Annotated in this window: 59 protein-coding genes and 1 pseudogene (2 of these 60 only partly in view); 32 read left to right on the forward strand and 28 right to left on the reverse strand. The window is 70.9% G+C overall.

The features are described from left to right. A protein-coding gene (locus tag BLU20_RS01635; RefSeq protein WP_197675404.1) for a M28 family peptidase crosses the window boundary here: on the forward strand, positions 1-686 show its 3' portion. 1,585 nt of this gene lie to the left of the window's left edge; the window shows 686 of its 2,271 coding nt (coding positions 1,586-2,271); the start codon falls outside the window, past its left edge; its stop codon occupies positions 684-686. On the opposite strand, the gene BLU20_RS01640 is transcribed toward BLU20_RS01635, so the two are convergent. Together BLU20_RS01640 and BLU20_RS01645 are read right to left on the reverse strand one after the other, a co-directional pair. Beyond that, positions 683-1,294: a GNAT family N-acetyltransferase gene (locus BLU20_RS01640; protein WP_083371339.1), complete on the reverse strand. Its 612-nt coding sequence runs from the start codon at positions 1,292-1,294 to the stop codon at positions 683-685. The two genes, BLU20_RS01635 and BLU20_RS01640, sit on opposite strands and share 4 nt — an antisense overlap. Then, positions 1,291-1,791, reverse strand: coding sequence for an FBP domain-containing protein (locus tag BLU20_RS01645; RefSeq protein ID WP_083371340.1), 501 nt, complete (start codon positions 1,789-1,791; stop codon positions 1,291-1,293). The genes BLU20_RS01640 and BLU20_RS01645 overlap by 4 nt, the downstream gene beginning before the upstream one ends. A gap of 553 nt (positions 1,792-2,344) precedes the next feature. Here BLU20_RS01645 and BLU20_RS01650 point away from each other — a divergent pair. The 3 genes from BLU20_RS01650 to BLU20_RS01660 all read left to right on the forward strand — a co-directional run bounded on the left by BLU20_RS01650 (position 2,345) and on the right by BLU20_RS01660 (position 5,342). Next, positions 2,345-3,385, forward strand: coding sequence for a TerC family protein (locus BLU20_RS01650; protein WP_083371341.1), 1,041 nt, complete (start codon positions 2,345-2,347; stop codon positions 3,383-3,385). A 183-nt stretch (positions 3,386-3,568) separates the two neighbouring features. Then, a complete protein-coding gene (locus tag BLU20_RS01655; protein WP_083371342.1) occupies positions 3,569-3,853 on the forward strand; it encodes a winged helix-turn-helix domain-containing protein in 285 nt (94 codons plus the stop codon). A gap of 85 nt (positions 3,854-3,938) precedes the next feature. Next, complete coding sequence (locus tag BLU20_RS01660; protein ID WP_231959257.1) at positions 3,939-5,342, forward strand: serine hydrolase domain-containing protein; 1,404 nt, start codon at positions 3,939-3,941, stop codon at positions 5,340-5,342. A gap of 9 nt (positions 5,343-5,351) precedes the next feature. Here BLU20_RS01660 and BLU20_RS01665 read toward each other — a convergent pair whose 3' ends face one another. Next, complete coding sequence (locus BLU20_RS01665) at positions 5,352-5,738, reverse strand: DUF1304 domain-containing protein (RefSeq protein WP_083371344.1); 387 nt, start codon at positions 5,736-5,738, stop codon at positions 5,352-5,354. A 125-nt stretch (positions 5,739-5,863) separates the two neighbouring features. On the opposite strand from BLU20_RS01665, the gene BLU20_RS01670 reads away from it, so the two are divergent. From BLU20_RS01670 to BLU20_RS01695, 6 genes are all read left to right on the forward strand, one after another. Continuing rightward, complete coding sequence (locus BLU20_RS01670) at positions 5,864-6,916, forward strand: hypothetical protein (protein ID WP_083371345.1); 1,053 nt, start codon at positions 5,864-5,866, stop codon at positions 6,914-6,916. Between the two features lie 264 nt (positions 6,917-7,180). Then, complete coding sequence (locus BLU20_RS01675) at positions 7,181-8,110, forward strand: glycosyltransferase (protein ID WP_083371346.1); 930 nt, start codon at positions 7,181-7,183, stop codon at positions 8,108-8,110. After that, on the forward strand, positions 8,110-8,760 hold the full coding sequence (locus BLU20_RS14260; protein ID WP_083371347.1) for an acyltransferase: 651 nt from the start codon (positions 8,110-8,112) through the stop codon (positions 8,758-8,760). The genes BLU20_RS01675 and BLU20_RS14260 overlap by 1 nt, the downstream gene beginning before the upstream one ends. Next, complete coding sequence (locus BLU20_RS01685) at positions 8,757-10,244, forward strand: MATE family efflux transporter (RefSeq protein WP_157270234.1); 1,488 nt, start codon at positions 8,757-8,759, stop codon at positions 10,242-10,244. Before BLU20_RS14260 ends, BLU20_RS01685 begins: the two co-directional genes overlap by 4 nt. Positions 10,245-10,486: 242 nt before the next feature. Beyond that, complete coding sequence (locus tag BLU20_RS01690) at positions 10,487-10,996, forward strand: LURP-one-related/scramblase family protein (RefSeq protein ID WP_083371349.1); 510 nt, start codon at positions 10,487-10,489, stop codon at positions 10,994-10,996. Between the two features lie 8 nt (positions 10,997-11,004). Further along, positions 11,005-13,059 (forward strand): bifunctional lysylphosphatidylglycerol flippase/synthetase MprF, encoded by a 2,055-nt coding sequence (locus BLU20_RS01695; RefSeq protein ID WP_157270236.1) that lies wholly within the window; start codon positions 11,005-11,007, stop codon positions 13,057-13,059. 15 nt (positions 13,060-13,074) lie between these two features. Here BLU20_RS01695 and BLU20_RS01700 read toward each other — a convergent pair whose 3' ends face one another. Continuing rightward, on the reverse strand, positions 13,075-13,515 hold the full coding sequence (locus tag BLU20_RS01700) for a VOC family protein (RefSeq protein ID WP_172828976.1): 441 nt from the start codon (positions 13,513-13,515) through the stop codon (positions 13,075-13,077). A 39-nt stretch (positions 13,516-13,554) separates the two neighbouring features. Here BLU20_RS01700 and BLU20_RS01705 point away from each other — a divergent pair, with 39 nt between their 5' ends. Next, a complete protein-coding gene (locus BLU20_RS01705; RefSeq protein WP_083371351.1) occupies positions 13,555-13,926 on the forward strand; it encodes an SdpI family protein in 372 nt (123 codons plus the stop codon). Between the two features lie 10 nt (positions 13,927-13,936). Here the strand turns inward: BLU20_RS01705 and BLU20_RS01710 are convergent, their stop codons facing one another. After that, on the reverse strand, positions 13,937-14,713 hold the full coding sequence (locus BLU20_RS01710) for a glycoside hydrolase family 25 protein (protein ID WP_083371352.1): 777 nt from the start codon (positions 14,711-14,713) through the stop codon (positions 13,937-13,939). Between the two features lie 110 nt (positions 14,714-14,823). Between BLU20_RS01710 and BLU20_RS01715 the strand changes: the two genes are divergently transcribed. Beyond that, positions 14,824-15,231: a nitroreductase family deazaflavin-dependent oxidoreductase gene (locus tag BLU20_RS01715; RefSeq protein ID WP_083371353.1), complete on the forward strand. Its 408-nt coding sequence runs from the start codon at positions 14,824-14,826 to the stop codon at positions 15,229-15,231. Between the two features lie 33 nt (positions 15,232-15,264). Here the strand turns inward: BLU20_RS01715 and BLU20_RS01720 are convergent, their stop codons facing one another. Then, positions 15,265-16,074, reverse strand: coding sequence for an ornithine carbamoyltransferase (locus BLU20_RS01720; RefSeq protein ID WP_083371354.1), 810 nt, complete (start codon positions 16,072-16,074; stop codon positions 15,265-15,267). 62 nt (positions 16,075-16,136) lie between these two features. On the opposite strand from BLU20_RS01720, the gene BLU20_RS01725 reads away from it, so the two are divergent. The 3 genes from BLU20_RS01725 (at position 16,137) to BLU20_RS13615 (ending at position 17,128) form a co-directional block, all read left to right on the forward strand. Continuing rightward, complete coding sequence (locus tag BLU20_RS01725; RefSeq protein WP_197675405.1) at positions 16,137-16,433, forward strand: ArsR/SmtB family transcription factor; 297 nt, start codon at positions 16,137-16,139, stop codon at positions 16,431-16,433. A gap of 17 nt (positions 16,434-16,450) precedes the next feature. After that, positions 16,451-16,861 (forward strand): VOC family protein, encoded by a 411-nt coding sequence (locus tag BLU20_RS01730; RefSeq protein ID WP_083371355.1) that lies wholly within the window; start codon positions 16,451-16,453, stop codon positions 16,859-16,861. Positions 16,862-16,981: 120 nt separating this feature from the next. Then, complete coding sequence (locus tag BLU20_RS13615) at positions 16,982-17,128, forward strand: hypothetical protein (RefSeq protein ID WP_157270238.1); 147 nt, start codon at positions 16,982-16,984, stop codon at positions 17,126-17,128. 238 nt (positions 17,129-17,366) lie between these two features. Here the strand turns inward: BLU20_RS13615 and BLU20_RS01735 are convergent, their stop codons facing one another. From BLU20_RS01735 to BLU20_RS01750, 4 genes are all read right to left on the reverse strand, one after another. Beyond that, positions 17,367-18,113 carry an amino acid ABC transporter ATP-binding protein gene (locus tag BLU20_RS01735; protein ID WP_172828977.1) on the reverse strand — a complete coding sequence of 249 codons (747 nt, stop codon included), beginning with the start codon at positions 18,111-18,113 and terminating at the stop codon, positions 17,367-17,369. Beyond that, positions 18,110-18,991 (reverse strand): ABC transporter permease subunit, encoded by an 882-nt coding sequence (locus BLU20_RS01740; protein WP_197675406.1) that lies wholly within the window; start codon positions 18,989-18,991, stop codon positions 18,110-18,112. The genes BLU20_RS01735 and BLU20_RS01740 overlap by 4 nt, the downstream gene beginning before the upstream one ends. A 69-nt stretch (positions 18,992-19,060) precedes the next feature. Beyond that, positions 19,061-19,918 carry an ABC transporter substrate-binding protein gene (locus BLU20_RS01745; RefSeq protein WP_083371357.1) on the reverse strand — a complete coding sequence of 286 codons (858 nt, stop codon included), beginning with the start codon at positions 19,916-19,918 and terminating at the stop codon, positions 19,061-19,063. A gap of 102 nt (positions 19,919-20,020) precedes the next feature. After that, positions 20,021-20,563, reverse strand: coding sequence for an AAA family ATPase (locus tag BLU20_RS01750; RefSeq protein WP_197675407.1), 543 nt, complete (start codon positions 20,561-20,563; stop codon positions 20,021-20,023). 106 nt (positions 20,564-20,669) lie between these two features. On the opposite strand from BLU20_RS01750, the gene BLU20_RS01755 reads away from it, so the two are divergent. Next, positions 20,670-21,056: a PadR family transcriptional regulator gene (locus BLU20_RS01755; RefSeq protein ID WP_083371358.1), complete on the forward strand. Its 387-nt coding sequence runs from the start codon at positions 20,670-20,672 to the stop codon at positions 21,054-21,056. Then, the gene (locus tag BLU20_RS01760; protein ID WP_083371359.1) at positions 21,056-22,417 is read left to right on the forward strand and encodes a permease prefix domain 1-containing protein; all 1,362 of its coding nucleotides are present in this window, start codon (positions 21,056-21,058) and stop codon (positions 22,415-22,417) included. The genes BLU20_RS01755 and BLU20_RS01760 overlap by 1 nt, the downstream gene beginning before the upstream one ends. 15 nt (positions 22,418-22,432) lie before the next feature. On the opposite strand, the gene BLU20_RS01765 is transcribed toward BLU20_RS01760, so the two are convergent. Together BLU20_RS01765 and BLU20_RS01770 are read right to left on the reverse strand one after the other, a co-directional pair. Further along, entirely contained in the window at positions 22,433-22,894 is a 462-nt protein-coding gene (locus BLU20_RS01765; RefSeq protein ID WP_029251593.1) for a GyrI-like domain-containing protein, read from the reverse strand. Positions 22,895-22,959: 65 nt separating this feature from the next. After that, positions 22,960-23,541, reverse strand: a complete 582-nt coding sequence (locus BLU20_RS01770) for a helix-turn-helix domain-containing protein (RefSeq protein WP_029251592.1) — start codon at positions 23,539-23,541, stop codon at positions 22,960-22,962. Between the two features lie 48 nt (positions 23,542-23,589). Between BLU20_RS01770 and BLU20_RS01775 the strand changes: the two genes are divergently transcribed. The 7 genes and pseudogenes from BLU20_RS01775 to BLU20_RS01805 all read left to right on the forward strand — a co-directional run bounded on the left by BLU20_RS01775 (position 23,590) and on the right by BLU20_RS01805 (position 28,070). Then, on the forward strand, positions 23,590-24,411 hold the full coding sequence (locus BLU20_RS01775; protein WP_172828978.1) for a class I SAM-dependent methyltransferase: 822 nt from the start codon (positions 23,590-23,592) through the stop codon (positions 24,409-24,411). A 198-nt stretch (positions 24,412-24,609) separates the two neighbouring features. Then, positions 24,610-25,554, forward strand: a complete 945-nt coding sequence (locus BLU20_RS01780; RefSeq protein ID WP_083371361.1) for an NAD(P)/FAD-dependent oxidoreductase — start codon at positions 24,610-24,612, stop codon at positions 25,552-25,554. 66 nt (positions 25,555-25,620) lie between these two features. Further along, complete coding sequence (locus BLU20_RS01785) at positions 25,621-26,196, forward strand: sigma-70 family RNA polymerase sigma factor (protein ID WP_231959258.1); 576 nt, start codon at positions 25,621-25,623, stop codon at positions 26,194-26,196. Then, positions 26,189-27,013, forward strand: coding sequence for an anti-sigma factor (locus BLU20_RS01790; RefSeq protein ID WP_083371363.1), 825 nt, complete (start codon positions 26,189-26,191; stop codon positions 27,011-27,013). The genes BLU20_RS01785 and BLU20_RS01790 overlap by 8 nt, the downstream gene beginning before the upstream one ends. A gap of 33 nt (positions 27,014-27,046) precedes the next feature. After that, positions 27,047-27,448 (forward strand): VOC family protein, encoded by a 402-nt coding sequence (locus BLU20_RS01795; RefSeq protein WP_083371364.1) that lies wholly within the window; start codon positions 27,047-27,049, stop codon positions 27,446-27,448. Between the two features lie 199 nt (positions 27,449-27,647). Beyond that, positions 27,648-27,860, forward strand: a pseudogene (locus tag BLU20_RS01800) (helix-turn-helix domain-containing protein); the annotation flags it as partial. Between the two features lie 72 nt (positions 27,861-27,932). Then, the gene (locus BLU20_RS01805; RefSeq protein WP_456291050.1) at positions 27,933-28,070 is read left to right on the forward strand and encodes a hypothetical protein; all 138 of its coding nucleotides are present in this window, start codon (positions 27,933-27,935) and stop codon (positions 28,068-28,070) included. Between the two features lie 76 nt (positions 28,071-28,146). Here the strand turns inward: BLU20_RS01805 and BLU20_RS01810 are convergent, their stop codons facing one another. Next, positions 28,147-28,833, reverse strand: coding sequence for a fasciclin domain-containing protein (locus BLU20_RS01810; RefSeq protein ID WP_029251585.1), 687 nt, complete (start codon positions 28,831-28,833; stop codon positions 28,147-28,149). A 121-nt stretch (positions 28,834-28,954) separates the two neighbouring features. Here BLU20_RS01810 and BLU20_RS01815 point away from each other — a divergent pair, with 121 nt between their 5' ends. Both BLU20_RS01815 and BLU20_RS01820 read left to right on the forward strand, forming a co-directional pair. Next, a complete protein-coding gene (locus tag BLU20_RS01815; protein WP_083371366.1) occupies positions 28,955-29,584 on the forward strand; it encodes a hypothetical protein in 630 nt (209 codons plus the stop codon). A gap of 40 nt (positions 29,585-29,624) precedes the next feature. Then, positions 29,625-31,544 (forward strand): cytochrome c biogenesis protein DipZ, encoded by a 1,920-nt coding sequence (locus BLU20_RS01820; RefSeq protein ID WP_083371367.1) that lies wholly within the window; start codon positions 29,625-29,627, stop codon positions 31,542-31,544. Positions 31,545-31,584: 40 nt separating this feature from the next. Here BLU20_RS01820 and BLU20_RS01825 read toward each other — a convergent pair whose 3' ends face one another. Then, positions 31,585-33,300 carry a thiamine pyrophosphate-dependent enzyme gene (locus BLU20_RS01825; RefSeq protein WP_083371368.1) on the reverse strand — a complete coding sequence of 572 codons (1,716 nt, stop codon included), beginning with the start codon at positions 33,298-33,300 and terminating at the stop codon, positions 31,585-31,587. Continuing rightward, positions 33,297-34,826: an FMN-binding glutamate synthase family protein gene (locus tag BLU20_RS01830; protein WP_083371369.1), complete on the reverse strand. Its 1,530-nt coding sequence runs from the start codon at positions 34,824-34,826 to the stop codon at positions 33,297-33,299. The genes BLU20_RS01825 and BLU20_RS01830 overlap by 4 nt, the downstream gene beginning before the upstream one ends. Positions 34,827-34,995: 169 nt before the next feature. On the opposite strand from BLU20_RS01830, the gene arfB reads away from it, so the two are divergent. Continuing rightward, positions 34,996-35,481, forward strand: coding sequence for an alternative ribosome rescue aminoacyl-tRNA hydrolase ArfB (arfB, locus tag BLU20_RS01835; protein ID WP_172828979.1), 486 nt, complete (start codon positions 34,996-34,998; stop codon positions 35,479-35,481). A 167-nt stretch (positions 35,482-35,648) separates the two neighbouring features. On the opposite strand, the gene BLU20_RS01840 is transcribed toward arfB, so the two are convergent. From BLU20_RS01840 to BLU20_RS01875, 8 genes are all read right to left on the reverse strand, one after another. After that, positions 35,649-38,309, reverse strand: a complete 2,661-nt coding sequence (locus tag BLU20_RS01840) for an MMPL family transporter (RefSeq protein ID WP_083371371.1) — start codon at positions 38,307-38,309, stop codon at positions 35,649-35,651. A gap of 10 nt (positions 38,310-38,319) precedes the next feature. Beyond that, positions 38,320-38,991, reverse strand: a complete 672-nt coding sequence (locus BLU20_RS01845) for a TetR/AcrR family transcriptional regulator (protein WP_083371372.1) — start codon at positions 38,989-38,991, stop codon at positions 38,320-38,322. Positions 38,992-39,096: 105 nt separating this feature from the next. Next, positions 39,097-40,668 carry a zf-HC2 domain-containing protein gene (locus tag BLU20_RS01850; RefSeq protein ID WP_083371373.1) on the reverse strand — a complete coding sequence of 524 codons (1,572 nt, stop codon included), beginning with the start codon at positions 40,666-40,668 and terminating at the stop codon, positions 39,097-39,099. A 178-nt stretch (positions 40,669-40,846) separates the two neighbouring features. Continuing rightward, positions 40,847-41,890, reverse strand: a complete 1,044-nt coding sequence (locus BLU20_RS01855; RefSeq protein WP_083371374.1) for an SH3 domain-containing protein — start codon at positions 41,888-41,890, stop codon at positions 40,847-40,849. 180 nt (positions 41,891-42,070) lie between these two features. Further along, positions 42,071-43,024, reverse strand: coding sequence for an ABC transporter substrate-binding protein (locus BLU20_RS01860; RefSeq protein WP_083371375.1), 954 nt, complete (start codon positions 43,022-43,024; stop codon positions 42,071-42,073). A 106-nt stretch (positions 43,025-43,130) separates the two neighbouring features. Then, positions 43,131-43,892 carry an ABC transporter permease gene (locus tag BLU20_RS01865; protein WP_083371376.1) on the reverse strand — a complete coding sequence of 254 codons (762 nt, stop codon included), beginning with the start codon at positions 43,890-43,892 and terminating at the stop codon, positions 43,131-43,133. Further along, positions 43,889-44,578 (reverse strand): ABC transporter permease, encoded by a 690-nt coding sequence (locus BLU20_RS01870; protein WP_083371377.1) that lies wholly within the window; start codon positions 44,576-44,578, stop codon positions 43,889-43,891. Before BLU20_RS01870 ends, BLU20_RS01865 begins: the two co-directional genes overlap by 4 nt. Continuing rightward, on the reverse strand, positions 44,575-45,423 hold the full coding sequence (locus tag BLU20_RS01875; protein WP_083371378.1) for an ABC transporter ATP-binding protein: 849 nt from the start codon (positions 45,421-45,423) through the stop codon (positions 44,575-44,577). The genes BLU20_RS01870 and BLU20_RS01875 overlap by 4 nt, the downstream gene beginning before the upstream one ends. A gap of 176 nt (positions 45,424-45,599) precedes the next feature. Between BLU20_RS01875 and BLU20_RS01880 the strand changes: the two genes are divergently transcribed. Further along, positions 45,600-47,117 carry a CotH kinase family protein gene (locus BLU20_RS01880; protein ID WP_157270240.1) on the forward strand — a complete coding sequence of 506 codons (1,518 nt, stop codon included), beginning with the start codon at positions 45,600-45,602 and terminating at the stop codon, positions 47,115-47,117. Between the two features lie 111 nt (positions 47,118-47,228). Here the strand turns inward: BLU20_RS01880 and BLU20_RS01885 are convergent, their stop codons facing one another. After that, a complete protein-coding gene (locus BLU20_RS01885) occupies positions 47,229-47,666 on the reverse strand; it encodes a hypothetical protein (protein WP_157270241.1) in 438 nt (145 codons plus the stop codon). Positions 47,667-47,893: 227 nt separating this feature from the next. On the opposite strand from BLU20_RS01885, the gene BLU20_RS01890 reads away from it, so the two are divergent. From BLU20_RS01890 to BLU20_RS01900, 3 genes are all read left to right on the forward strand, one after another. Next, positions 47,894-48,409: a histidine kinase gene (locus BLU20_RS01890; protein ID WP_083371381.1), complete on the forward strand. Its 516-nt coding sequence runs from the start codon at positions 47,894-47,896 to the stop codon at positions 48,407-48,409. A gap of 52 nt (positions 48,410-48,461) precedes the next feature. After that, complete coding sequence (locus tag BLU20_RS01895) at positions 48,462-49,304, forward strand: DUF4097 family beta strand repeat-containing protein (protein WP_083371382.1); 843 nt, start codon at positions 48,462-48,464, stop codon at positions 49,302-49,304. A 101-nt stretch (positions 49,305-49,405) separates the two neighbouring features. After that, positions 49,406-49,762 (forward strand): GntR family transcriptional regulator, encoded by a 357-nt coding sequence (locus BLU20_RS01900; protein WP_029251566.1) that lies wholly within the window; start codon positions 49,406-49,408, stop codon positions 49,760-49,762. A gap of 15 nt (positions 49,763-49,777) precedes the next feature. Here BLU20_RS01900 and deoD read toward each other — a convergent pair whose 3' ends face one another. Next, positions 49,778-50,491 (reverse strand): purine-nucleoside phosphorylase, encoded by a 714-nt coding sequence (gene deoD / locus BLU20_RS01905; protein WP_083371383.1) that lies wholly within the window; start codon positions 50,489-50,491, stop codon positions 49,778-49,780. A gap of 132 nt (positions 50,492-50,623) precedes the next feature. On the opposite strand from deoD, the gene BLU20_RS01910 reads away from it, so the two are divergent. Further along, the gene (locus BLU20_RS01910; RefSeq protein WP_029251564.1) at positions 50,624-51,034 is read left to right on the forward strand and encodes an NUDIX hydrolase; all 411 of its coding nucleotides are present in this window, start codon (positions 50,624-50,626) and stop codon (positions 51,032-51,034) included. A 321-nt stretch (positions 51,035-51,355) separates the two neighbouring features. On the opposite strand, the gene BLU20_RS01915 is transcribed toward BLU20_RS01910, so the two are convergent. The 3 genes in view from BLU20_RS01915 to BLU20_RS01925 are tightly spaced (each overlapping or abutting the next) and all read right to left on the reverse strand, a layout consistent with a single transcriptional unit that may run on beyond the window. Further along, on the reverse strand, positions 51,356-54,232 hold the full coding sequence (locus BLU20_RS01915) for an FAD-binding and (Fe-S)-binding domain-containing protein (protein WP_231959259.1): 2,877 nt from the start codon (positions 54,230-54,232) through the stop codon (positions 51,356-51,358). Further along, a complete protein-coding gene (locus BLU20_RS01920) occupies positions 54,223-55,158 on the reverse strand; it encodes an N-acetylglucosamine kinase (protein WP_029251562.1) in 936 nt (311 codons plus the stop codon). The genes BLU20_RS01915 and BLU20_RS01920 overlap by 10 nt, the downstream gene beginning before the upstream one ends. Next, positions 55,155-55,342, reverse strand: the final stretch of a protein-coding gene (locus tag BLU20_RS01925) for an N-acetylmuramic acid 6-phosphate etherase (RefSeq protein ID WP_083371384.1). 739 nt of this gene lie beyond the right edge of the window; the window shows 188 of its 927 coding nt (coding positions 740-927); its start codon lies off the right edge, out of view; its stop codon occupies positions 55,155-55,157. Before BLU20_RS01925 ends, BLU20_RS01920 begins: the two co-directional genes overlap by 4 nt.

The following is a 55,342-nucleotide window of genomic DNA, read 5'->3' on the forward strand; positions in this document are numbered from 1 at the left end:
TGGTCCCGGTGCTCGCGGACGCACTCCCCCTCGCCCGTCGTGCCGGGGGCGTCCTCGTCGGTGCGTGCGGAACCGTGGCCGTCGTCGCGCTCGGCGCCGGGTTCGCCCTCGACGGGTTCACGGCCGAGAAGCCGGAACCGACCCAGCTCATGTACGCGATGGATGCCGACACCGGCGAGGCGATGTGGGTCTCGGGCGAGGGCTCGCCCAGCCCCTGGACGTCGCAGTTCGTCGACGAGCAGACCGAGATCTCCGAGGACTTCCCCGCAGTGCACGGCGAGGTGTGGACCGGGCCGGCCGAGGCCGCCGACCTGCCCGCGCCGACGGCCGAGATCGTCGCCGACGAGACCTCCGGCGACGAGCGCACCCTCACCCTCACGGTGTTCCCCGAGCGGACGGTGCGCTACGTCGAGGCCGTCGCGGAGAACGTCACCGCCGCGACGATCGAGGGGCGCGAGGTCGCGGTCGCCGACGGCCACCTGGACATCTCGTACGCAGCACCGGGTGACGAGGGCTTCGAGCTGGTCGTCACCGTCCCCGCTGGCGAGGCGTTCGACGTCCGCCTGCTCGGCGGCGGCGAGGGCCTGGAGTCTCTCCCCGGGTTCGAGCCGCGGCCCGAGACCGTCGGCGTCAAGGGATCGCACACCTCGGAGCTCGTGCTCGTCGCGACGTCGCAGACGTTCTAGGCGTGACGTCCGGTCAGGTCTGCGAGGTTCCCGCGCCAGAGCTGCTCACCCTCGACCATCACGCCGGTGGCGACCAGCCCCAGGCGCCGGGCGACCCCGGCGGAGGCGTGATGGTCGGGGTGGACGGCGGCACACACCTGCTCGACACCACGCCCTGCCAGCCAGTCGACCACCGCGGACGCCGCCTCCGTCGCCACCCCGCCACCCTGGGCGTCCGGAGAGACGAGCCAGGCGAGCTCGGCGGTCGTGACAGGGGCGGCGCCGTCGGTGCCGTCGGGGCCGTCGGGGCCGTCGGGGCGCGTGAGGGTGGCCTGCACGTACCCGACCGCCGACCCGCGGGCGCGTACCAACCAGTTCAGCCACCCGGCGTCGCCCGCGGGCGAGCAGCCCACCACCTGCCGGGTGTACCTCTCACGGAGCACCCCCCGGCCTGGCGGCTCGCCGCCGGTGAAGGTGTAGAGGTCCGGGGAGGCGAGAACCGCCACCATCTCGTCGGCGTGCTCGACGGTGAGGGGCTCGAGCAAATACCGCGCCGTCGCCAACCGCTCGGCCCGCGGCCAGGCCGGAAATCCGCTCGCCCGACCCGACCCGACCGCGTCCCGAGTCATCGGGTGCTCAGGATCTCCTGGACGAACCGGGTCGAGCGTTCGCGCAGCCCGGCGATCCGCGACTCGACGAGGTGCTCGCGCATCGACTCGTCGTTCCCGGCCTCGGCGTACGTCGGGTTCCGACGGACGTTGGCCGAGCAGACGAACTGGGTGCAGATCAAGGTCCCGACGGTGTTCCCTCGGCGGCCCGACGCACCGCCGCGGCGAGCCACGTAGAGGCTGACGTCGTCCGTGACGACGATGTCCTCGCACCAGGCGCACAGGGCCTTGCGGCCGGTCCGCCCGGCGTCGGCGGCACGCAGGCGGATGCCCACGGGTCGCCCGTCGATCTCGAGCACGACGTAGGAGTCGAGCGGGGCCTTGCGGTCGTGCCAGCCGAAGTAGTCGAGGTCGGCCCAGCGGACCTCGTCGAGCTCGGGGACGGTGGCACGGTTCGCCTCGCCGCGGGAGGCGTTGACGATGCTGGCGCGGATCTGCTTCTCGGTCAGGGGGTTCATGGCGTTCTCACTTCTGCTGCGTCGCGGGTGCTGTCCGGGCGTGCTGCCCGACGCCGCGCCCCTGCGCGCACGACCGCCACGGCGGTGAGGTGGTGCGGGTGATCAGGAGAGCGCGGCACGGGCCAGGGCCGGAGCGAAGCAGGCCGCTGCGGCCACCTCGCGTCCTGCGGTGCTGCCCATCCGCCTGCTCCTCGTCGTGATCGCCGTCTCCGGGCCGTCCAGCGGCCACGATTCCGAGGCTATACCCGCGGCGTCGCGCGGAGCCAACCGATTCTCGGGCCTGCCGGCACCGGTGGTCCTCGCCTGACGGGGCGGCGAGCCCGCCGGCCCGATGCCGGCCACCAGCCGGGCGTGCGCCGTCGGCAGGACCCGCACGAGCGACTGCTACCTCCCTGGTGAAAACACATGAAGTGTGCTTCACTGTTCTCGTACAGGAGGGGAGTATCCCGCACACGAACCGTCGCCAGCACGACCCGAACCGGGTCCGGCGGCTCGGGCCCGAACCGGGCTGGGAGAGACCTCCGATCGAAGCGATCGGAAGGTGCTGGTTGTCATGGATGTCCCGTTCTGGATCTGGTCCGCGGTTCTCGCCTTCATCGTCGTGATGCTGGCCTTCGACCTGTTCGCCCACCGTCGTGCCCACGTGATCGGAGTGCGGGAGGCCGCCGCGTGGTCAGGCGTGTGGGTGGCACTCGGTATCGCGTTCGGCGTACTCGTCTGGTTGGTGTGGGGAGCCGAGTTCGGCCAGCAGTACTTCGCGGGCTACCTGATCGAGAAGTCGCTGGCGGTCGACAACGTCTTCGTCTGGGCGATCATCTTCAGCTACTTCGCCGTCCCTCGAGAGTTCCAGCACCGCGTGCTCTTCCTCGGAGTTCTCGGAGCCTTGGTCTTCCGCGGAGTCTTCATCGCGGCCGGGGCGGTGCTGATCCAGAACTTCTCCTGGATCCTCTACGTCTTCGCCGCCTTCCTGCTTTACACGGGCTATCGGATGATTCGACAGCGAAACGAGCACCTCGACCCTGAGAACTCCCCGGTCCTGCGTGCGTTTCGCCGATTCGTGCCGATGACCGAGGTCTACCACGGTCAGAAGTTGATCGTCCGGCGCCGCGGAGTGCTGCTGGCCACGCCTCTGCTCGCGGTGCTGGTCCTTGTCGAGGTCACCGACGTGGTGTTCGCCGTCGACTCCATCCCGGCGATCTTCGCCGTGACGGACGAGGTGTTCCTCGTCTTCACGGCGAACGCCTTCGCGATCCTTGGTCTGCGAGCGATGTACTTCCTGCTCGCCGATCTCATTCACCGCTTCATCTACCTCAAGATCGGGTTGGCCCTGGTGCTGATCTGGGTCGGGATCAAGATGCTGCTGAAGATCGACGTCCTCTACATCCCGACGAGCATCTCTCTGGCCGTCGTCGCCACGATCATCGCCGTTTCGATCGTGGCGAGCCTCCGGGCCACGCGAGGACAGGGCCGGCAAGCCCTGCCCACCCCGTCGGCCCCGCCGTTCCGAGTTGCCACCGACGAAGAGAACGCCGCTCTCGAGCCGCTCTTCGGATCTCGCGGCCTCTCGACACCGTCCGACCCCCCGAGCCGATAGAACCTCACCCACGACGCGGAGGGTCGAGCCTCATCGGCCTCCAGTGCGCAGGCCGTCAGGTTCGGCACGCCGGTCCAGAGCGACGCGACCTCGTGCCATCACGAAAGGAAGCAGATCATTCCCACATCGCAGACCTCCGACGGGCGTTCGAGCGACGACCTCGCGAGCCCGTCGGAGGCTCCGGTGCGCCCCTCGTGGACGTTCCTCACGAATCATGGCCATGTCCTCCTTGCCGTGGCACAAGACCCCGACAAGCGGGTCAGCGACATCGCCGACGAGGTCGGGATCACGGCCCGGGCGACGCTCACGATCCTCGGCGATCTCGAGGAGGCCGGATATCTCGGAAGGACGCGCGTCGGGCGTCGCACCCACTACGTCGTACACCCGCGCCGGCACTTCCGACACAGTCTCACGTCCGGCCACGAGATCGGAGAGCTGCTCGACCTCTTTGCCGATCCCGGTCAGTGACCATCTCCACCAGGACACGCGCGACACCCGCTGCACCGGTCGGAGCGAAGACACGGTCAGACTCCCGCACCCCTACCCTGGAGCCGTGCCTGTGGACAACACGCCCCGCGTGGGCGACACGACCGCCGCCCACCTCGACCGGCTCCTCGCCCTCGCCCAGCGGGACGGCCGCCTGCCGTCGGTGACGGCCGCCGTCGTGCGCGGGGGCGAGACCATCTGGACCGGTGCGGCGGGGACGCTGGACGGCCGTGCCGACGGACCGCCGTCGGACGACGACGTGCAGTACCGGATGGGCTCGCTCACCAAGCCCTTCGTCGCCGTCGCCGTGATGCAGCTGCGGGACGCCGGCCGCCTGGACCTCGCCGACCGTTTCGAGGACCACGTGCCCGGAAGCCGACTCGGCGCGGCGACGGTCGAACAGCTCCTCACCCACGCGGCCGGCGTCCAGGCCGAGTCGAACGGGCCGTGGTGGGAGCGCACTCCCGGCGGCGACTGGACGGCGCTCGCCTCCGGGGACGACGGCGCCGCCCAGCGGTTCCGGGGCGGACGGCGGTTCCACTACTCGAACACCGGGTTCGCCGCGCTCGGCCGACTCGTCGAGGTGCTGCACGGCCGCCCGTGGGACGACGTCGTGCGGACCGAGATCCTCGAGCCGCTCGCGATGGCGCGCACGACGACGCGGCCCACCGGCCGTTCGGCGCCGGGATGGGCGGTTCATCCGTTCGCCGACGTCCTGCTCCCCGAGCCCGAGCACGACGGCGGGGCGATGGCACCGGCCGGGCAGCTCTGGTCGACGGCCCGCGACCTCGCCCGCTGGACCGCCTTCCTCGGCGGAGACACCCACGGAGTGGTCGACACGGCGACGCTCGCGGAGATGTGCGAGCCGCACCACGTCGCCGACGACGCCGGTGCGCCCTGGACGATGGCGATGGGGCTCGGCTTCCAGCAGTGGAACGTCGACGGCGCGCGCCTCGCCGGGCACGGTGGCTCGATGCCGGGATTCCTCGCCGGGATGCGCGTCCGTCTCGACGCAGGGCCCGGCCGCACCGCCGCGCCGGGCGACGGCGCCGTCGTCCTGACGAACACGACGTCGTCCCCCGCCATGCGGAACCTGCCCACGGACCTGCTGACGGCGCTCGCCGAGCACGAGCCCGCACCGGTGGCCCCGTGGTCAGCCGCCGGGGATCCCGGTCTGCTCGAGCTCCTCGGCTCCTGGCACTGGGGCCCGACGACGACCACCGCGTCCGCCCGCGACGGTCACCTCCTCCTCGGAGAACCCGGGACCGGACGAGGCTCCCGGTTCGCGCCCGACGGTGACGACCGCTGGGTGGGCCTCGACGGCTACCACCAGGGCGAACCGCTCCAGGTGATCCGGCGCGAGGACGGAACGGTGGCGCACCTCGACCTGCAGACGTTCCGCTTCACGCGCACGCCCTACGCCGCGGACGGGGACGTGCCGGGCGGGGTCGACGTCGCGGGCTGGCGGTAGCAGCGGCGACTACGCGGGAAGCGCGTAGATCGCGAGGCAGAGCAGGCTCGTCAGGGGGAACATCCCCTGGATGATCGCGGGCCGGATCTTGCTCCGGTCGCTGAGGAGGAGCACCGTCGCCGCCGCGAGCATCGACCCTGTCCCGACGACGATCAGCGTGAAGCCGACCTCGTGACTCGCCGGCGTGACCGCGACACCGACGAACGTGGCGATCGCGAGGAAGAGGTTGTAGAAGCCCTGGTTGTACGCGAGCGACCTCGTCGTGGCCGCCTCCTCGGCGGTCGTCCCGAACGTCGCGCGCGTCCGCTCGTCCTCCCACCGGAACGTCTCCAGCACGAAGATGTACACGTGCACCAGGGCGGCAAGGGCCGCCAGAATCAACGCTGCGACCAGCATGAATACCCGCTCTCTGCACCCTTGGGTGCGTGCTTGTCGTTCGATCATCACACCTTCACAGGCCCACCGCAGGGTGCGCACCGATTCCTCAGTGGATCCTGGGAAGCGTTGCCTATGGTCGGCCCGTGACCACACTCCAGGACCCCGCGGCGCGCACCCCCGTGCGCGCTCCCGAGCCTGCCCCGGAGCAGCCAGAACCGCCCCGCATCTCGTTCGTCCAGATCCTCGCAAGTGCGCTAGCCGCCGTGACGTCGACCATCGCGCTGTCGTACTTCGGGGTGGCCGGGACGATCATCGGCGCTGCCGTCGCGAGCGTGGTCACCGTCGTCGGCAACGTCGTCTACACGCGGTCGATCTTGCGCGCCCAGCGTCTGGCCCTCCGGCCCACGGCGCGGAAGGGTGGGACCACGCCGGTCGAGACCACGCCGGTCGAGCCGGACGGGACCACGTCGGTCGAGCTTGTCGAGACCAGTTCCGTGGTCTCGACAAGCTCGACCGACGGAGGCGGCTCGACCCGGGTCTCGACAAGCTCGACCGACGAACCAAGCTCGACCGACGAGACCGCCGAGCACGTCGCGGACACGCTGACGCCACGCCGCTGGAGCCGCAAGCGCCTCGTCGTCGCGAGCCTCGCCCTGTTCGCCGTCGTCCTGGCGGGCATCACGGCGATCGAGCTGTTCCTCGGCAAGCCGATCAGCGACGCTCTGAACGACGAGGACGGCTCGGGGTCGAGCATCTCCCAGGTCTTCTCCGGCTCGAGCGGGTCGACGGACGACCCGACGACCGACGACCGTGGTACCTCGGGGTCGGGCACCGGCGGCGGCACCACGACGGACGACGGCGGCACGGCCGACGACACGGGCGGCTCCGCGACGACCGAGGACGAGTCGGACGCCGGGACGGAGGAGACCGACCCGGACACGTCGGAGCCCGAGGTGGACCCGGACACGGACGGAACCACGGACGGTACGACCGACGGCGGAACGGACGGTTCCACCGACGGGACCACCGACGGAGAGACGGGCACGGACTCGGGAACCACGGACCCGACCGAGCCGGACGGCTCGACGGAGCCCGACGGCGACGCGTCGACGACCACGCCAGACTCTGAGACGGAGTCCTCGACGCCCGCGCCGGCCACGGCCGTGGACACTGTGACACACACGCAGGCCAGTTAGGACTCCTTCCAGTTTCACTCCCGCGCAATCCTGCGGATCCTGGCAGGTGTTACTTCCCCGACATGTCCAGATAACAGACTGTTTGTCGCGAGTTAGTAAAGGGTGGTTACTCTCGGTAGTGCCCCACCCAGAGACGGGCTGGTCGAGTCGACACCGCGTGTTCGACGACCGGGATCCCGACTCTGGATTCCGGTCCTCGGCGACCCTGCAGAACGAGACTCCCCCGGCCCTCACTGAGCCACTCACGGAACGACTGGAGTCCTCATGAGCAGCGTCAAGATCAGCGTCGTCATCCCGACCTACAACCGCTCGGAGCTGTTGCGCAACACGCTCGTCGCGCTGCACCACCAGACCCTCGACCCCGCCCTCTTCGAGGTCGTCGTCGTGGACGACGGGGGCAGCGACGACAGCGAGGCCGTGGTCCGCTCGTTCGCCGACTCCCTGAACGTGAAGTACTTCTGGCAGGAGGACGAGGGCTTCCGTGCCGGCAAGGCACGCAACATCGGGACCGCCATCGCGTCCGGCGACTACGTCGTCTACATCGACACCGGCGTCCTGCTGGGGTCCACCACCCTGCAGACCCACCTCGAGACGCACGAGGCGTCGGCGTACCCGACGGTGATGATCGGGTACGTCTACGGCTTCGAGGTCGACGACGCCACGATCGAGGGGCTGATGACGAGCGTCGACCACGAGGACACCGACGCGACCATCGAGTACCTGCACGCCGCCGACGCCCTGGACATCCGCGAGTCGCAGTACGCCGACCTCGGCGAGAACATCACGAGCTGGCCGGCGCCGTTCGACATCTTCTGGACCTGCCACGTCTCCGCCGAGCGCGACGAGCTCCTCAAGGCCGGCCTCTTCGACGAGTCGTTCACCAGCTGGGGCGGCGAGGACGTCGACCTCGGCGTCCGCCTGTTCCAGCGCAACAACCTGTTCCTCATGGACCGTGCGGCGCGGTCGTTCCACTGGCCGCACGTTAAGGAGGTCTCGGACCTCAAGGAGTCGTCCGCGAGCGCCGCCGACCGCATCCACAGCAAGTACAACCTGTGGACGACGAGCTTCTACGGCCGGGACCTGCAGAACGAGAAGTACTCGCTGAACAAGGTCATCAAGATCTCCAGGGAGCACGCCGCCAGGGCGAGCCGCCCGGCCCACGCGCCCGCGCCGTCGTTCGACGAGGCCGTCTGATGCCGGCGCTCTTCAGCAACGTCTACCCGTGCCGCGCGGATCAGCCGCTGACGGGGTCCGACGTCGCGGGCACCCTTGCCGAGCACGGCGTGCGGGTGGGCGAGGGAACGGTCTTCGTCGACACCCCACGGGTGGCGTACACCCAGGTCTCGGACGCCGAGCACGGCCGCATCGAGGCAGACCCCGCCGAGTTCGAGGGGTCGATCCGCATCGGCGAGGGCTGCTATGTCGAGTCCGGCCTGAACCCCGCCTTCCACGGCGGGCCGGTCCGGCTCTCCTCGATCCGCGTCAACGAGCGTCCCGCGGGGCAGATCCGGATCGGTGACCGGGTGGTCCTCCAGGGCGTGGCCGTCGTCGCGTACGAGCGCGTCGAGATCGGTGACGACGTCATGTTCGGCCCGAACGTCACGATCATGGACTCCTCCGGGCACCCGCTCCGGGGCCGTGGCCAGGCGGGCGAGGCCGAGCGCACGACGTCGTCCCCCGTCACGATCGGCGACCGCGCCTGGATCGGGGCCGGGGCGATGATCCTCAAGGGCGTCACCGTGGGGGAGGACGCCGTCGTCGGCGCCCAGTCTGTCGTCTACGAGGACGTCCCCGCCGGGTGCGTCGCCCTCGGCAACCCGGCGCGCGTCGTCAAGCAGCTGTGAGGGTGCCGCCGGGGGTCCGGCACGCCGCTCCCCCGCGGCCGTCGGCCCCCGCCCGGGCGCTCGCCCCGATCCGCGGCGAGTTCGCCCGCCAGCTGATGCGGATCGCGGTCCCCATCACGCTGCAGAACCTGGTCTTCAGCTCCAAGAGCATTGTCGACGCCGTGATGCTGGGCTCGCAGGACCCGCTCGACGTCGCGGCGGTGGGTATCGCGACCAAGGCCAGCTTCGTCGTCACCATCTTCCTGATCGGGCTCTCCACCGGGGCCGCACAGATCGGCGCTCAGGTGTGGGGCACCGCGTCGTCGTCGCGCGGCCCGCGGCTGCAGCAGACGGTCTGGCTGGCATGGGCGGCGACCGCGGTGTTCGCCACCGTCGCCTTCGTCGCGTTCTTCTTCTTCCCCGAGGCCGTGATGTCGACCGGGACCGCCGCGCCGGACGTGGTCGAGCGTGGTGCGGAGTTCCTCCGGATCACGAGCTTCACGTACCTGCTGTTCGCCTACACCTCCGCGGTCGCGGTCGGGCTTCGCGTGATGCACCAGCCGTCGATCAGCATGGTCTACGCGCTGATCGGGGTGGCGCTGAACGTCGCCGCCAACGCCGTCCTGATCTTCGGCCTCTTCGGTGCCCCTGCCCTCGGCGTCGCCGGCGCCGCGTACGGCACGCTGATCAGCGCCGTCGTCGAGACCGCCCTGCTCGCCCTGCACCTGCGCGTCGCCGGGCACCTGCTCGCCCGCTTTCCGCGCGAGGTGCTGCGCCGGATCGCCCGCACCGACGTCGTCCTGCTCCTGCGGCTGTCCCTGCCTGCCGCGCTAAACTCCACGCTCTGGGCGCTCGGGGTGTTCGTCTTCTACGCGCTCGTCAGCGGGGTCGGCGTCGACGCAGCCACCGCGATGGCGGTCCTCTCCCCTGTCGACTCGTTCGCGCTCGCCTTCGCGATCGGGCTCGCCAACGCCGTCGCGGTGCTCGTCGGCGGCACCCTCGGCGGGTCCCGGATGGAGGAGGCGTACCGGCAGGCCCGTGCGCTGATCGCCGTCGGGCTCGCCGTCGGCGTGCTGACGTGTCTCGTCGCGCTCGCCCTGCGCAGCCCCGTGATGGCGCTCTTCCCCACCCTGAGCCCGGACGCCGTCGACCTGACCACCACGCTCTACGTACTGATGAGCATCGGGTTCGTCCTCAAGTCCGTCGGCATGGTGATGGTGATGGGCGTGCTGCGCGCCGGCGGCGAGGCGCGGTTCTGCCTGCTGCTCGACGTCTTCGTGCAGTGGGTGCTGCTGATCCCGCTCGCGCTGCTCCTCCGGATCGGGTTCGGCGTCGACCCGGTCTACCTCTACGCGCTGATGCTCGTCGAGGAGGCCGTGCGGATCACCATCGCGGCCCGCCGGATCCGGTCACGGCGGTGGCTCCGGAACCTCGTCGGGGCTGAGCCTGCGACGTCGCCCGTCGAGCCTGCCGCATCGTCCGTCGAGCCTGTCGAGACGAGGTAACCAGGTCTCGACAAGCTCGACCAACACGACAAGCTCGACCGACACACGTCGCACCGTCCGTCGAGCCTGTCGAGACGAGGTGACCGGGTCTCGACAAGCTCGACCAACACGACAAGCTCGACCGACACACGTCGCACCGTCCGTCGAGCCTGCGTCGCCGCCCAGCCACCCTCCGGGATTCAGATCGCCGGGTCGACCGTGCCGCGCTAGCGTGCGATCACGCTCACCCCTCGGAGGACACCGTGGCACTGCCCCCACCGCCGCCAGGCTGGAACCGCTACATCGTCAAGAGCAAGTTCGGCATGGGCCGCGACTTCGCGGTCCTCGACCCGGTGACGGAGGAGCAGTGCTACTTCGTCGACGGGAAGATCGGCATCCGTCCCAAGGCCGAGGTGCAGGACCCCGGCGGGCAGACGATCTACACCGTCAAGGGCCGCATGCTCGCGTTCCCCAAGCACATGACGATCCACCGCCCCGACGGCTCCGAGGTCGCGTCGTTGCGCGCCAAGGCGTTCTCCGTCATCAAGGACAAGATGACGATGGAGGTCCCCACCGGCGAGCCGTGGAAGCTCGAGGGTTCCTTCATCGAGAAGAACTACTCGGTGAGCGTCGGCGGCCGCCACGTCGTCCAGATCACCCAGAAGTGGGTGACGATCCGCGACGCCTACACCCTCGACGTCGCGGACGGCATCGACGTCGGGCTGGCGCTCGCCGTCGTGTGGGCGATCGACCGCTGGGTCGAGCGGGACTGATCCCGACGATGACAGACCTCGCCCGTCGGCTGCCGTTCACCCTCGGTACCGCGGCCGTGATGGTCCTCCTCGGGCTCGCCACGGGTGCGTTCTGGCGCCCGTTCGAGGACTCCTCGTTGTTCGAGGACGTCGCGTTCGGCGTGCCCGCGTTCGCCGACGGGCGGTGGTGGACGCCGGTCACGGGGTCGTTCTTCGCGCTGGAGCCATGGCAGTACGTCCCGGTGCTGGGCGGGTTCCTCCTCCTCGTCGGGTTCGCGGAGCTGCGGCTCGGCACCCGCCGCGCGGCGCTGGTGACGATCGTGTGCCAGATCGCCGGCGTCGTCGGGACGGCGCTGCTCGTCGGGCTCCTCGCGCGGACGACGTGGGCGTGGGCCAACGAGACCGCGCAGATCCTCGACGTCGGGTTCTCGGCCGGGTTCACCGGTGCGGCCACCGTCGCGGTGCTCACCCTGCCCCGCCCGTGGCGGGGCCGGCTCAGCGCCCTGATCGCGGTCTACGTGCTCGTCGCCGTCCTCTTCATCGGCGGCATCGCCGACGTCGAGCATCTGGTCGGGTGGGTGACCGCCCTCGTGCTCGGGCGCGTCGTCGTCCGACCGCCGCTCGGTGCACGGACCCGCACGGGACGCACCCGCCACGCCCGCACCCACGCCGCAGGCTACTTCGCGATCTCGGCCCTGCTGACCGTGCTCGCGGGGTTCGCCGTGCACGTCGACGGGCCGGTCGGAGAGATCGACGGCAGCAGCTGGCCGACGGGGCTGGTCAGCATCGCCGTGGACCTCGCCCTCGCCGTCGGGCTCCTGCGCGGGCGCCGCGCGTGGTGGCGGGCGGCACTTGTCCTGACGATCCTCAGCACCCTGGTGGCGGCCGTGCTCGTGACCGCGGCACTCCTCGTCGACACCAGCGAGATCGTCCTGGTCGTCCTGATGCTTGCGCTCGACGTCGGTGCCCTCGTCCTGCTCGTCGCGCGGCGGGACGCGTTCCGCAACCGCCGCGGCACCACCCTCTCGACCACCGGGGAGATGCTGACCGCCGACGACGCCCGTACGGAGATCCAGCGACTCGGCGCCGGCCAGCGCCTCGCGTGGATGACGACGTGGGAAGGATCCGAGCGCTGGTCCCCCGCCGACCTCGACGGGTTCGTCGCCTATCAGGTCCACGCCGGGGTGGCCGTCGCGCTCACCGACCCGGTCGGCGACGGCGCCACCGGGCGCGCAGACCTCGTCGACGCCTTCGTGGACGCCGCCGGCGCGGGCGGCGTGACGACGTGCTTCTTCTCCAGCAGCGCCGAGCTCGCCGCGCTCGGCCGGGCCCGGGGGTGGACGACGGTCGAGGTCGCCGAGGAGGCGGTCGTCGACCTGCCGGGGCTCGAGTTCCGCGGCAAGAAGTGGCAGGACGTGCGCACCGCGATCAACCAGGCGCGCAAGAACGACATCGAGCACCGGCTCACCACCCTCGCGGACGAGCCGCCGGACGTCGTCGCGCAGGTCCGGGCCATCTCCGAGGCATGGCTCGGGGACAGCGACCTGCCCGAGATGGCGTTCACGCTCGGCGGGATCCGCGAGGCCCTCGACCAGGCCGTCCGGGTCGGGCTGGCCGTCGACGCCGACGGGCGCGTCCACGGCGTGACCAGCTGGCTGCCGGTGCATGCCCCGGGCGGCGACGTCGTCGGCTGGACCCTCGACGTGATGCGCCGCGCACCCGACTCGTTCCGGTACACGATGGAGCTGCTCATCGCCTCGGCCATCAACGAGTTCCGGGACGAGGGCGCCCTGGAGCTCTCGCTCTCCGGCAGCCCGCTCGCGCGGACCGGTGACGTCGAGCCCACGGGCATCGACGCCGTCCTCGACCGGCTCGCCTCGACGCTGGAACCCCTCTACGGGTTCACGTCCCTGCACCGGTTCAAGATGAAGTTCCAGCCACGGTCGGAGCCGCTCTACCTCGTCGTCCCCGACGTCGCGGCGCTCCCCCTGGTGGGCCTGGCGCTGGTGCGCTGCTACCTGCCGGACGCGACGGCGTCGGACTTCGTCTCGGCGGCGCGGTCGTCGATGGTGTCGTCCGAGTAGGAGCGCCCGCTCGGGTCAGCCGATCTCCTCCGCGAGTGCCACCACGATGCCCGCCGGCCCGCGCAGGTAGCAGAGGCGGTACGCCGACTCGAACTGCGCGACGCCGCCGAGCACCTGGCCACCGAGGGGACGCAAGCGGTCGAGCGTCGCGTCGACGTCGTCGACCGTGAACATCACCCGGTGCAGCCCGAGCGTGTTGGGCGGCAGTGCTGCGGGCTCCGTCGGGGCCGCGACCGGAGCGGCATAGCGCGTCAGCTCGAGCCGACCGTGCCCGCCCGGCGTCCGCATCATCGCGATCTCGCTGCGGACGCCGTCGAGACCGACGGTGCGGTCCACCCAGTCCCCCTCGACCTCCGCACGCCCCTCGAGCTCCAGCCCGAGCACGGTGAAGAACTCGACGGCGGCGTCGAGGTCCTCGACGACGATGCCCACGTTGTCCATGCGTTCGACGGTCATGCCTTTGAGCGTAGTAAGAGGGTTCGATAGCGTCGAGAGGTGGAGAACCCCGGGTACACCGTCACCGTCGTCCTCTCGCTGGTCATGGTCGTCGCGGCCGCCGTGACCGCGATCGTCGCCGTGCGGACCGCGGACGGACGGATCGGGCGGAACGAGTTCGCCGGCATCCGGATGACGTCGACGCGCGCCTCCGACGAGGCGTGGCTCGCTGCGCACCAGGCGGCACGCCGTCCCACCCTGCAGGGCTGCGCGATCTCCGGGGTGCTCGCCCTCGCGTTCGCCCCGCTCGGCGAGAACCCGGTCGGGTTCGTCGTGCTGCTCGCGCTCTCGGTGCTCGCCCTGAGCACGGGCGTCGGGTACGGGGCCTGGGTCGCCATCCGCGCGGCCCGGGAGGTCGCGCGCGCGTCCTGACGGTCGGGTCTCAGGAGCCGGTGAGCGTCATCTCGTCGAGCTCGTCGAGCGATCCGCGGAAGACGTTCATGTCGATGTACTCCTCCTCGCCGGAGTACCCGTCGAGCTTGTCGTGGTCGGAGTACTGCCAGAACGTCCATGGCGTGCCGAGCGGCAGGTCCGGGGTCTCGTACACCGACCGGATCCACAGCGGCGTGTCCTCGTACCCCTCGGACAGGTACGACCCCCAGATCGACTCCGTCGTGTAGAGGATCGCGGGCTGACCGTAGTGCTCCTCGATGCCGTCGAGCAGCGGGTCGAGGATCGCGCGCAGCTCCTCGACCGACGGCGGGGTGTCGACGAACTCGCCGTAGTACTCGAGGTCGACGACCGGCGCGAGGGTCCCCGGCTCGGCAGGGACGTTCTCGATGATGTTCTCGAGCTGGGTCTCGCCGGGGCTCTCGAAGCTCATGAAGTGGTAGGCGCCGACCACCAGGTCGGTCTCGAGCGCGTCGGCCCAGTTCCCCTCGAACTCGGGGTCCGTGTGGCTGGAGCCCTCCGTCGACTTGATGAACGCGAAGTCGAGGTCCTGGCCCGCCAGCACGTCCCAGTCGATGTCGCCCTGGTAGCTCGAGACGTCGACCCCGCGCACGTCGTAGTGGGACGCCGACGTGCGCGTCGGCCACAGCACCCCGTTCCAGACGAGCGCCGCGAGCGTCACGACGACCAGGATCACCGCGACGACGATCCCGCCCAGCACCCACCAGAGGCGCCGGCGAGGACTGCGGTGGCGTGCGACGTCGGACATTCCCTCATCCTTGCACTGCCACCGTGGTGCCGGGGTCCGGGAACAGGATCGGCCGCAGGGCGTTCTCAATATCAAGACACGCGCACGCCGACACGGAGGGATCTGACGCGATGAACTTCAACGAGACGATCATCAACGAGTTCCGCAGCAACGACGGGACGGTCACGACGGCGGGGTTCGGGCGGTCGCTCGTCCTCGTCCACCACGTCGGTGCGAAGTCCGGCGCCGAGCGCGTCACCCCGCTGGTGGCGATCCCCACCGACGCCGACACGTGGCTGATCGCGGCCTCTGCCGCGGGGTCCGACCACCACCCGGCGTGGTTCCACAACCTCCTCGCACACCCCGAGACGGTCATCGAGACCCCCGACGACGGGACGGTCGCCGTGCGCGCCGAACGGCTCGACGGCGACGCCCGCGACGAGGCGTGGGCACGCTTCACCGCCCAGTCCGACGGGTTCAAGGGGTACGAGGAGAAGACCGACCGGGTGATCCCTGTCGTCGCCCTCACGCGCCGCTGACCCGGCCCGGCCCGGCCCGGCCCGCTCGTCCGGTCAGATCCTCGCGAGGACCGCTCGCTGCACCTCGAGCAGGACGCGCTTGAACTCGTGACCGACGAACGCCGGTGACTCGATCGCGTCGGCGCTGACCTCGGCGCCTCGGGTGAACGGCGGGCAGGGGTTGAGGAGCACTCCGGGTGCGCATCCGCGCAGCGCCGCCGCGGAGACCCGGAACGGCTCGAACACGTCGCCGAGATGCCCCGTGCCGTCGGTCAGGACGACGTCTGCGCCGTCGAGCCCTTCCGCGAGCGTATGGACGGCCGGGACGCCGTCGAGCTCGAAGCCGGGCGGGCACGCCTGGACAAGATCGAGCCCCAGGAGGTCCCGCGCCTCCGCCCACGCCCGCCCGACGTTCTCGTCGGCACCGACGAACACGTAACGAAGCCTGCGCCAGTCCGGGCGACGCAGCGAGATCCCGTAGAGATCTGCGAGAACCTCGCACGGGTGGTTGACGTCGGTCATCGCGTTCACGACGGGGATCGCCCCCGCGAGGCGGTCCAGCACCTCGATCCGCGGGTGACGCACGACGACGCCGTCCACCCAGTTGCTCAGGTACCGCCCGACGTCGTGCAGGTCCTCGGCCTTGTCCAGCGCCTCGGGAGGGAACAGGAGTGCCTGACCACCGCCGAGATGCACCGCCCGCTCGAACGTCACCCGGGTCCGCAGGCTGGTCGGCGGGAAGAAGAGCGCGACGGCGCGCCCGGCCAGCTCCTGTCCCGGCGTCTCGCCCAGGGCACGCGCACGGTCGAAGATCTCCACGACCTCGTCGGGCGTCAGGTCGGTCAGGCGCACGAGGCTCGGCATGGACGGATCCTGCCACGCTCCCCCACTCGACAGGAAAGCGACTGCTTGCCTATCGTGGAGACGTGCACGACAACCCGGAGCTGTACCGCGCCCTGGCCGACCCGACCAGGCGCGCAATCCTCGACGAGCTCGTCCGACGAGACATGACACTGTTCGCCGTCTGCTCCCATCTCGCCACCGAGCACGGCGTCACCTCCTCACGCCAGGCGATCTCGCAGCACCTGCGCGTCCTGGCGGACTCCGGGCTCGTGACGTCCACCAAGGTCGGGCGCACCACCGTGCACCGCCTCGACCCCACCCCGCTGCGCTCCGTCGCGCAGCGCTGGCTCCGCACCGACAGCCCCGACCGCACCACCTGACCCTCCAGGAGACCACCATGCACGCACGGATTTACCTGACCAGCGTCTTCGTCCCCGACCAGGCCGCCGCCCTCGCGTTCTACACCGAAAAGCTCGGGTTCGTCGTCCACGACGACATCCCGCTCGGCGAGGACCGGTGGCTGACGGTCACCGCTGCGGACGACACGGACGGCACCCAGCTGCTGCTGGAGCCCAACGCCCACCCCGCGGCACGCGCCTACACCGCCGCTCTCGCGGAGGACGGGATCCCAGCGGCGTCGTTCCAGGTCGACGACGTCACCGCCGCCCACGCCGAGCTCGTCGCGCAGGGAGTCCGGTTCGTGCAGGACCCGGTCGACGCCGGCCCCGTCACCACGGCTGTCCTCGACGACACCTGCGGCAACCTGATCCAGCTCGTCGGCCCGCGGGTTGATCAGACCGCGCAGTAGAACACGGGGCTCCGAGGGGCGACGACACGCTCCTGGACCTTCAACCGGCGTCGACGCGGCGGGGCGTACGTCAGGCGTTCTCCGTCGTCCGTGCCCCCGGGCTGCCCATAGGGTCGAACCATGGCCCGGATCGAGTGCGCGCGGCACAGCTTCTCCGCGAACGCCGTCACCGCGGGCTCGGCCGAGGGCGTCTACGCCTACGTCGCGTTCGCCGCCGCGTTCGACCCCGAGGCCGAGTCGCTCCGCCTCGCCGAAACGGGTGGTTGAGCCTGTCGAAACCGGTGGTTGAGCCCGCCGAAACCGGCGGTCGAATCTGTCGAAACCGGTGGTTGAGCCTGTCGAAACCACGCCCGGGTCTCGACAAGCTCGACCGACGGGACCGACCGAGACGCTCGACCGCCCGGGTCTCGACAAGCTCGACCGACGGGACCGACCGAGACGCTCGACCGCCCGGGTCTCGACAAGCTCGACCGACGGGACGGACCGACAGGCTCGACCGACAGGCTCAGCGGATCCGGCGGAGGAACTCCTGCGTCTCGGGCCGCTGCGGGTGGTCGAGCACCTCGGCCGGCGTCCCGCGCTCGTGGATCCTGCCCTCGTGGAGAAAGACGACCTCGTGCGCGACGTCGCGGGCGAACCCCATCTCGTGGGTCGCGATCAGCATCGTCGTGCCCTCGTCGCGCAGCGCCGTGAGCAGGTCGAGGACCTCTCCGACGAGTGCGGGGTCCAGGGCCGACGTGACCTCGTCGAGGAGGAGCAGGTCGGGGTTGCCGACCAGGGCGCGGGCGATGGCGGCGCGCTGCTGCTCGCCTCCGGAGAGCTGGTCCGGGTAGGCGCGCGCCTTGTGCTCGAGCCCGACCTTCTCGAGCATCGCGAGGGCGTCGGCCTCGGCGTCGGCGCGGCGTCGTCCGTGGACGTGGCGCGGCGCGAGCGTCAGGTTGTCGAGCACCCGCAGGTGCGGGAAGAGGTTGTACTGCTGGAAGACGAGCGCGAGCCGCGCCCGAACCTCGTCGGCGTCGACCCAGGGGTCCGCGATGTCGAGTCCGCCGAGAAGGATCTGGCCGTCGTCCACGTCGTCGAGAAGGTCGACCGCGCGCAGGAGCGTCGACTTCCCCGACCCGGAGGCCCCGATCAGCACGACGCACTGGTGCTCCGCGACGTCGAGGTCGATCCCGTCGAGGACGACCTGGGTCGTGCCATGCGTCCGGAAGGTCTTACGGACGTCGCGCAGCGACAGGAGCGGGTCGCTCACCGGAGCACCCCCGCTCCGGGGAGGCGACGCAGCTCGCCGCGCCAGCCCTGACGTGCCGACCACGCGTCGACGAGCCGGGTCAGCGGGATGGAGATCAGCAGGAAGAGCACGCCCGCGACGACGTACGGCGTGAAGTTGTAGTCGCCGGTCGTGGCGATCTGCGCCGCGCGGATCGCGTCCACGGCGCCGAGGATCGAGATGAGGCCCGAGTCCTTCTGCAGCGACACGAGCATGCTCGCCGCCGGGGCTGTGACGTTCCGTACCGCCTGCGGCAGCACGACGAGGCGCGTCGCCTGACCGCGGTTCAGGCCCAGCGACCGCGCGGCGGACACCTGCGAGGGGTGCACGGACTCGATCCCGGCCCGGAAGATCTCGGCGAAGTACGCGGTGTACGTGAGGACGATCGCGAGCCCGCCGAGGAACGCAGCGCTGACCGGCAGCCACGAGAGACGCAGCGCCGGGAGCCCGAACCCGACGAGCAGGAGGACGAGCAGCAGCGGCACGCCGCGGAAGACGTCGACGTACGCGACGGTCAGCATCCGCAGCGGGAACAGCGCGGGAATCCGCGAGGTCCGCACGACGGCGAGCAGCAGGCCGACCACGAGACCGACGACGCTCGCCACCACCCAGACGCGAAAGTTCAGCCACAGGCCCGCGGCCACCTCGGGCAGCACCTCGACGGCCCGCTGCGGGGAGAAGAACGCCTCGCGCGCGCGGTCCCAGCCGGGCGCCGTCGTGACCACGAGGACGACGACGGCCAGCACCAGCAGCGTCGCGACGAGCGCGACGAGCAGCGCACGCCGGTGCTGGGCGCGGCGAAACTCCGTCCGGGCGCGTGCGCGCGCGGACGGCGTCCAGTCGTCGACGGGGCTCGTCATCTCGCCCATTGTGACCCGTCCTCCGGTGGGGTGTCCGCGGGCCCGGTCGCATCCGGGCCCGCGGGGACGTCAGGAGAGCTCGGGGATCTCGTCCGAGTCGAGCCACTCGTCGCGCAGGGCGTCGAGCGTGCCGTTCTCGTCGAGGGTGTCGACGGCCTCGGAGACGCAGGCCGTCAGCCCGGAGTCCTTGTCGAGCACGAGGCCGAGCTGCTCCGGCTCGCCGACGTCGGGCAGCGTCCCGACGATCGACGTGTCCGGGAAGTAGACGGTCGAGGCGGCGACACCCTGGTCGACGTCCATCACCATCGCGTCGATCGTGCCCGAGGTCAGGGCGGTCATGCCGTCACCGGCGGCGCTGAACGGCACCACCTCGACGGCGTCGCCCCAGGCGGACTCCGCGGCGTCGAGAGACGTCTGGGAAGCCGTCACGCCGACCCGAGCACCCTCGAGGTCCGCGAGCGCCGATGCCGAGGCGAAGTCGCCGTCGTCGGCCACGATCACGCCCTGGTGCGTGGTCAGGTACGGGCTCGAGAAGTCGACCGCCGAGCGACGCTCCTCGGTGATGGTGGTCTGGTACGCCGCGACGTCGAACGGCTTGATGGCCGGGCTGACGATCTGCTCGAAGGTCACCGACTCCCACACGACATCGTCGGCCGCGTACCCGAGCTCGTCCGCGACGGCGTAGATCAGCGCGGACTCGAAGCCCTCGCCCGACGTCGGCTCGCCGACGTACCAGGGCTCGAACGGGTCGCTCGCACCGACGGTCAGCGTGCCGTCGGTGAGGGTAGGCAGGTCCTCCGCGGTGCAGGCGGCGGCGGACGTCGACTCGCCGGCGTCGTCCGAGGCGGTGTCGGAGGAGCATGCCGTGAGCGCGAGGGCGACGGCAGGGACGAGTGCGGCGAGAGCCACGGGGCGGGAGGTGCGCACGGCTGGGCCTTCCGAAGACGGGACGGGATGGCGTCGAGCCTAACCGGAATCGGCGGACCGCCGGTGCGGTGTCAGCCCAGGGCGGAGCGTGCCGCGTCGGCGTCAGTTCGGCAGGACGACGGGGCCCGCGCCGCGGACCACACGCACCCGGGGTTCCGCGTCCGTCGGCACCTCGAACTCGTCGACGTGCGCTGCGGCCCGCTCCTCGGTGAGCACGGCCTCGTCCGGACCTCGTCCGGCGCGCGCCCGCACCCGCGCGAGGGCTACCTCACGCGGCGTGGCGACGTACCAGGTCTCGGCCTCGGTGCCCGCCGCCGCGGCGAGCGCGCGGTACTCCTCCCGGACCGCACGGGTCGCGAACGCGTAGTCGAGCACGACGTCGCGCCCCGCCTCGACGAGGTCGTGCAGTCGCGCTCGGTGCACGGCGTCGACGGACCGGGCGACCTCGACGGGCACGGGCCAGTGCCGGTACCCGCGCGCCCAGGCGCTCACGTCGATCGAGAGCCGTGTCCATCCCGCGCGTTCCAACGCCCGAGCGTAGGTCGACTTGCCCGCTCCCGACGGTCCGCACATCAGGACGACGCGGCCCGACCGCGACCCCCGCGCGTCGTGGGTCCGGGGCGGCGGGGGCGACGTCGTCGACATGCAGGCAGGCTACGCACCTTCCGCCCGACCTGCCTGAGTGCATGCCTACACCTTGTTGTGCTATGTATAGATCCCCAAGGTGTCCACCGACCTACCAGGAGCCACCGTGCACGTCGACAAAGACCTCGTCGCCGCCTCCGCGACCCCGCTCGTCCTCGCGATTCTCGCCGAGGGCGAGTCCTACGGGTACGCCATCCTCCGCCGCGTCGACGAGCTCTCCGGCGGCCGCATGGCATGGACCGACGGCATGCTCTACCCGCTCCTGCACCGGCTCGATCGACTCGGCCTCGTGACGTCGTCGTGGGGCACCTCGCCGCAGGGACGCCGCCGCCGCCACTACGCGATCACCCCCGCGGGGCTCGAGGCGCTCGCGGACCGACGCCAGCAGTGGGAGATGGTGACCGCCGCGCTCGGGCGGGTCTGGGACGACGCGGCGCGCCTCGCCACACCGCCTGCCCAGGGCCCGGCCGCACCTGCAGCAGGGATCGCCTGATGGCCGCCGTCGAGCATCTCGACCTGGACGAGCAGATCGCCCGCTGGCGCGCCCACGCGGAGCGCCGCCAGGCCATCGGCACGGACGTCGACGAGCTCGAGGATCATCTGCGCGGCCTGGTCGAGGAGCTCGAGGCCTCCGGGCTCTCCCCCGACGAGGCGTTCCTCGTCGCCGTCCGGCGCATGGGTGCGCTCGACGACGTCTCCCGCGAGTTCGCCCGCGAGCACGCCGAGCGCCTGTGGAAGCAGCTCGTGGTGATGCAGGACGACGGCCCGCCCGGGCGAGGCCGACGCGGCCTCGGCCTGGTGCTGGCGCTCGCCGTCGGGGCCGGGCTGGCCGTGAAGATCCCCTCGCTGTTCGACGCCGACGGCGACACCCTCGCGCTCTTCTACCTTCCGAACCTCTCGCTCCTGGTGTTCCCGTTCCTCGCCGCCTGGTTCGCGTGGAGCCGGTCGATGCCAGCGCGTCGGGTCTGGGTCCAGCTGGTGCTCCCGTTCGCGGTCGCCGCCCTCGCCGCGAACCTCTTCCCCCTGACCCAGGACAGCGCCTCGTTGGTGCTGATGACCATCCACCTGCCGATCGCGCTCTGGTTCGTCGTCGGGCTCGCGTACACCGGGGGCGTGTGGCGCTCCAGCGCCCGCCGGATGGACTTCATCCGCTTCACGGGCGAGTGGTTCGTCTACTACGTGCTGATCGCGCTCGGCGGGGCTGCGCTCGTCGGGCTGACGGGGCTCGGCTTCACGGCGATCGGCGTCGACCCGTTCCCGGTGCTCGGAGCCTGGGTGGTGCCGTGCGGCGCGGCGGGCGCCGTGCTGGTCGCCGCCTGGCTGGTCGAGGCGAAGCAGAACGTCATCGAGAACATCGCGCCGGTCCTGACCCGCGTGTTCACCCCGCTGACGACGATCGCCCTCCTCGTCTTCCTCGTGACCGTCGCCGTCGCCCGGCCCGGCGTCGACGTCGAGCGCGAGCTGCTGATCCTCGGCGACCTCATGCTCGTGCTCGTCCTCGGGCTGATCCTCTACGCCCTCTCCGCGCGCAGCCCGGACACCCCGCCCGGCCTCTTCGACAGGCTGCAGCTGCTGCTCGTGGCGCTCGCCCTGGTCGTCGACGCGCTGATGCTCGTGGCGATGGCGGGCCGGATCGCAGAGTTCGGGGCGAGCCCCAACAAGGTCGCGGCCCTCGGCCTGAACATCGTGCTGCTGGTCAACCTCGCCCGCGCCGGCTGGTTGGGCCTCGGGTTCGTCCGCGGACGACGGCCGTTCGGGGCGGTGGAACGGTGGCAGACGGACTACCTGCCCGTCATCGCCGTCTGGGTGACGCTCGTGGCGCTCGTCCTGCCGCCGGTCTTCGGCTGGGCATAGCCCGCCCGACGTCGCTCAGACGAGCGGGAGGATCAGACGCGTGACGTTCTTGTCCGGGTCCCCGTCCGGGGTGGGCTCCGTGACGTAGTGCTCGGCGAAGTCGCCGCGCGGCGTCTCCCCCTGTGCCGCCGCCCACTCCGCAAGCGCCTGCCACGACTCGCCCAGCTTCTCGTACGGACCGACCGCCGTCGCGACGGCCGAGCGTCCGCCCGGGATCTCGACGACGTCGACGTCGTCCGCCAGCGGCCCCACCTCGAGGCCGGCGACGGGGAAGCCCGCGGTGACGTCCGCCGTCTCGGCCGGCATCCGCGAGTACCACGCGATCGCCGGGCCGCTGATCGTGCCGCCACCGGCACCGGCGGCGCTCGCGACCGCGGTGTACGCGGTGTCGAAGAAGGGACGCATCTCGCTCATCGCGATCTCGGCGCGGCGGGCTGCGGCGACGATGGCCGGCTGGTCGACGATCTCCATGTCCATGCCGTCCAACGTAGGACCACTTCGGCGACTCCGCCCGACGTCGTGGGCCGACGAGCCGTGCGCCGTCAGAGCGTGGTCGGTCCCGTCCCGTGCAGGTGCCCCGGCTCGTCCTCGTCGAAGATCGTCAGGATCTCGACCGGCCCCTCGTGCGCCGAGACGACGTGCGGCTCCATCGTGGAGAACTCGGCAGCCTGACCGGGGCCGACCAGCAGCTCACGCTCACCGAGCCGTAGCCGGACGGTGCCGGAGAGCACCCAGAACCAGCCGTGGCCGGGGTGCACACCCGGCTTCTCCCGCTCGACGCGCTCGGGCGTGATCCGCATCTTCGCGACGCGGACGCCGGTCTGCGGGTGGTCGCGGGACAGCAGCCACGTGGTCACCCCGGGGCGGTGCTCGGGCTCGGGCCGGATGACGACGTCGGCGTCGCCGACCGGCTCGACGAGCTGGTCGAGCGTGGTGCCGAGCGCCTTTGCGATGGGCACCAGCTGGTCGAGGGCGATCCGGCGCCCGCCGGTCTCGATCCGGCTCAGGTTGGACGGACTGAGGAAGCAGCGGGCGGCGAGGGCGTCCAGGGACCAGCCCCGCGCGAGCCGCAGCGCGCGGATCCGCTGGCGGACGACGGCGTCGAGGTCTTCTTCTTGCTCCATAGGCAAGAGTGTATGCCTCCGTGGCAATCTCGGTCTAGCGTGGACCACATGAGCCACCACCACGACCACCCCGAGTCCCCCGTCGACGACGCCCACATGATCGCGATGCTCGACGCCGACGCCCTCGTCGCCGGGACGCTCCTCGACGACCTCGCAGACCTCGTGGCCGAGCACGCCCCGCACCCCGTGCGCAGCGTGGTCGACCTCGGCGCCGGCACCGGGACGGGAACGCGGGCGCTCGCCGCGCGCTTCCCCGACGCGCACGTCACCGCCGTCGACTCCTCGCCCGCGATGCTCGACCGCATCCGTGCGGCCTCGCCCGGGCTCGACGGGCGACTGACCCTCTGCGCGGCGGACCTCGACGCGGGCTGGCCCGACGGCGTCGGTCCCGGCGACGTCGTCTGGTCAGCCCTGGCGCTGCACCACGTCAGCGAGCCGGCCGCGTTCCTCGGGACGCTCAAGGACCACCTCACGCCCGACGGCGTCGTGGCCCTCGTCGAGATGGACGCCCACCCCCGCTACCTGCCGCACGACCTCGGACTCGGCGAGCCGGGCCTCGAGGAGCGCCTGCACGCCGCGATCGACACCGGTGACATGGACCCGCACCCGGACTGGACCGCCACCCTCGCCGACCACGGGTACGACGTCGTCGCCCGGCAGCAGGTCACCATCACCCCGAGCGACACGGACGCGATGCGTCACCTCGCGCACCTCTTCCTCGCCCACGTCGCCGACCGCGTGGCCACCCCGCTGAGCCCGTCCGACGCCGCCGTCCTCGCCGAGCTCCTCGGCGACGGCCCCGCGTCGGTGCGGCACCGCGACGACCTCGACTACCGCGCCACCCGCACCGTCTGGATCGCGCGCCGCTGATCGAGCCCAACTCGCCGATCGAGCACCTCTCGCCGATCGAGCCCGTCGAGATCAAGACCCCGCCGATCGAGCCCGTCGAGATCAAGACCCGCCGATCGAGCCCGTCGAGATCAAGACCCGCCGATCGAGCCCGTCGAGATCGCCGACTCAGTCTCGACACGCTCGACCAGCGACCCCTCACCACCCCCAGGAGCCTCCATGTCCGAGAAGTACCCGTTCGACGTCGCCGTCATCGGCGGCGGGCCCGCCGGACTCTCCGCCGCCGTTACGCTGGGCCGCTCGCTCCGGTCGGTCGTCGTCATCGACGCCGGGCAGCCGCGGAACGCCCCCGCGGCCGGTGCCCACAACCTGCTGGGCCACGAGGGCCGGCCGCCGCGGGAGATCCTCGCCGACGGGCGCGCGGAGGCCGAGAGCTACGGCGTCCGGCTCGTCGACGGGGCCGTGACGTCGGCGCGCCGCGTCGGGCACGAGTTCGAGGTGGACGTCGACGGCGGCGAGACCGTCCGAGCCCGCCGGATCCTCCTCGCCACCGGCCTCGTCGACGAGCTTCCCGACGTCCCCGGGCTCGCGGAGCACTGGGGAACCACCGTCCTGCACTGCCCGTTCTGCCACGGGTACGAGATCCGTGACCAGCACGTCGGCATCCTCGCCACCAACGAGAACGTCGCGCACCAGGCGCTGCTCTTCCGTGAACTCACGCGCCGCGTGACCGTCTTCCTGCACACCGCGCCCGAGCCCGACGACGACACGTGGGACCAGTGGGCCGCCCTGGGGATCGAGGTGGTCGACGGGCGCGTGCACGACGTCGCGGGCCAAGACGGCGGACTGTCCCTCGGTCTCGACGGGTTCCGCCGGCACGTCGACGCGCTCGTCGTCGCCCCACGGTTCGTCGCGCGCCCCGAGCTCTACACGGCACTCGGCGGCACGATGCGCGAGGAACCCTTCGGCACCACGATCCCGACGCTGCCCGGAGGACAGACGGAGGTCGACGGCGTCTGGGCCGCCGGGAACTCCGGCAACGCGATGGCGATGGTCTCGGCCGCGAGCGCCGAGGGCGTCCTCGCGGGGGTACGCCTGCACGCCGACCTGATGCTCGAGGACGCGCGGCGTGCCGTCCTGGCGCGGAGGTTGCCGGTCCGATAGCGGCCACCCATCCGGGACCGTGTCGGCGTCGAACCATAGATGTCGAGTCTGAGGCAGACTGGGCCCGTGCCACGCGTGAGGACGAGCGATCCGGACGCGGTGGACGTCGCGATCGCGGCGTGCGCCGCGGGTGATCGCGATGCCTTCGGCCCGGTGTACGACGCGCTGTCCCCGACCGTGTTCGGTGCCGCCCTCGCGGTGCTGAAGGACCGGGACCACGCGGCCGAGGTGATGCAGGAGGTGATGGTCGAGATGTGGCAGCAGGCAGCACGCTTCGACGCGAGCCGTGCCTCCGCGCGGACGTGGGCCGTCACGATGACGCGCCGCCGAGCGATCGACCGCGTGCGCTCCGAGCAGTCGCGACGCAACCGGGACCAGCGCGACCTCGACCTCACCGCGGCGACCGCCGAGCGCGACGTCGTCGCCGACGAGGTGGAGACGAGCCTCGAGCAGTCCGCGGTCCGCGACTGCCTGGACACGCTGACCGAGACACAGCGCGAGTCCGTGGTGCGGGCCTACTACGGCGACCGCACCTACCGCGAGGTCGCCGACGAGCTCGGCGCCGCACTGCCCACCGTGAAGTCCCGCATCCGCGACGGACTCGCCCGACTGCGCGACTGCCTGGGGGTGAACCGTGGCTGACCCCGACGCCTGGGACCTGCTGCCTGCCTACGCCCTCGACGACGTCGACGACCTCGAGCGCCGCCAGGTCGAACGCCTGCTCGACTCCGACCCGGAGGCCCGACGCGCCCTCGACGAGTATCGCGAGACCGTCGCGGCATTCGTCGTCGACACCGCTCCCCCGGCCGCGCTGCGCGACAGCGTCATCGAGCGCGCGACGACGTCGCTCGTGCCGGACGTCGAGCCGGTCGAGACGCCGGACGTGGTCTCGACAAGCTCGACCAACGAGACGCCGGTCGAGCCCACCGAGACGCCGGTCGAGCCCGTCGAGACGCCGGTCGAGCCCGTCGAGACCCAGGACGACCCGAACGTCGTCCCCCTCGACCGCGCCCGACGTCGCCGGTTCCCCGCCTGGGCCGCGGCTGCCGCTGCGGTCGTCGCGATCGCGATCCCGAGCTACGTCGCCGTCGACCAGTCCGAGCAGCGGCAGGTGCTCGAGGCCCAGACGGAGCGGATCGCCGACATGCTCGCCGACCCCGACGCCGAGCTCGTGACAAGCCCTGTCACGGGCGGCGGCGAGGCGAGCGCCCTGGTTGCGGGTGACGACGTGCTCTTCACGGCATCCGGTCTGCCTGAGGCGGGCGAGGACAGCGACTACCAGCTGTGGATAGTCGCGGGCGAGGACATCAGCTCGGCGGGCCTGCTCGAGGACCCCTCGGGCGACACCTCCGCCGCGTTCGTCGAGGCCGCGGCCGGGCAGGTCGTCGCGATGACGCTCGAGCCCGCCGGCGGCTCCGACCAGCCGACGAGCGACCCGATCGTCGTGCTCGCCACGTAGGTCGTCGACCCGTCGCCGGGATACCGTCGACCCGTGATCTCTGTGCAGAACGCGACCTACCTCGTGCACGACCAGGACGAGGCCCTGAAGTTCTTCACCGACGCCCTCGGGTTCGTCGTCGTCCAGGACGAGACATCGCCCGACGGCGCGTGGCGGCGCCTCGTCGTCGGGCCACCCGGCGGGGGGACGGGCTTCGTCCTCGCGGTCGCGCCCGACGGGTCGCCCTGCGGCTGGCAGGCCGGTGAGGACGTCGCCTTCTTCCTCACCACCGACGACTTCGCCGCCGAGCACGCCCGGATGGTGGCGGCCGGTGTGCATTTCCGTGAGGAACCGCGACACGAGCCTTACGGCACGGTCGCGGTCTTCGAGGACCTCTACGGCGCACCGTGGGACCTGATCGAGCCGCCGCGCCCGGAGAGCGCGCCGCAGGTCTAGCGAGCGCGGCTGCCGAGATTCGCGAGCGGCGGGAGATTCTCCGGCGTTCGCCGGTCCTCGCACGGACGGAATGTCACTCATCGCTGACAACCTGCGGATTGTCACTTGGCGTTGACAATCTGAACAATGTCAACGATCGCTGACATGGAGGTCCTGATGATCGTCCGCAACGCCGTTGACGTGATCGGCACTCCTCCGCGAGGCGCGCCGATCACGACAGATGACCCAGTCCGAGCTCGCTGACGCCACGGGTGTCTCGCGCCAGCGGCTCATCTCCACCGAGCAGGGCGCACCGACCGCGAGGATCGATCTCGTCCTCGCGGCACTGAACAACGTCGGGCTTCTCGTCGACCTCAGTCCGGACGAGCAGGGCGACACCATCGAGACGATCATGGCTCGGGCTCGTGCGTAACTGGTTCGAGGTGTATCTCGGCCCGCTCCTTTCGGCGACGCCGCGTTCGACCTGGTCACGAGCCGTCACCTGGTGAGTCCGTGGTGGGACGCGATCGCCGCGGTCCTCCGTCCCGGCAGGACCTACCTGGCGCAGCACGTCGGGCCGGCGAGCGTTTTCGAGCTCGTCGAGTACTTCTTGGGCCCGCAGCCGGAGACCCGCCGCCCGTAGGTCCCCGCGCACGAAAGCGCCCGGTCGCCGCACCCTGGAGGGAATGCGGCGGCCGGGCCGTCTGTCGGACGACGTGTCACATGGTCGGCATCAGCACCGAGTCCACGAGGTACACGGTCGCGTTCTGGGTCATGACGCCGCCGCAGATGACGTTGGCGTCGTCGACCATGAGCTCGTCGCCGGAGCCGGTGACCTCGACGGTGTCACCCTCGACGGTCTCGTGCTCGCCGGCGATGTCGTCAGGGAGGATCTGGCCCGGGACGACGTGGTAGGTCAGCACGGACGTCAGCAGGTCGGCGTCGGTCGAGAGGGTGTCGATCGTCTCGGCGTCGACGGCGGCGAATGCGTCGTCGACCGGCGCGAAAACGGTGAACTCGCCACCGTTGAGGGTGTCGACGAGGTTGACGTCGGGGTTGAGCTCGCCGCTCACGGCGGAGACGAGCGTGGTCAGCAGCGGGTTGTTCGACGCGGCGACAGCGACCGGGTCGGTCGACATGCCGGTGATCGACCCCTCGCCGTCGGGAACCTGCTCGGCGTAGGCCTCGCAGCCGGCGCCGACCAGGTTGGCGGCCGGGTCCATGGTGCCGGAGTCCTCGTCCATCGAGTCGTCCATGTCCTCGGTCATCTCGTCGGACGGCGAGGCCTCCTCGGTCATCGAGGTCTCCTCGGACGCGGTGCTGTCGCTGTCGGAGGAACAGGCGGCCAGGCCCAGCAGCGCGAAGGTGGCAAAGCCGGCGGCGGCGGTACGGGTGCGAACGTTCATCGGTCTCTCCTGTCGTCGTCGCCCCGGTCTTCGGGGCGTTTCACCGATGGTTCGGAGGCCGACGAGGGCCGGATGGGTCGGATCGAAGATTTCTTTCCCGAGCTGGTGCAGACTCGGACTCATGACGACGGAGCACCGGTTTGTCGGCCAGATCGCCGGCTTCGGGACGGCCTCGGGCACCCGCGTGGTGGTCGGGCACTGGTGGGAGTCGCCGTTCGGCGCGTTCGCCGACGCCATGGTGGAGCAGGGCGACGGACACCGGACCTTGCTCGCCCCCGCGCACGTCGCGGGGTTCGTCTCGGCCACGTACACGTTCGACGAGGTGGTCCACACGCCGGTGACCGTCCGGTCCGACGCCGCAGCATCCGACGATCACGACGGTCACCTGGTCGTCGCGGGCGGGCCGCTGACCGCGACCCTGACCATCGGGGGCCGCACCGGACTGGGGCACCTGCTCCGGCTGGTGCCCGCACCGCTCGCCACCTCCCCCGCCTTCTCCCGCGTCACCGACCCCGTCGCGCGGGTGCTGCTGCGCGGCGTCCGGACGCGGGGCAGTGCCGGTGGCGGACGCACGGAGATCTACGGTGCAACCGACGTCCGCGCGCTCCGGTCGATCACCGCGAGCTGGGACGGCGCGGACCTGGGCGAGATGCGCGACGTCGTGCCCCCGGTCCGCTTCGGGTTCGGCTCGAGCCCGCCGCGGCCGTGCATCACGCGGCTCGTCACGACCGTCACGACCGCTACGGACTGACCGGACCCATCCGCGGGGCCCGCCGTGCCGAACACCAGGCATGGAAACCCTCATCGTCATCGGCCTGCTGGGCGGCCTCATCACCGGGATCTCGCCGTGCATCCTGCCGATGCTGCCCGTGATCTTCTTCGCGGGAGGCGTCCAGGGGGCGCGACCCGACGGCGACGCCCCCGCCGAGAAGAACCCCTTCACCGGGGCACCCACCGCCGTGCGGATCGGAGCCGGCGGCAAGGTCGTGACCGGGCGCGTCTCGACAGGCTCGACGACCACGCTGGTCGAGCCTGTCGAGACCACCGGACGGCTCTCGACGAGCTCGACCGCCAGCTCGATGGTCGAGCCTGTCGAGACCACGCGCCGCTCCTGGCGCCCGTACCTCGTGATCCTCGGCCTGGTGCTGAGCTTCAGCGTCTTCACGCTGCTCGGCTCGCTGCTCCTGACGGCGCTCGGGCTCCCGCAAGACCTGCTGCGGTGGATCGGCATCGCGCTGCTGACGGCCATCGGTGTCGGCATGATCGTGCCGCGCTTCGAGGAGATCCTTGAGAAGCCGTTCCAGAAGATCGCGGCCCTCGGATCACGTCGGGCGAGCGGCCGCTCCAACCCGGACCGCGGGGCGTTCCTGCTCGGCCTCGGGCTCGGGGTGCTCTACGTGCCGTGCGCCGGCCCGGTGCTGGCGGCGATCACGGTGGCGGGCGCGACGGGCAACATCGGCCCCGGCACCGTCGCACTGACGCTCAGCTTCGCCGTCGGCGCCGCGATCCCGCTGCTGATCTTCGCGCTCGCCGGCCGCCGCGTCGCCGAGCGGGTCAAGAGCTTCCGTCGTCACCAGCGGGGCATACGGATCACGGGTGGTGTCGTGATGATCGCCCTCGCGGGCGCCCTGGCGCTCGACCTCCCGGCACAGTTGCAGCGGGCACTGCCCGACTACACCGGCGCGCTCCAGCAGCAGGTGGACGACAACGAGCAGGTCCGCGAGGCCCTGGACCTCGGCGGCATCGTCACGGACGAGAACCGCGAGCTCGCCAACTGCACCAACGGGGCGACGGAGCTCGAGGACTGCGGGACCGCACCGGAGCTCTCGGGCATCACCCAGTGGCTCAACACCCCGGACAACTCTCCCGTCGCGCTCGAGGACCTGCGGGGCGACGTCGTGCTCCTCGACTTCTGGACGTACTCCTGCATCAACTGCCAGCGCGCCATCCCCAACGTCGCCGCCTGGTACGACAGGTACGAGGACTACGGGCTCCGAGTGATCGGCGTCCACACGCCGGAGTTCGCGTTCGAGCGCGAGACCCGCAACGTCATCGAGGGCGCCAAGGACCTCGGGGTCGACTACCCGATCGCGCAGGACAACGCGTACTCGACGTGGACGACGTACCGGAACCGCTACTGGCCCGCCGAGTACCTGATCGACGCCGACGGCACCGTCCGCCACATCAAGTTCGGCGAGGGCGGGTACGAGACCACCGAGCAGCACATCCGCACGCTGCTGCAGGACGCGAACCCTGGCGTCGAGCTCCCGCCCGCCACGGACGTCGTCGACGCCACCCCCGTCGACGAGACCACGCCCGAGACGTACTTCGCGCTCAACAAGGTGTTCAACTACTCGGGCCGCCCCGACTACGACAACGGCGAGGTGGACTACGAGCTCACGGCCGACCAGCCGCAGGACACGTTCTCCCTCGGCGGGACGTGGGACGTCGACTTCCAGGGCGCGACGGCGGTGTCCGACGACGCCCGCGTGCGCCTGGCCTACCGGTCCACGAACGTGTTCGCCGTCCTGGGCGGGGAGGGCACCGTCACGGCGCACGTCACGTCCGACGGCGAGACGACCACGCGCGAGATCGACGTCTCGGGCAATCCGACCCTCTACGACGTCCTGCGCGGCGACGGCGCGAGCGAGGGAGTCGTCGAGCTCGAGGTCCCGGCCGGCGCGACGGTCTACACGTTCACCTTCGGGTAGACCGTCGCGGGTGGGTCCGTGCCCCGGGACCCGGTCCCACCTAGCGGCTCTCCAGGATCTCCTTCGACTTCGCGATGGCGAACCCCCACCCCTGAGAGAGGGTCGGCTTCGGGGGGACGGAGATCTCGTCGGGGTTCGTGACGACGTCGAGCAGGACCGGCCCGTCCTGGTCGAACGCCCACGCGACGTCGTCGGTCAGCGTGGCCGGGTCCGTCACCCGGCGCGCCGTGAGACCGAGGGCCGAGGCGACGGCGGCGAGATCAGGGTTGTCCAGGCCTGTCCCGAACCGTGGCAGCCCACCCTGCTCCTGCTCGAGCCTCACCATCCCCAGGCTCGAGTTGTCGAAGACCACGACGACGACCGGGAGCCTGTAGGTGACGGCGGTCCGCAGATCCCCGAGGAGCATCATCAGGCCACCGTCGCCGGCGAACGCGACGACCGTCCGGTCCCGGTCCAGAGCCTGGGCACCGAGCGCCATCGGCATCGCGTTCGCCATCGACCCCAGGTTGTACGAGCCGACCAGACGTCGCGTGCCGCGCATCTCGACGTACCGGGCGAGCCACGTCGTCGACATACCGGTGTCGCTGGTGAAGATCGCGTCCGCCGGCGCCGCAAGGTCCACCGCCGCAGCGACGGCCTCCGGGCGAATGCGGTCGTCGGGGTTGTCGAAGACGGCGCGGACCTTGCCGAGAAGCGTCTGGTCGTGGTGCGGATCGAGGAGTCTTTGCTGGCGGTTCATCCAGGACGCGTACTCGTCGACCGCATGCTCCAGGTGCCCGCGGTCCTCGTGGCGATGAAGTCGCGGTAGGAGCGCGTCGAGGGTCCGGCCGGCATCCCCGACGAGGGCGTGGTCGACCTGGGTGCGGCGCCCGACGTGCTCGGCGCGGAGGTCGAGCTGGACCACGGTCTTGCCGGTCGGGTACCAGTCGCGGTACGGGAAGTCGGTCCCGACCATGACGAGGACGTCGCAAGAGTCCATCGCGTGGGCGGCAGCCGGATTGCCGATCAGTCCCGACTGTCCGACGGCGTACGGGTTGTCCGCCTCCAGGCCCTCCTTGGCCTTGAGCGTGACGACGGCCGGCGACGCGAGGGTGTCGGCGAGCGCGACGACCTGGTCGCGGGCGTCGCGGGCCCCGCAGCCGACGAGGAGGGTGATCTTCTCGGCCTCGTTCAACACGTCGGCGGCACGGCTGATCTGCTCCTCCGGCGCGGCCGCGAGCGCCGACGGCGGTGCGAACCGCGTCGCTGTTGCATCTGTCGTCAGCCCGCCGACGTCCCCCGGGACGGTCAGCACGGCGACCCCGCGGCCGCTGTACGCGGCATTCACAGCCTGCTCCAGCAGGTGCGGGAGCTGCTCGGGCGAGGTCATCGTCCCGGACCAGACCGCGACGTCGGAGAAAAGCGCGTCGTTGTCGACCTCCTGGAAGAAGTCGGTCCCGATCTCCTGACTGGGCACCTGCCCACAGATCGCGAGGACTGGGGCGTGCGACTTCTTCGCATCGTAGAGACCGTTCAGCAGGTGGATCGACCCGGGGCCGACCGTGCCCATGCAGACACCGATCGTCCCGGTGAGCTGCGACTGCGCGCTGACCGCGAACGCGGCCGCCTCCTCGTGCCGCACCCCGATCCACTCGACGCGCTCGTCCTCACGGATCGCATCGGTGAAGGGGTTCAGCGCGTCGCCCACGACTCCCCAGATCTGCTGCACCCCATGGTCGGCGAGCGCCGTCACCACGTGCGTCGCGACTGTCGTCATCGGGCTCCTCCAAAGTGGTCGGGTGACGCGAGCGCCCAGTCTCGTGCCCACGTCGACGGTGGTTGGTCGAGCAGCTCGCCGGGCGCGAGCCACTCGTAGATCTCGGCGTACGAGCGGGTCTCGGTGGTCGACTCGTTGCGTCGCAGGTGCGCGGGGGTGAGCTCCGCGGGGTCACGCACCCCCATCGCCGCCATCAGCCGCATCGCCTCGTCGACCGTGGCGCGCTGGTACCGGTGCACACGCTCGCTCTTGTCCTCGACGTCGAGGGCCCGGGCACGGCGAGCGTTCTGGGTCGCGACGCCGCTCGGGCACTTGTCGGTGTGGCACCGCTGGGCCTGTATGCAGCCCGCCGCCATCATCATGGCGCGGGCGGCGTTGGTGTAGTCGGCGCCCTGGGTCAGCCGCTTGACCAGGTCGCCGGCGCCCGCGACCTTTCCACTCGCCCCGATGCGGATCGTGTCCCGCAGCCCCGCACCGACCAGGGCGTTGTGGACAGTCATCAGGCCCTCGGTCAGAGACATGCCGACGTGGTCCTCGAACTCGAGAGGCGCGGCACCCGTCCCCCCTTCGGAGCCGTCCACGATGATGAAGTCAGGGGCCGTGCCCACCTCGGTGATCGCCTTGCAGATCGCGAGCACGTCGACGCGGGAGCCGACGCAGAGCTTGAACCCGGCAGGCTTGCCGCCGGCGAGCTCGCGCATACGGGCGACGAACTCGATCAGCTCGGTCGGGGTGGAGAAGACCTTGTGGCTCGGCGGGCTCACACACTTGACCCCGACCGGGACGCGGCGTGTGTCGGCGATCTCCTGCGTCACCTTGGCGCCGGGAAGCACGCCTCCGACACCGGGCTTGGCCCCCTGGCTGAGCTTGAGCGAGACCGTCTTGACCTGGTCCTTCGACGCGGTCTCGCGGAACATCTCCGGGTCGAAGTCGCCATCGTCGGTCCGTGCACCGAAGTACCCGGTGCCGATCTCCCAGACGATGTCTCCCCCGTGCTCCAGGTGGTACGGCGAGAGCCCGCCCTCGCCGGTGTCATGCGCGAACCCGCCGAGCGCCGCACCTTTGTTGAGTGCGCGGATCGCGTTCGCGGAGAGAGCGCCGAAGCTCATCGCCGAGACGTTCAGGAGCGCCATCGAGTAGGGCCGGCTGCAGTCGGGGCCGCCGACCATGACGCGCGACGGCTCGTCCGGCGCCTCGAGCGGCGTCGTCGAGTGCACGAGGTGCTCGTGCCCGATCCGGTTGACGTCCAGCTCGGTGCCGTAGGGCTTCTCCTCGTCGACGCCTTTGGCCCGCTCGTATATCAGCGCGCGAGTATCCCGGCTGTACGGGCGCCCGTCCCAGTCCCGCTCGATGAAGTACTGCTGGAGCTCCGGCCGGATGTCCTCCATGAGGTAGCGGAGGTGGCCCACCACCGGATATCGGCGCAGGATCGTGTGCTTCTTCTGCAGAAGGTCCCACGTCGCGAGCGCCGCGACCCCAGCCCCTACGGCTCCGACTCCCCAGCGTCCTGCGTTCCGCAGTGCCATCCGTGCGTCATCTCCTCGTCGTCCGACGGCGGCGCCCGGCCGTGCTCCCGGGCATCGCTGCGATTGTGCGCCTGGAACGCACCGTTCGCAGGTGCAGCGGGAACGTCGTGGGTGAAGAGCCGAGCCGCACTCCGTCACGAGCACGCCCGGGCCGGGTATCGTCACGACGATGCCCGGCAGTGATGGCACGACGACGGAGCGGAGGTGGGCGGCGATGGTCGGCTCGGCAGGGCTGCGGGTCAACGGCTCGCTGACCATCCCCGACGCCGAGCTGTCGTGGCGATTCTCGCGCTCCTCCGGCCCCGGCGGTCAGGGCGTGAACACCACGGACTCGCGCGCCGAGCTGTCGTGGGACGTCGGGGCCTCGGCAGTCCTGACCGCGGGCCAGCGCGAACGGATCCTGGAGCGTCTTGCGGTTCGGCTCGTCAGCACGACCCTCACGGTCGCAGCGCAGGAGCACCGCGAACAGCTGCGCAACCGGGCGGCCGCCCGGGACCGGATGGCCGCGACCGTCGCGGGCGCCCTCGCGCCTCCGCCCCGCACCCGACGCGCGACGAAACCGACGCGCGGGTCGAAGGAGCGCCGCCTGACCGCCAAGAAGCAGCGCTCGGCGACCAAGAGCCTGCGGTCGAAGAAGCCGCGGCGCGACGACTAGGCGACGCACAGGCCGAGACCGGTTTCGACAAGCTCAACCAGCGGCGGTCGAGCCTGTCGAGACCAGTTCCGACCAGCTCAACCAGCGTCGGTCGAGCCCGTCGAGACCGGTTTCGACCAGCTCAACCAGCGTCTCGACAGGCTCGACGGACAGCGGGGCCGGCCGGGCTACTTCGTCTCGTCCGTCTCGACAGGCTCGACGGGCGTCGTGTCGGTCGAGCCCGTCGAGACCCCGTCGGCCGGGTCGACGTGCGGGTGCTTGCGCTCTAGCGCAGCCCCCTCGACGTCGACGTCGGGCAGGATCTTGTCGAGCCACTTCGGCAGCCACCACGCGGCGTCGCCCAGCAGGGTCATCAGAGCCGGGATGATCCACATCCGCACGACGAACGCGTCGACGAGCACACCGAACGCGAGCGCGAACCCGATCGGCCGGATCATGGCGTCCTCGGCGAAGATGAACCCGCCGAACACCGAAATCATGATGATCGCGGCGGCCGTGACCACGGACCGTCCGGCGCGGAAGCCCTGGGCCACGGCGACCTTGGCGGGCGCTCCGTGGGCGTAGGCCTCGCGCATGCCGGAGCCGAGGAACAGCTGGTAGTCCATGGCGAGGCCGAACAGCACGCCGACGAGGATCGTCGGCAGGAAGTTCAGCACCGGCCCGGGGTTGTCGACGTTGAAGACGCCGCCAAGCCAGCCCCACTGGTAAATCGCGACGACTCCGCCGAGCGCGGCGTAGTACGAGAGCACGAACCCGCCGGTGGCGATCAGCGGCACCAGGATCGAGCGGAACACCAGGATCAGGATGATCAGGGAGAGTCCGACGACGACGCCCAGGTAGAGCGGGAGGGCGTCCGACAGCTTCTCGGAGATGTCGATGTTGCCGCTGGCGGAGCCGGCGACGCCGATCTCGGTCCCGTCGTCGAGCGGTGAGAGCCCGCGCAGCTCGTGCACGAGCGCCTCGGTCGACTCGTCGGTCGGGCCGCCCGTCGGGATCACCTGGAACGCGATGACGGTCCCGTCGTCGGAGAGACCAACCGGGGCGAGGGCCTCGACGTCGTCGACGGCGGCGATCGTCTCGCCGATCTCGACCTCGGTGGCGACGGCCTCGTCCTCGGAGATCGCCTCGGGCAGCTCGGCGACGACGAGCAGCGGACCGTTGACGCCGGGGCCGAACTCCTCGGAGATGGTCTGGTACGACTCGTAGCTCGTGGTGCCCGGCTCCGCGGACGCGCCGTCGGGGAGGTTGATCCGCAGGTCGAGCGACGGGATCGCGACGACGAGCAGCACGGCGACACCGATGAGGACACGTCCGACGGCGGCCCAGGTACCGATCGGCTTGATCGGCTTCTCCCGCTTGGGTGCGATGTGCGACGTCGCGTGGTCGCCCTCGGCCCCCGCCTGCGGGTGCTCAGCCTCGAGGACGGCACGCTCCTTGCGGGAGAGGATCCGCATGCCGACGAGGGAGAGTAGCGCCGGCGTGAGCGTGATCGCGACGAGCACGGCGATCAGGACGGCACCGGCGGCGACAGTTCCCATCAGGCCCAGGAAGGGGATTCCGGTGACGTTGAGAGCGAGCAGCGCGATCATCACGGTGCTGCCCGCGAAGACGACGGCGTTGCCGGAGGTGCCGTTCGCGAGCGCGACCGACTCGTCGACGGCGTAGCCCTCCTTGAGCTGCCGTCGGTGCCGGTTGATGATGAACAGCGCGTAGTCGATCCCCACCGCGAGCCCCAGCATCAGGCCGAGCACGGGGGTCACCGACGACATCTGCACGACGCTCGAGAACGACAGCGCGCCGAGCGTCGCGATCCCGACGCCGATCAGGGCGGTCAGCAGCGGCAGTCCGGCGCCGATGAAGGTTCCGAGCATGACGAAGAGCGTGATCGCGGCGACGATCAGACCGGCGATCTCACCGGGGCCGACGATCTGGGGCGTCTCCGTGGCGATGTCGGCGCCGAAGTCGACCTCCACGCCGTCGATCGCGCCGACCTCCTCGGTCAGGGTGTCGATGACGCCGTCCTTGGTCTCCTGGGAGACGTCAAGAAGGTCCTCGGTGAACGAGACCGTCGCGACGGCGGTGGCGCCGTCGTCGGAGACGACCTGGATCCCGGAGGCGAGGTCGAGAAGAGCGGCACCGTCCTCGGCCTGTGCGGCCTGCTCCTCGAGCTCCTCGGCACCCGCCTCGAGCTCGGCCGACTGCTCGTCAAGCGCGGCCTGCTGCGTCTCGAGCTCGGCGAGTCCTGCGTCGATCTGCTCCTGCTGAGCATTCAGCTGCGGGGCCGACGCCTCGGCGAGGCCTGCTGCCTCGGCCTGCTCACGTGCGGCGTCGAGCTGTTCCTGCCCCGCCTCGAGCTCGGCCCGGGCCTCGTCGATCTGCTGCTGGCCGGCCTCGATCTGGGCACGACCGTCCTCGATCTGGGCGCGACCGTCCTCGATCTGCTGCTGCCCGTCCTCGAGCTCGGCGGTCTGCGCGTCGCGCTCCGCCTCCGTCGTGAACGGGTCGACCACGGCCTCCACGCCGTCGACGTCCGTGACCTCGGTGAACGCCTCGGAGAGGTCGGCGATCTGCTCGTCCGTGAACGGCTCGTCGTCCGACGTCGTGAGGACGACGGTCCCCGTGCCGCCCGCGAGGTCGGGCATGACCTCGGCGAGCTGGTCGGTGACCTCCTGGGTAGGGGTCCCGGGAATGCTGAAGCTGTCGGACAGCGTGCCCGCGCCGACGCTGTAGCCGACGCCGGCGACCGCGAGGATCGCGACCCAGGCCGCGATCACCACGCGCACGTGGTGGGCCGCGAAGCGGCCGAGGCGGTAGAGGAGCTCTGCCATGAGAGACCTTTCAGTCAGTGGTCGCCGAGGCGACGGTCGGGGTGTCGAGGCGGGAAAGGAGGTCTGACCAGGTCTCGGCGGAGGCCTGGTCGTCAGCGGCACCGGTCGCGGCGAGCCAGTACTTGTGGAGGACGACGAGCTCAGAGACCTGGCGGGACACGGAGAGCTCGACCGCGATCGCGTCGCTGCCGGGATGCCGCTCCGAGAGCTCGGCGACGAGCAGCTCGCTGACCTCGGCGAGCGAGCGGAGCAGGAGCATCGCCGGTCGCTGCGGGATCTCCGGGTGGGTGGCATTGAGCATGCAGGTTCTGTCGACGTTCTCGTCGACGGTCCGCACCAGGCCGAATCCTCGGCTGAGGCTGACCAGAGGGTCGATGAGGTCGGCCCGGCGGATCGCGGCAGCGAGGTCGGCGGCGACGTCCTCGCCGGGCACCACGGGCTCGTCGCGCAACGCGTCGAGGATGCGCGCGAAGCCCCCGCTCCCGACGGCGGCGACGACGTCGTCGAGGGAGTCGAAGTGGTTGAAGACCGTCCGCCTGGCGACGTCGGCCTCGGCCGCGAGCTCGTCGACGGAGAAGTCGACGCCCTGGGTCCGATCCATCAGCGTGGAGGCCGCGTCGACGATGGCATGCCGGGTGCGCGCCTTGGCGGCTGCACGGCGGTCGATGCTGGGCTCGGTCACCTCGGTGACACTAGGTGCACGTATGCACTGAGTGCAACCAGGACGGGGTGTGACGTGCACCCCGACGGCGGTACGTGCTCGCGATCAGGAGACGCGAGAGGATCTCTACTCGATCCGAGCAATTCGGTACGACGGATCCGGCCCACCGCCCTCAGGACGACGGAACGTGATCTCCAGGACCACGTCGCCCGAGTCCGGCGGAATCGCGACGTAGAACGACGTCCGCCCCAGCGCGATCAACGACGCGTCGACCGAGGCCGCCGCTCCGGCGATCTCCCACCCGTCGTCGGCGTAGACGTAGAGCTTGGTCCGGAGGTCGTCGGTGGAGATCGACTCGGTCGCGACGATCGCGTCGGGCACGCCCGGCTCCGGGTCCACCGGGAGAGGCTCCACCGGTTCGGGCGCGGGCTCGACCGGTTCGGGTTCAGGTTCGGGCAAAGGCACGGCCGGTTCAGGTTCGACGGGCGGGTCGACGGCCGGCGCCGGGGTCTCGACAGGCTCGACCACCGTAGGCGGAGTCTCGACGGGCTCGACCACCGTAGGCGGAGTTTCGACAGGCTCGACCACCGTAGGCGGAGTCTCGACAGACTCGACCCCCGTAGGCGGGGTCTCGACAGGCTCGACCACCGTAAGCGGAGTCTCGACAGGCTCGACCACCGCGGGCGGGGTCTCGACAGGCTCGACCGCCGTCGTCGACGGCTCGACGGTCGGGGCCTGCTGCCCAGCGCGCTCGACCTCCTCCACCGGTACCGACCCGGCGGTCGGCTGGTCCTGGTCGGGAGAGATCGCGAGCGCCCCGACGGCGAGCGCCGCAACGGCAGCCACGGAACCGACGATCCCCGCCCTGTGCGGCGCTCGACGAGCACGCGCGCCGGCACCGTCGGACGCCGAGACCAGGTCCGCACCACCCGGCGCACCGAGCCCCGCCCCGCCCGCGACGAACAGGGCGAAGACAAGCGGTCCCGAGGCACGGAGCGACCTCACGGCGTCGCGGATGTCCAGGTACGCCAGGGAGCACGAGGCGCACTCGTCCAGGTGCTTCTCGACGCGCGCCGCGGTCGACGGTGTCAACGTCCCGCGGACGTAGCGCCGGATCTTCTTCCGTACCGCCCGGCACGTCTCGTCGTCCGCGTTGGCGGCGTGCGCGGCGGCAAAGGCGTCCGCCAGCGCGTCCTCCGCACGACCCAGCCGGACGGTCACGGTGTGGCGTGCGACGTCGTCGGCCGTGGCGATCTCCTCGATCGAGCGATCCTCGACGTGGCGGGCGAGCAGGAGATCGCGGTCCTGGTCTCGGAGACTGCCGATCGCCTCCCGCATGATCTCGATATTCGCCGTGCGGTCGAGCTCCTGCTGGGGATCGAACCCTTCGCGTGCGGCCACCACCGGGTTGGGCGGTTGCTCGGGCAGGTCGCCGTGCTCCCTGAGGTCCATCCTTACGTCGGCGCGCGACATCGAGACGGCCTCGTTGATCGCGGCGCGAGTCCAGTAGGACCGCGGCGAGATGATCTCGACGCCCGACCGGAGGCGCGCGATCATCTTCTCCATCGCTCTCGACGTCGCGTCGTCGGTGTACCGACCGCCGACCCGCGTCATCACGGAGCGCCGGACGGACGAGGCGTGCTCCACCCACCACCGTGCGGTGAGGGCTTCCCATCCGTGATCAGTCAGCTCGCTCATGGTCTCCGCGTCTCTGCCGTCCGTCGCACCCTGATACTTAGGACCACAATAACGATGGAAAGTGCGACCGAATCTCGTCGTCGGCGCAACCTCGGCCGCTCACCTCCGACCTCCACACGGTGTTCACCTCAGAACCGCCGCACAGTCGACACAACGCACAATCCACGGGTGACCGATCTCACCAGACGTACTCGAAGTGCCAGGGCTCCGGCTTCGAGCCGTACTTCTGCGCCCAGGCCGGATTCACCCAGCCGTACTTCGGCCCGTTCTTCTTGAGCCACTCGTAGCGCGTCGCGCCAAAGGTGTACCGAGCGCCCGTGGCCCCGTGGAACCGATGGTCCGGCAGGTCGATCGCAGCGCCCCAGCCGTGGTTCGACGTCCCGGGGACGGCGGCCCAGTAGCCGTACTCCTCACGGACGTCGACCTGCTGGGCATACGTGCGGTACCCGTCGTCGACCGGGATGTTCGAGCCGAAGCGGTCCCTGAACGCACTGTTGAGCCGCGTCAGGTCCTTGTTCGCCTTGCACGAGATCTTCTCCGTCGACCGCCACCGCCACCCGACGGTGCACAGCGCACTTGCCGGGAGCCTGCCGTTCGAGAACCACTGCCGCGTGCGCGACGTCGAGATGTAGCGCTTCGTCGCCAGGTACTTCGCGTATACCCACCGCTTCTTCCCGTATACCTGGACGTAGACCCAGCCACCGTAGGACTTCCCGAGCAGCTTGACGGCCTTCCCCTGCGGCGCCCGAGTCACCACCGAGTACCCGGTCGAGGGCCCCGAACGGAAGTTGAGAGACGATGCGTTGACGAACCGCATTCCGGTGGACGACGCGACGTACCGCTTGTGCGAGAGGTACGTCGAGTACACCCACCGCTTCTTGTTGTAGACCTGCACGTAGACCCACCTGCCGGAAGATTTCCCGAGCAGCTTGACGGCCTTCCCCTGCGGCGCCCGCGCGACCACGGGGTAGCGCGTCGACGGCCCGGAGCGAAACACCAGACTCGCGGTGTTGACGTAGCGCATCCCGGTCGACGAGCTCGCACGCGCCACGTCACCGGCCGCTGCCGTGCGCGAGACCATCGGCGCCCCGGGTTCAGCAGGTGCCGCTCCCGCTGCAGGCACGGCAAACCCACCAACCACGAGTCCGACGCCGATCCACGCGGCGACACCTCGTGCCAAGGACCGCCGGGACGTGGTCGAGCTGCGGGGCCAGAGCGGCATCGCGTCCTCCTCGAGACAGGCGGCCGGAGATGGCCGCTGTTCGTAGACGCGTCTACCGCCCCGAAGTCACACGTTTCTCCGAGGGAATCGCCCCGCGCACCACCCAGGGCGGACACGACACCGCCCCGCACACCCGGTCGTCGCCGGGCGTGCGGGGCGGCAGGTAGGCCGTGCCGTCGATCAGCCGATGAGGCCCTTCTCCGTCAGCCAGTCGGTCGCCGCCTGCGCGGCGGTCGCCTTCTCGTCACCCTCGACCCGGTCGCGCAGCGCGATCAGGTCGTCGGTGGTGAGCTCCGCGGAGATCGCGTTCAGCGCCTCGGCCAGCTCGTCCGAGTAGATGTCGTCGGAGAGCAGCGGGATGATGTTCTGGGCCGAGATCAGGTTCTCGGGGTCCTCGAGGACCACGAGGTTCTCGGAGCTGATCGCCGGGGAGGTCGTGTAGATGTCGGCCACCTGCACGGTCCCGTCGACGAGGGCGGCGACGGTGTCCGGGCCGCCGAAGTCCTCGATCGGGAGGAAGGTGACGTCACCCTCCTCCGTGCCGACGCCGTAGGTGTCCTTCAGGCCCGGCACGCCGTACCCGAGCTCGACGAACTGCGGGTTCGCGCCGAGCGTGAACGGGACGATGTTGGCGAGGTCGCCGATCGACGTCAGGTCGTTCTCGTCAGCCGTCTCCTGCGTGACGACGTAGGCGTCCTTGTCCTCGGCCTCGGCCGAGTCGAGGACCTGCAGGCTGTCGGCCGCGACGGCGTCGACCAGCGCGCCGTCGACCTCCTCGGTGGTCCGCTCCTCGTACTCCGTGTCGTAGTACGCGAGCAGGTTGCCGTTGTACTCGGGGATCAGGTTGATCGACCCGTCCTGGAGGGCCGGGATCGTCTGCTGGCGCGGCCCGATGTTGAACTTGGTCTCGACGTCGAGGCCCGCGTCGGTCAGTGCCTGCGCGTAGATCTCGCCGAGGATCTGGCTCTCGGGGAACGCGAACGACCCGACGACGACGGTGTCGCCCGAGGCCGCGGCAGAGCTGTCGTGCGCGGAGCCCGTGGGGTCCTCGTTGGTGCAGCCGGCGAGGGCGATGAGGCTGGCGGCGCCGATCGTCGCGGCGGCGACGCGGCCCTTCTTCAGTGCGGTGAACATGTCGTGGTCTCCGTTCAGGAACTTCGTCGAGGTCAGGCGAGGCGGTGCACGGTCGGTACGACGACGGCCGGGGCCATCAGGGACGAGAAGCCCGATTCGCCCCAGACTATTCCGAGCCCCGCCCGCTCGCAGCAGCACCGGCGGCGGCAGAAGCCTCCTCGTCGACCGGGGTGTCGTCCGCCTCGAGCCTGACGGCCGTCACCTTCTGGATCAGGGCGAACACGGCGTCGAGGAGCAACGCCAGAGCGGTGACCAGGAGAGCGCCGGCCAGGAGCACCGTGAAGTCGTTGAGACCGATCCCGGAGGCGATGACCCGGCCGAGCCCACCCAGTCCCGCGAACGACGCGATCGTGGCGGTCGCCACCACCTGCAGGACCGCCGCGCGGACGCCGCCGATGATCAGCGGGAGCGACAGCGGGATCTCGACCCGGAGGAGAATCTGCATCTCCGTCATCCCGTTGGCGCGGGCCGCGTCGATCGTCTGCCGGTCCACGGACTCGAGCCCCGAGTACGCACCGGCCAGGACGGACGGGATCGCGAGGAGCGTGAGCGCGATCAACGACCCGACGGTCGCGGCGACGAGGAACGGCAGCTGATAGCCGGCCACCATGGTGACGAAGTAGAGGACGCCGAGCGCGGGCAGGGCACGCATCGCGCCCGTCACCCCGATGACGGCCTGCCGCCCCTTGCCGGTGTGCCCGATGTAGAAGCCCAGCGGCAGGGCGATCAGCGTCGCCGCCCCCGCGGCGATCGCCGTGTACTCCAGGTGCTCGAGGATCCGGTCGCCGAGGGGCGCCGGGCTCGTCGCGTTCGCCGCCCAGTTCGCCGGGTCGAAGATGTACGCCAGCGCGTCGAGGAGAAAGTTCACCGTGCCACCTCCCCGGCCGGCGCGACGATCGGATCCTCACGCGGGCGGTCGTCGTCCGACCGGTTCCATGGCAGCGTCAGCCGGCCGATCAGGACGATGATGATGTCGAAGACGAGCGCGATCAGCAGGCTCGCGACGATCCCTGTGCCGACCTCGGCGAGGATCCCGCGCTGCTTCCCGTCCTGGAAGAGGTACCCGAGGTTGCGCGACCCGATGAGTACGCCGACGGACACCAGCGCGATCGTGCTCACCGAGACGACACGGATCCCGGCGAGCAGCACCGGGCCGGCCAGCGGGAGGTCCACGCGCCAGAACCGCGCGAACCCGGAGAACCCCATCGCGTCGGCGGCCTGCAGGGTCAGGGGGTCGACCGAGGCGAACGCGTCGGTGGCCGACCGCATCATCAGGGCGAGGCCGTAGATGATCAGTGCCACGACGAGGTTGGTCTCGTCCAGCACCCGGGTGCCGATGATCAGCGGGAGGATCACGAACAGCGGCAGAGACGGGATCGTGTAGAGCAGGCTCCCTGCACCGACGATGATCGCGCGGGCCGTGCGGTTGCGGTTGGCCCAGAACCCCAGCGGGATCGCCAGCACGAAGCTCAGGACGATCGGCAGGACGGACAACCGGACGTGATCGAGCGTGAGCTCCCAGACGAGGTCGAGGTTGTCCAGCGCCCAGCTCACGAGACCGCGTCCCCCCGCGTCGACCGCGCGTCGTCGTCCAGGACGCCGGCCACGCGCCCGTCGCCGTCCACGACGATCGTGCCGCCCTCGGTCGCCTGCTCGAGCCGCAACCGCCGTCGCGCCTTGTCGGCGCCGATGAACGTCTCGACGAACTCGTCGGCGGGGTTGGCCAGGATCTCGGCCGGCGTGCCCTTCTGGGCGATCTTTCCGCCCTTGCGGAAGATGACGACGGTGTCGGCGAGCGCGAACGCCTCCTCGATGTCGTGGGTGACGAAGACGATCGTCTTGCCGAGCTCCGACTGCAGGCGACCCAGCTCGGCCTGCAGGTCAGCACGCACGATCGGGTCGACGGCGCCGAACGGCTCGTCCATCAGCAGGATGTTGGGGTCGCTCGCGAGCGCCCGGGCCACGCCCACGCGCTGCTGCTGCCCGCCCGAGAGCTGACGGGGGTAGCGGTGCGCGAGGGAACGGTCGAGGCCCACCTTGTCGAGGAGCTCGAGCGCGTCCTCGCGAGCCTGAGCCTTGGGTGTGCCGTTGAGGATCGGGACGGTGGCGACGTTGTCGACGACGTGACGGTGCGGGAGGAGCCCCGCCGCCTGAAGGACGTACCCGATGCTCCGCCGGAGCTGGACCTTGTCGCGGTTCGCGACGTCCTCACCGTCGATCAGCACCTGGCCCGCGGTCGCGTCGACCATGCGGTTGATCATCCGGAGGATGGTGGTCTTGCCGCAGCCCGACGAACCGACGAGGACCGTGGTCTCGTGCGACGGCATCGTCAGGCTGAAGTCGTCGACGGCGACGGTCCCGTCCGGGAACTTCTTGGTCACCGAGCGGAACTCGATCATGGCGGTTGGCTCATCCTTCGACTTGTCGAGTGCGATCCAGGACGCCAGCGGCGGCGCCATGTGAGAAATGAGCCTAGTTGTCACCCCGGCCGCACGCGACAGCATCGCCCGGGTCTCACAGCCGACTCATGGGATCGCCTCAGCGCCGGCCTGGTTCGCGGGGCTCTGATGGACCCATGACGACACCACGGCACTCTCGCTCCACCCGCATCGTCGCTGCGACGACCATCGGTCTGGGACTCGTCGGCCTCACCGCCTGCTCCGTCGACGTCGCCTCCGGCACCGGGTCCTCGTCCGACGACACCTCCACCGACTCCGAGTCGGGGGCCGACACCTCCGACATCTGGGACGAGTCGGAGGTCCACGACATCGACCTCGACGTCGCCGAGGACGACCTCGAGTTCGCGATCAGCACCTACGAGGAAACCGGCGAGAAGGAGTGGGTGAGCGCCGACGTCACCATCGACGGCACCACCGTCGAGAACGTCGGGCTCAAGCTCAAGGGCAACTCCAGCCTGCGGGGAACGACCACAGAGAGCGATCCCGAGACCCTCCCCTGGATCATCCGGACCGACAAGTTCGTCGACGACCAGACGTACGACGGCGAGACCGAGATCGTCGTCCGCAGCAACACCTCCGAGACCTCGCTCAACGAGGCCGTCGCGCTCGACCTGCTCGGACAGACCGGGCTCGCGACGGAGGAGGCCTCGTCCACCAGCTTCAGCGTGAACGGATCCGACGACGAGCTGCGCCTGCTCGTCCAGAACCCGAGCGACACCTGGGACGCCGAGCAGTTCGGCACCGAAGGAATGCTCTACAAGGCCGAGAGCACCGGCGACTACTCCTACCGGGGCGACGACCCCGACTCCTACGACGACGTGTTCGACCAGGAGGCCGGCGAGGACGACCTCGAGCCGCTGACCGACTTCCTGCAGTTCATCAACGAGTCCGACGACGAGACGTTTGCGGCCGAGCTCGACCAGCACCTCGACGTCGACGCCTTCGCGACGTACCTGGCGTTCCAGGACCTCGTCTCCAACGCGGACGACATCAGCGGGCGAGGCAACAACTCGTACCTGCGCTACGACGTCGCGGACGACCAGATGACGGTGGTCAACTGGGACCTGAACCTGGCGTTCGGCGTCGGCGGTCCCGGCGGGCAACCGGGTGGCGAGGTCGGTCAGGCTGGCGGTCAGGCCGGCGGACAGGCCGGCGGTCCGCGCGGTGGTGCACTCGCCGAGGGTGGGCTGCCGGACGGAGAGGTCCCCACCGACGGAGAGCTGCCGGAGATCCCGGAGGGAGCCCCGACGGACCTTCCCGAGGGCGAGCTCCCCACGGGTGGCGCACCCGGTGGCGCTCTGGCCGAGGGCGAGCTGCCGGACGGAGAGCTCCCCGAGGGCGAGATTCCGGAGGGTGCCCTCCCGCCCGGTGGCGGCGCAGCGGGTGACGGTGCTGCGGCCGGCGGTGGTGGCGACACGTCGAACATCCTGGTGGAGCGATTCCTCGCGAACGACGACTTCGCGGCGCTCTATGCCGACGCCCAGGCCGAGCTGCAGGAGACCCTCGTCGACAGCGGCGCGGCGACAGAGACGATCGACTCGTGGACCGCGGTGCTGGAGGACCAGGCGACCGACATGGTCGACGCCGACACCATCGAGCAGGAGTCGGAGCAGATCGCCGACGCGATCTCCTAGTGCCTTCGTTCTTCGTCGGACCTCCGGGGACCTGCTCACGGCACATCCCCGGAGGTCCGACATGCGCGTTCGCGGGGAGACACGCGTCGCCGCTCCGTCCGCGGCCGCGGCTTATGGGGTCGTGACCGCGAGGCAGTCGTTCACGACCGTCGAGGTGCTGCTCGCCGTCTCGGCGACGTTCCCGGTGGCGTCGTAGTACACCGTCGGCTGCCCGGCCCCGCCGCCCACGGACACCCCCGACGCGGAGCACCCGGCGTACAACCATGCGCCCTCGTCCTCGACCCAGATGCACGGGCCGGCGTCGTCGTCGGACCCCTCGACGAGAAAGACGTCGAACCCGTCCTGCTCGTGGATCAGGCGACTCGCACCGATCTCGCCCGCGGCATCGCCCGACTGGTCAACGGCATCCTCGGGTGCCTCCGCGGTCGCAAAGACCGCCTCGGGCCCGCAGTCCGGACCGGCCACGGCATCGGCGCTGCAGCCGGACAGGGCTGTGACACCGGCGAGCGCCATGGCGAAGGACAGGAGGACGGGCCGACGGGATCTCATGCTGCACGGTCTCAACGCCGCCTCTGCGCTGTCCACGACCTTGGCCAGGTCGTTCACCGCCCGGGCGCATCGGTGGGGAGATCCTGCTCGTGCCAGGTTCCCACCGCCCGGACGCGTTCCGTCCCGGGGCCGCGCCCGACGTCGGAGCCTGTGTCGATCTGTCGGTCGACGTCGCCTGACACCACAGCAGCCTTGCATGACACCACTCGTGGTGTCATAGTGAAGCCATGGACCTCTCGCGCTACGTCTCCGACCTCCAGGACCGTCTGGACACCGCTGCCGAGGCCACGGGTTCGGACGCACAGGAGCTCGCCCGACGCCTGACGGCACCTCTCGACGCCGCCGTGCGACTCGTCCTGCTCGACGCGCTCTCCGAGGCCGCCTCCGAGATCTCGGCCGAGCTCGCCCCGGGGTCGGTCGACCTTCGTCTGCGGGCCGGCGACCCCGAGTTCGTGGTGACGTCGCCCGACGCCTCACCCCCGGTGCAGCCGACCGTTTCTCACGACCTCGACCCCGCCCCGGTCACCGACGCCCCCGATCTCGAGCCGGGCACCACGAGTCGCACCACTCTGCGCCTGCCCGACCACCTGAAGTCGCGCGCCGAGTCGGCGGCGGCTCGCGACGGCGTGTCGGTCAACACCTGGCTGGTCCGCGCGGTGGGTGCCGCGCTCGAGCAGCCCTCCCCCGTGCCGGCCGCCACGGACCGTCGGGGCGCCAACCGCCTCACCGGCTGGGTGCGCTGACCACCCGGCCCCCGCCACTGCTCCCCACCCCGACACCCACCCTGGAGTCGTCATGCCCACCTTCCCTGTCGCGGGCCCCGTGCCCGTCGAGCTGGACCTCCCGTTCGGAGACCTCCACGTCATCGCGGGCGACCGCACCGACGTCGTGGTCACCGTCGAACCGGCCGACCCGACGAAGTCGGGATCGGTCCGCGCGGCCGAGGACACCCGTGTCGAACGCCGCGGTGACACCATCGAGATCGTCTACCCGCACAGCTGGAAGCAGTACGTGCTCCCGTTCGCCGCCGGGGGTGCCCGGGTGACGATCGAGCTGCCTGCGGGCTCTCGCGTCTCCGGAAAGGCCGGGGCGATGTTCGCCGAGGGGCGGCTCGGCGTCGTCGACATCTCCCTCAGCGCCGGCGACGCCCGGATCGACGAGGCCGCCCGGGTCTCGGTGAAGGCAGCGGCGGGCGCTGTCGTCGTCGGTCGCATCACCGAGTCGCTGTCCGTCCGTGCCAGCGCAGGATCGGTGCGGGTCGCCGAGCTGACGGGCGACGGCTCCGTCCGCACCTCCGCCGGGACGACGCACGTCGGCTCGGTCGACGGGAGCCTGGCGGTCACCGGGTCGCACGGTGACATCACCGTCGGCACACTCCGCGGGACGGTCACCGCCAAGGCGGCCTCGTCGGGTATCCGCGTCGAGCGGATCGAGTCCGGCATCACGCACCTCACCACCTCCTACGGCAGCATCGAGGTCGGCGTGCCCGAGGGCACGGCGGCGTGGCTCGACGTCGGCGCCCAGCACGGCACCGTGCGCAACCAGCTCGACGCCGCGCAGGGCCCCGTGGAGGGCGACCGGACCGCGGAGGTGCACGCCAGCACCGGCTACGGCGACGTCGTCGTCCGGCGCCCGTGACCACGGCCCCTTCCCCACGCCGGGTTCCGGGCGGACGACGGCGCGGAGACTGATCCCTGGTGTACTGGGATCGTCCTGCCACGCCCACCCTGGAGCCGTCGATGACCCTCACCATCACCCTGACCGATGGCGCCTCGCCGTCCGAGGAGATCGAGCATCAGATCCGCGAGGAGATCACGTCCGGGCGTCTCGGCGTCGGGACGCGACTCCCCTCCGTCCGGCAGCTCGCCGCCGACGTCGGCGTGGCTGCCGGCACCGTCGCCAAGGCGTACAAGCGACTGGAGGCGGACGGCACCGTCGTCACAAGTGGCAGGGGTGGCACGCGCGTCGGCGAACGCCACGGTGCCGCGGCACAGACCGTGGTCGCGCGAGCCCGGGAGCTCGTGCGCGCCGCCCGGACGGAGGGTGCGGATCTCGACGAGGCGGTCCGTGTGCTCCGCGCAGTCTGGGACGACTGAGCCCCGTCGGCTCCCCTAGTCCGCGAGCGCCGCGAGCGCCACCTCGAGAGCGTCCTGGAAGCTCTGCGCCCGGTCGTCTGACGTCAGTTCCTCTCGGGTGAGCAGGTGGTCGGAGATGGTCACGACGGTCAGGGCCTCGGCGTCCTCGGCCGCCGCCACCGCGTAGAGGGCGGCGGACTCCATCTCGATCGCGAGAGTCCCGTGCGCTGCCAGGGCCGTGTTGAGGTCCGGCCGGTCGAGGTAGAAGTGGTCCGATGTGAAGACCGCCCCCGCGTGGACCCGTCCGTCGCGGGCTGCAGCCGTGTCCGCGGCCACCGCGCGCGCCGCCATCGCGAAGGACGGTGTGTGGCTGAAGTGCACACCCGGGATCCGGGAGGCCGTCATCGCCGAGTCGGTGTGGGCGGCGGTCGCGACCACCACGTCGCGCAGCCCGACGCGGGACGTGATCCCGCCGGCGGTTCCGACGCGCACGATCCGTCGCACACCGAACTCCCGGACCAGCTCGGTCGCGTAGATCGTCGCCGATGGCGACCCCATGCCGGACGCCATCACGGAGAGCGGCCGGCCCGCGTGCGTCCCGGTGTACGCCTGGATGCCACGGACGTCGCTGACGACCCGGGCGTCGTCGAGCAGCTGGGCGGCCATGTTCCGTGCCCGGTACGGGTCGCCGGGCATGAGAACGTCGGGGGCGAAGTCGCCGGCGTCGGCCGAGATGTGTGCGGTGCTCATGCGGTGGCTCCTCTGCGCGTGGTATCCGGCGGGCAGGTCGTGCCGTCCGGGACCACCAACGTATCCGGGCGTGCGGGATCGGCCTCGCGGGAGCGTCCCCACGGCCCCGCGACGAGGCCGTAGGCTCTTTCGATGAGCTCCAACCCCCTGATCCACGTCAGCGCGGTCGTCCTGCGCGACACCCGCGGCCACGTCCTGACGGTCCGCAAGCGCGGCACGTCCCGCTTCATGCTCCCGGGCGGCAAGCCGGAGGAGGGCGAGACCGCGGCGGACACCGCCGTGCGGGAGTGCGTGGAGGAGACGGGTGTGATGCTGGAGGCGGGCGACGTCGTGCCCCTCGGGACCTTCCGCGCGCCCGCCGCGAACGAGGCCGACCACGAGGTCGAGGGCGCCGTCTTCACCCACCCCGACCCCGTCGTCGTCCAGGCCCCGTCCGCCGAGATCGAGGAGCTGCGGTGGCTCGACCTGAGCGAGCCGCTGCCCGACGACCTCGCGCCTCTCCTCGCCGACCACGTGCTGCCGGCCCTCGTCGAGGCGCGCTGACCAACCCCACGGAACTTCTGCTCGTCTCGGTAGTCTCGGGCGGGTGACCTCGCCGGACTACGGAACCCCTGCAACCAGATCAACGAGTTCCGCCCCGGCCTGCTCAAGCACCTCCTGCCGCGCGACGCCGCGGGCGAACCCGCGCGCAAGGGTGGCGTGATGAGCGTGGTCGTCACGGGCGGCGTCGTACGCCACGGCGACGAGATCACCTCAGTGCTGCCGGTCGGGCCCCACGAGGCTCTCCGGCCGGTCTGACCCGACTCGTCCCGGGACCTTCGTCCCGTGCTCTGCCGGACTCACTACCTGACTGACGGAACACGGTCACGAGGTCACGTGGGGCGCTCCGGACGGGACCTCGCCGATGACCACGTCCGCGGCGACCTCGAGGACATGCCGGTACGTACGACCTGTCGCGCGAGACATCGCGATCTCGCACGCCCTGTTGCACGAGGCATGCTCGGCCGAGCCGATCCGCGCGACCTCGGCCGCCTCGGCTGCCGTCGCCGAGGCGGTGAGCTCCGGATGCAGCATTCCGCGGTCGCCGGCGAACCCGCAGCACCCCCAGTCCACAGGGACGTGCACCTCGCGGGCGATCGCTGATGCGACCGTGCGTAGATCCGTGTCGAGCCCGCCCTTGACCGAGGAGCACGTCGGGTGAAGGGTGATCGAGGCGACGCGACGGTCGTCGTCAATATCGAGCACGGGGAGCACGTGCTCGGCGACGAAGGCCACTGCGTCCACGACGTCCGTCGCACGGGGATCACCGGCCCGGAGCGCGTCCTCCATGACCTTGGCCACGCCTTCCGTGCAGGAGGTGGCATCGAGAACCACGGGGACGTCCCGGCCCGTCAGCCGCCGAGCCTCGTCGCGCGCGGCGCCGACAGCACTCAGCACCTTTTCCGTCATGACCCGATGCCCCTCGTCGTACCCCTTCGAGGACCAAGGGGTTCCGCAGCACAAGGAGTCGAGGCCGTCGGGGACGAGGAGCCCGGCTCCCGCGGCTGTACACAGATGAGCGACCGCCTCCTGGACCCCACCCGTCCGGGAGCCGGCCGGAGCAAACATCGCTCCTTGACAGCTCGGCAGGAAGATCCCGGCCACGGGGCCTCCGACGCCCTCTCCCCCGGCAGCTCGGGTTCTCGTCGTCCCGCCCGTGGGGAGGTCGGACGACCAGAGCGGAACGGTGTCCGCACCGAGCGCGCGCCGTGCCACCGAGTTCGGCGCCGTGACCAATCGTTCCGGCACCCGGCCTGCGACGTCGAGCAGTGCCCCCGCGGTCCGAGTCGTCGCTCCCCAGTGCTCGGCCGTCGTGCGCCAGACGGTCTTGTCGAGCCGTCCTCGCCCCTCCTGCCGCAGCCGCTTGACGAGGTCCCCGGTGTCGATCTTGACGGGGCAGGCCGTCGCGCACATGCCGTCGGCCGCACAGGTGTCGATCCCGTCGTACTCATACTGCTCGTCGAGTTCCGCCACAAGGGCGTGGTCGCCCTCGGCGACCGCGCGGGTGCGGGCACGCCGGACGGCGATCCGCTGACGGGGAGTGATCGTCAGGTCCCGGCTCGGGCACACCGGTTCGCAGTAGCCGCACTCCACGCACCGGTCGACCTCGGCATCCACGGTGTCGACGGGCTTCAGGTCACGCAGGTGTGCCCTGGAGTCGTCGGTGAGCACGACACCGGGATTGAGCACGCCGGACGGGTCCAGAGCCTGCTTGATCTCGCGCATCACGCTCACGACGCCGGGCGAGTACTGGCGTTCGATGAACGGTGCCATCGCGCGGCCGGTCCCGTGCTCCGCCTTGAGATTGCCGCCGTGGGAGAGCACGAGGTCGACGAGGTCCTCGGTGAAGGCGGCAAGTCGTGCGACAGCCGCCGGGCTCTCCGTGTCCTCGGTCACCATGAAGTGCAGATTGCCGTCCTTCGCATGACCAAATATGACCGGGTCGACGTATCCGTGCGCCTCGAGAAGGGCCGCCAGGTCGCGGCAGGCGTCAGCGAGGTTCTCGACGGGGACGACAACGTCTTCCAGGAGCGCTGTCGTCCCTGCCGGCCGGGCGCCAGCGACCGTCGCATACAGTCCCTTGCGCACCTTCCAGAGCGCGGCCCGCGCCGACCCGTCGCTCGTGAGCACGGTCGGGACGACGGCGGGCAGGGCGTCGAGAACGGCCCCACCCGTCACGAGGAGATCGCTCAATGCAGTCTCGTCGTCCGCCCGGTACTCGACGAGGATGGCGGCGTGCCGGTCGATCTCGAACCCGTGGATCACCGCGGGGGCGTCGGGGTCTCGCCGAGCCACACGAAGAGAGGTCGCGTCCATCAGTTCCAGCGCGGCCGCTCCCGTCGCCACGAGCGCCGGCAGCGCGGCGGCCGCAGTCTCGACGGAGTCGAGGACGAGCAGTCCGGTCGCCGCGAACTGCTGCACAGGAACGGTCGTAAAGACGGCCTCGGCGACAAACCCCAGCGTTCCCTCGGACCCGACGAGCAGGTGCTCCAGGATCTTGACGGGATCGTCGAAGTCGCAGAGTGCCTCGACCTCGTATCCCATCGTGTTCTTCATCGAGAACCGCGCGCGGATCTCCGCGACCGTCGACGGGTCGTTCCTCACCCTGTCGCGCAACGACTCCAGGACGGAGACGAGACGTGGTTCGTCCTCGCGCAGCCGCGCGAGCGACTCGGGGTGGGCGGTGTCGACCACCGTGCCGGAGGCAAGGACGATGACGAGCGACTCGAGCGTGCGGTAGCTGTTGAACCGCGTTCCGGCTGCCATGCCCGACGAGTTGTTGGCGATCACGCCGCCGACGGTGCAGGCGGCCTCGCTCGCCGGGTCCGGGCCAAGTGCTCGGCCGAACCGGGCGAGGTGGGCGTTGACCGTCCGAACGGTCGCTCCTGGCTGCACTCGCACCCGGGCGCCGTCGTCGAGCACCTCGACGCGCCGAAACCCCTGTCGTGTGTCGAGAAGAATGCCCGTACCGCTGGCCTGGCCCGACAGGCTCGTCCCGCCGGCACGGAACGTCACGGGGCGGCGGTGCGCCGTCGCGACCGCGAGCGCGCGTCCGACGGCGGCAGCGTCCTCCGCCGTCGCGGTCACCTCGGGGATCAAGAGGTAGTGCGAGGCGTCCCGCGCCCGCGCGTGAAGATCCAATGCGCGCGCCGAGACGGCCCGTTCACCGAGTGCCGCTCGGAGGTCGTCGATCAGTTCCACACGAATCCCTCCTGCGCCACGACGGTCCCGTCGGCGCACCTGGAACCGAGTTGCACGGCGCCGTCGAGTGCGTCACCCCACGGATCGACGACGACGGCGCCCGGTCGCAGGTGCGCGACGTGGCCCGCGAAGGCGTCGAGCAGCAGGCCACCCGCCTGGCGCAGCCCACCGGTCAGAGCGACCTGGCCCGTGCCGTCTCCGAGCGCGGCGACCACGCTGCGAGCGGCCTCCCGTCCGGCCTCTGTCACGAGCTCGACGGCGACGGCATCGCCGTCCACGGCGAGCTCGACGACGTCGCGCGCGAAGCCCGCCAGCAGACCGGCCCGGTCTGGTCGGGTGTAGATCTGCCCGGGCCACCGTCGCGGGTCCCCGAAGTGGTCCGAGGCCGCGGCAAGCAGTCGACTCCCGCCGAGGTCGACGCCGTCGTACGCCAGCAGGGCTTCCTCGAGTCCACGCCGACCGAGCCACGCACCGGACCCTCGGTCGCCAAGAAGGTGCCCCCACCCGTCGACCCGACGCCACCGTCCGTCGACCGTGCCGTCGTGCCCGATCGCGATCGCCCCGGTCCCGAGCGCGACGCACGCGCCACCCTGCCCGCCAAGCGCACCAAGGTGCGCAGTCACCGCATCAACGGCGACGGCGGCCGGCGCACTCACGGTCCGAGCGACCAGTTCCGCAAGGGCCGCCGGGCGTTCGACCAGCGAGGCGAGGCCCGTCGCGCCGACACCGACACCGCTGATGCCTGCGATGTCGTCGGGCCACCGACGCGTGGCGGCGTCGAGAAGATTCCGCACGACGTCGGCGGCGTTGCTGCCGTCGTCGTCCACAGCCACGCGGTCACCGTCGAGTCGGCAGCGGGTGCCGTCCTCGCGGAGGAGCACGAGGCGGCTCCCCGACCCTCCGACGTCGATACCGAGTGTGTTCACGAACGCCCGTCCCGCTCCACGCCCGTGGCGGCCTCGAGGGCGTGCCGCACCGACCCGTCGTGCTCGTCGAGCAGCAACCCTGCGCGTGCGACGTCGGTGCCCGCGAGGTGCGCGACGATGGCCACCTTGAGGTCCCCCTGAGTCCGATCCAGCAGTTCACGGGCCGGCATCTCGGCGAGGCCCG

This window comes from Paraoerskovia marina (assembly GCF_900105445.1).
GTDB lineage: Bacteria > Actinomycetota > Actinomycetes > Actinomycetales > Cellulomonadaceae > Paraoerskovia > Paraoerskovia marina.

Excerpts from the sequence above, each read along its gene's own strand:
- BLU20_RS01640 (WP_083371339.1), bottom strand. The coding sequence starts at position 1,294 with ATGACTCGGGACGCGGTCGGGTCGGGTCGGGCGAGCGGATTTCCGGCC.
- BLU20_RS01645 (WP_083371340.1), bottom strand. The coding sequence starts at position 1,791 with ATGAACCCCCTGACCGAGAAGCAGATCCGCGCCAGCATCGTCAACGCC.
- BLU20_RS01650 (WP_083371341.1), top strand. The coding sequence starts at position 2,345 with ATGGATGTCCCGTTCTGGATCTGGTCCGCGGTTCTCGCCTTCATCGTC.
- BLU20_RS01665 (WP_083371344.1), bottom strand. The coding sequence starts at position 5,738 with ATGCTGGTCGCAGCGTTGATTCTGGCGGCCCTTGCCGCCCTGGTGCAC.
- BLU20_RS01675 (WP_083371346.1), top strand. The coding sequence starts at position 7,181 with ATGAGCAGCGTCAAGATCAGCGTCGTCATCCCGACCTACAACCGCTCG.
- BLU20_RS14260 (WP_083371347.1), top strand. The coding sequence starts at position 8,110 with ATGCCGGCGCTCTTCAGCAACGTCTACCCGTGCCGCGCGGATCAGCCG.
- BLU20_RS01695 (WP_157270236.1), top strand. The coding sequence starts at position 11,005 with ATGACAGACCTCGCCCGTCGGCTGCCGTTCACCCTCGGTACCGCGGCC.
- BLU20_RS01700 (WP_172828976.1), bottom strand. The coding sequence starts at position 13,515 with ATGACCGTCGAACGCATGGACAACGTGGGCATCGTCGTCGAGGACCTC.
- BLU20_RS01710 (WP_083371352.1), bottom strand. The coding sequence starts at position 14,713 with ATGTCCGACGTCGCACGCCACCGCAGTCCTCGCCGGCGCCTCTGGTGG.
- BLU20_RS01715 (WP_083371353.1), top strand. The coding sequence starts at position 14,824 with ATGAACTTCAACGAGACGATCATCAACGAGTTCCGCAGCAACGACGGG.
- BLU20_RS01720 (WP_083371354.1), bottom strand. The coding sequence starts at position 16,074 with ATGCCGAGCCTCGTGCGCCTGACCGACCTGACGCCCGACGAGGTCGTG.
- BLU20_RS01730 (WP_083371355.1), top strand. The coding sequence starts at position 16,451 with ATGCACGCACGGATTTACCTGACCAGCGTCTTCGTCCCCGACCAGGCC.
- BLU20_RS13615 (WP_157270238.1), top strand. The coding sequence starts at position 16,982 with ATGGCCCGGATCGAGTGCGCGCGGCACAGCTTCTCCGCGAACGCCGTC.
- BLU20_RS01740 (WP_197675406.1), bottom strand. The coding sequence starts at position 18,991 with ATGACGAGCCCCGTCGACGACTGGACGCCGTCCGCGCGCGCACGCGCC.
- BLU20_RS01750 (WP_197675407.1), bottom strand. The coding sequence starts at position 20,563 with ATGTCGACGACGTCGCCCCCGCCGCCCCGGACCCACGACGCGCGGGGG.
- BLU20_RS01760 (WP_083371359.1), top strand. The coding sequence starts at position 21,056 with ATGGCCGCCGTCGAGCATCTCGACCTGGACGAGCAGATCGCCCGCTGG.
- BLU20_RS01765 (WP_029251593.1), bottom strand. The coding sequence starts at position 22,894 with ATGGACATGGAGATCGTCGACCAGCCGGCCATCGTCGCCGCAGCCCGC.
- BLU20_RS01770 (WP_029251592.1), bottom strand. The coding sequence starts at position 23,541 with ATGGAGCAAGAAGAAGACCTCGACGCCGTCGTCCGCCAGCGGATCCGC.
- BLU20_RS01775 (WP_172828978.1), top strand. The coding sequence starts at position 23,590 with ATGAGCCACCACCACGACCACCCCGAGTCCCCCGTCGACGACGCCCAC.
- BLU20_RS01780 (WP_083371361.1), top strand. The coding sequence starts at position 24,610 with ATGTCCGAGAAGTACCCGTTCGACGTCGCCGTCATCGGCGGCGGGCCC.
- BLU20_RS01810 (WP_029251585.1), bottom strand. The coding sequence starts at position 28,833 with ATGAACGTTCGCACCCGTACCGCCGCCGCCGGCTTTGCCACCTTCGCG.
- BLU20_RS01815 (WP_083371366.1), top strand. The coding sequence starts at position 28,955 with ATGACGACGGAGCACCGGTTTGTCGGCCAGATCGCCGGCTTCGGGACG.
- BLU20_RS01820 (WP_083371367.1), top strand. The coding sequence starts at position 29,625 with ATGGAAACCCTCATCGTCATCGGCCTGCTGGGCGGCCTCATCACCGGG.
- BLU20_RS01825 (WP_083371368.1), bottom strand. The coding sequence starts at position 33,300 with ATGACGACAGTCGCGACGCACGTGGTGACGGCGCTCGCCGACCATGGG.
- BLU20_RS01830 (WP_083371369.1), bottom strand. The coding sequence starts at position 34,826 with ATGGCACTGCGGAACGCAGGACGCTGGGGAGTCGGAGCCGTAGGGGCT.
- arfB (WP_172828979.1), top strand. The coding sequence starts at position 34,996 with ATGCCCGGCAGTGATGGCACGACGACGGAGCGGAGGTGGGCGGCGATG.
- BLU20_RS01840 (WP_083371371.1), bottom strand. The coding sequence starts at position 38,309 with ATGGCAGAGCTCCTCTACCGCCTCGGCCGCTTCGCGGCCCACCACGTG.
- BLU20_RS01850 (WP_083371373.1), bottom strand. The coding sequence starts at position 40,668 with ATGAGCGAGCTGACTGATCACGGATGGGAAGCCCTCACCGCACGGTGG.
- BLU20_RS01855 (WP_083371374.1), bottom strand. The coding sequence starts at position 41,890 with ATGCCGCTCTGGCCCCGCAGCTCGACCACGTCCCGGCGGTCCTTGGCA.
- BLU20_RS01860 (WP_083371375.1), bottom strand. The coding sequence starts at position 43,024 with ATGTTCACCGCACTGAAGAAGGGCCGCGTCGCCGCCGCGACGATCGGC.
- BLU20_RS01875 (WP_083371378.1), bottom strand. The coding sequence starts at position 45,423 with ATGATCGAGTTCCGCTCGGTGACCAAGAAGTTCCCGGACGGGACCGTC.
- BLU20_RS01880 (WP_157270240.1), top strand. The coding sequence starts at position 45,600 with ATGACGACACCACGGCACTCTCGCTCCACCCGCATCGTCGCTGCGACG.
- BLU20_RS01885 (WP_157270241.1), bottom strand. The coding sequence starts at position 47,666 with ATGAGATCCCGTCGGCCCGTCCTCCTGTCCTTCGCCATGGCGCTCGCC.
- BLU20_RS01890 (WP_083371381.1), top strand. The coding sequence starts at position 47,894 with ATGGACCTCTCGCGCTACGTCTCCGACCTCCAGGACCGTCTGGACACC.
- BLU20_RS01895 (WP_083371382.1), top strand. The coding sequence starts at position 48,462 with ATGCCCACCTTCCCTGTCGCGGGCCCCGTGCCCGTCGAGCTGGACCTC.
- BLU20_RS01900 (WP_029251566.1), top strand. The coding sequence starts at position 49,406 with ATGACCCTCACCATCACCCTGACCGATGGCGCCTCGCCGTCCGAGGAG.
- deoD (WP_083371383.1), bottom strand. The coding sequence starts at position 50,491 with ATGAGCACCGCACACATCTCGGCCGACGCCGGCGACTTCGCCCCCGAC.
- BLU20_RS01910 (WP_029251564.1), top strand. The coding sequence starts at position 50,624 with ATGAGCTCCAACCCCCTGATCCACGTCAGCGCGGTCGTCCTGCGCGAC.